The 45,666-nt window shown below is 46.8% G+C and carries 32 protein-coding genes, 1 tRNA gene and 1 pseudogene; 8 read left to right on the forward strand and 26 right to left on the reverse strand.

The window, feature by feature from the left end:
- The first annotated feature begins 80 nt into the window (after positions 1 to 80).
- Positions 81 to 1,511 carry an ATP-binding protein gene (locus NDI42_RS19910; RefSeq protein ID WP_242017805.1) on the forward strand — a complete coding sequence of 477 codons (1,431 nt, stop codon included), beginning with the start codon at positions 81 to 83 and terminating at the stop codon, positions 1,509 to 1,511.
- A gap of 258 nt (positions 1,512 to 1,769) precedes the next feature.
- Entirely contained in the window at positions 1,770 to 11,297 is a 9,528-nt protein-coding gene (locus NDI42_RS19915) for a CHAT domain-containing protein (RefSeq protein ID WP_190458827.1), read from the forward strand.
- Positions 11,298 to 11,502: 205 nt separating this feature from the next.
- Here NDI42_RS19915 and NDI42_RS19920 read toward each other — a convergent pair whose 3' ends face one another.
- From NDI42_RS19920 to purC, 8 genes are all read right to left on the reverse strand, one after another.
- Positions 11,503 to 13,932, reverse strand: coding sequence for a PAS domain S-box protein (locus tag NDI42_RS19920; RefSeq protein ID WP_190458829.1), 2,430 nt, complete (start codon positions 13,930 to 13,932; stop codon positions 11,503 to 11,505).
- Between the two features lie 262 nt (positions 13,933 to 14,194).
- On the reverse strand, positions 14,195 to 14,599 hold the full coding sequence (locus NDI42_RS19925) for a glycosyltransferase family protein (RefSeq protein WP_190458870.1): 405 nt from the start codon (positions 14,597 to 14,599) through the stop codon (positions 14,195 to 14,197).
- A 62-nt stretch (positions 14,600 to 14,661) separates the two neighbouring features.
- On the reverse strand, positions 14,662 to 15,813 hold the full coding sequence (gene lpxB, locus NDI42_RS19930; protein ID WP_190458831.1) for a lipid-A-disaccharide synthase: 1,152 nt from the start codon (positions 15,811 to 15,813) through the stop codon (positions 14,662 to 14,664).
- A gap of 64 nt (positions 15,814 to 15,877) precedes the next feature.
- Positions 15,878 to 16,672: an acyl-ACP--UDP-N-acetylglucosamine O-acyltransferase gene (gene lpxA / locus NDI42_RS19935; RefSeq protein WP_190421931.1), complete on the reverse strand. Its 795-nt coding sequence runs from the start codon at positions 16,670 to 16,672 to the stop codon at positions 15,878 to 15,880.
- A gap of 82 nt (positions 16,673 to 16,754) precedes the next feature.
- A complete protein-coding gene (gene fabZ / locus NDI42_RS19940; protein ID WP_190421929.1) occupies positions 16,755 to 17,297 on the reverse strand; it encodes a 3-hydroxyacyl-ACP dehydratase FabZ in 543 nt (180 codons plus the stop codon).
- A gap of 115 nt (positions 17,298 to 17,412) precedes the next feature.
- Positions 17,413 to 18,261 (reverse strand): UDP-3-O-acyl-N-acetylglucosamine deacetylase, encoded by an 849-nt coding sequence (lpxC, locus tag NDI42_RS19945; RefSeq protein ID WP_190458833.1) that lies wholly within the window; start codon positions 18,259 to 18,261, stop codon positions 17,413 to 17,415.
- A gap of 88 nt (positions 18,262 to 18,349) precedes the next feature.
- The gene (locus tag NDI42_RS19950; RefSeq protein ID WP_190458835.1) at positions 18,350 to 20,749 is read right to left on the reverse strand and encodes a BamA/TamA family outer membrane protein; all 2,400 of its coding nucleotides are present in this window, start codon (positions 20,747 to 20,749) and stop codon (positions 18,350 to 18,352) included.
- A gap of 74 nt (positions 20,750 to 20,823) precedes the next feature.
- Positions 20,824 to 21,558 (reverse strand): phosphoribosylaminoimidazolesuccinocarboxamide synthase, encoded by a 735-nt coding sequence (gene purC, locus NDI42_RS19955; protein ID WP_190458837.1) that lies wholly within the window; start codon positions 21,556 to 21,558, stop codon positions 20,824 to 20,826.
- 391 nt (positions 21,559 to 21,949) lie between these two features.
- On the opposite strand from purC, the gene NDI42_RS19960 reads away from it, so the two are divergent.
- Positions 21,950 to 22,216: a DUF7219 family protein gene (locus NDI42_RS19960; protein ID WP_190458839.1), complete on the forward strand. Its 267-nt coding sequence runs from the start codon at positions 21,950 to 21,952 to the stop codon at positions 22,214 to 22,216.
- Between the two features lie 49 nt (positions 22,217 to 22,265).
- On the opposite strand, the gene NDI42_RS19965 is transcribed toward NDI42_RS19960, so the two are convergent.
- The 4 genes from NDI42_RS19965 to NDI42_RS19980 all read right to left on the reverse strand — a co-directional run bounded on the left by NDI42_RS19965 (position 22,266) and on the right by NDI42_RS19980 (position 28,464).
- On the reverse strand, positions 22,266 to 24,923 hold the full coding sequence (locus tag NDI42_RS19965) for a GAF domain-containing protein (protein ID WP_190458841.1): 2,658 nt from the start codon (positions 24,921 to 24,923) through the stop codon (positions 22,266 to 22,268).
- Positions 24,924 to 25,242: 319 nt separating this feature from the next.
- Complete coding sequence (locus tag NDI42_RS19970; protein ID WP_190458842.1) at positions 25,243 to 26,358, reverse strand: glycosyltransferase; 1,116 nt, start codon at positions 26,356 to 26,358, stop codon at positions 25,243 to 25,245.
- A gap of 92 nt (positions 26,359 to 26,450) precedes the next feature.
- Complete coding sequence (locus NDI42_RS19975) at positions 26,451 to 27,602, reverse strand: UDP-sulfoquinovose synthase (RefSeq protein ID WP_190458844.1); 1,152 nt, start codon at positions 27,600 to 27,602, stop codon at positions 26,451 to 26,453.
- Between the two features lie 271 nt (positions 27,603 to 27,873).
- Complete coding sequence (locus tag NDI42_RS19980) at positions 27,874 to 28,464, reverse strand: chromophore lyase CpcT/CpeT (protein WP_190458847.1); 591 nt, start codon at positions 28,462 to 28,464, stop codon at positions 27,874 to 27,876.
- An 80-nt stretch (positions 28,465 to 28,544) separates the two neighbouring features.
- On the opposite strand from NDI42_RS19980, the gene NDI42_RS19985 reads away from it, so the two are divergent.
- Entirely contained in the window at positions 28,545 to 29,456 is a 912-nt protein-coding gene (locus NDI42_RS19985) for an ADP-ribosylglycohydrolase family protein (RefSeq protein ID WP_190458849.1), read from the forward strand.
- A gap of 29 nt (positions 29,457 to 29,485) precedes the next feature.
- Here NDI42_RS19985 and NDI42_RS19990 read toward each other — a convergent pair whose 3' ends face one another.
- Both NDI42_RS19990 and NDI42_RS19995 read right to left on the reverse strand, forming a co-directional pair.
- A complete protein-coding gene (locus tag NDI42_RS19990) occupies positions 29,486 to 29,923 on the reverse strand; it encodes a surface-adhesin E family protein (protein ID WP_190458851.1) in 438 nt (145 codons plus the stop codon).
- 138 nt (positions 29,924 to 30,061) lie between these two features.
- Positions 30,062 to 31,243, reverse strand: a complete 1,182-nt coding sequence (locus NDI42_RS19995; protein ID WP_190458852.1) for an esterase-like activity of phytase family protein — start codon at positions 31,241 to 31,243, stop codon at positions 30,062 to 30,064.
- A gap of 115 nt (positions 31,244 to 31,358) precedes the next feature.
- Here NDI42_RS19995 and NDI42_RS20000 point away from each other — a divergent pair, with 115 nt between their 5' ends.
- Positions 31,359 to 32,648: a tetratricopeptide repeat protein gene (locus NDI42_RS20000; RefSeq protein WP_190458855.1), complete on the forward strand. Its 1,290-nt coding sequence runs from the start codon at positions 31,359 to 31,361 to the stop codon at positions 32,646 to 32,648.
- Positions 32,649 to 32,689: 41 nt separating this feature from the next.
- Here the strand turns inward: NDI42_RS20000 and NDI42_RS20005 are convergent, their stop codons facing one another.
- From NDI42_RS20005 to NDI42_RS20015, 3 genes are all read right to left on the reverse strand, one after another.
- Positions 32,690 to 33,715 (reverse strand): ABC transporter permease, encoded by a 1,026-nt coding sequence (locus tag NDI42_RS20005; protein ID WP_190447929.1) that lies wholly within the window; start codon positions 33,713 to 33,715, stop codon positions 32,690 to 32,692.
- 43 nt (positions 33,716 to 33,758) lie between these two features.
- Positions 33,759 to 34,118 carry a four helix bundle protein gene (locus tag NDI42_RS20010; RefSeq protein ID WP_190458857.1) on the reverse strand — a complete coding sequence of 120 codons (360 nt, stop codon included), beginning with the start codon at positions 34,116 to 34,118 and terminating at the stop codon, positions 33,759 to 33,761.
- 170 nt (positions 34,119 to 34,288) lie between these two features.
- Positions 34,289 to 35,920, reverse strand: a complete 1,632-nt coding sequence (locus NDI42_RS20015; RefSeq protein WP_190458859.1) for an ABC transporter substrate-binding protein — start codon at positions 35,918 to 35,920, stop codon at positions 34,289 to 34,291.
- Between the two features lie 503 nt (positions 35,921 to 36,423).
- Here NDI42_RS20015 and NDI42_RS20020 point away from each other — a divergent pair.
- Positions 36,424 to 36,684, forward strand: a complete 261-nt coding sequence (locus tag NDI42_RS20020; RefSeq protein ID WP_313931461.1) for a XisI protein — start codon at positions 36,424 to 36,426, stop codon at positions 36,682 to 36,684.
- A gap of 221 nt (positions 36,685 to 36,905) precedes the next feature.
- On the opposite strand, the gene NDI42_RS20025 is transcribed toward NDI42_RS20020, so the two are convergent.
- On the reverse strand, positions 36,906 to 37,922 hold the full coding sequence (locus tag NDI42_RS20025) for a TOBE-like domain-containing protein (RefSeq protein WP_190458861.1): 1,017 nt from the start codon (positions 37,920 to 37,922) through the stop codon (positions 36,906 to 36,908).
- A 375-nt stretch (positions 37,923 to 38,297) separates the two neighbouring features.
- On the opposite strand from NDI42_RS20025, the gene chlP reads away from it, so the two are divergent.
- Positions 38,298 to 39,518 (forward strand): geranylgeranyl reductase, encoded by a 1,221-nt coding sequence (chlP, locus tag NDI42_RS20030; RefSeq protein WP_190439023.1) that lies wholly within the window; start codon positions 38,298 to 38,300, stop codon positions 39,516 to 39,518.
- Positions 39,519 to 39,622: 104 nt separating this feature from the next.
- Here the strand turns inward: chlP and NDI42_RS20035 are convergent, their stop codons facing one another.
- The 8 genes from NDI42_RS20035 to NDI42_RS20070 all read right to left on the reverse strand — a co-directional run bounded on the left by NDI42_RS20035 (position 39,623) and on the right by NDI42_RS20070 (position 45,392).
- Positions 39,623 to 40,351, reverse strand: a complete 729-nt coding sequence (locus tag NDI42_RS20035; RefSeq protein ID WP_190425424.1) for a response regulator transcription factor — start codon at positions 40,349 to 40,351, stop codon at positions 39,623 to 39,625.
- Between the two features lie 267 nt (positions 40,352 to 40,618).
- On the reverse strand, positions 40,619 to 41,905 hold the full coding sequence (locus NDI42_RS20040; protein ID WP_190458863.1) for a DUF389 domain-containing protein: 1,287 nt from the start codon (positions 41,903 to 41,905) through the stop codon (positions 40,619 to 40,621).
- Between the two features lie 76 nt (positions 41,906 to 41,981).
- Positions 41,982 to 43,184, reverse strand: coding sequence for an aminotransferase class V-fold PLP-dependent enzyme (locus tag NDI42_RS20045; RefSeq protein WP_190458864.1), 1,203 nt, complete (start codon positions 43,182 to 43,184; stop codon positions 41,982 to 41,984).
- A gap of 35 nt (positions 43,185 to 43,219) precedes the next feature.
- Positions 43,220 to 43,291 (reverse strand) — tRNA-Asn (locus NDI42_RS20050).
- A gap of 137 nt (positions 43,292 to 43,428) precedes the next feature.
- On the reverse strand, positions 43,429 to 43,977 hold the full coding sequence (locus NDI42_RS20055) for an NYN domain-containing protein (protein ID WP_190425414.1): 549 nt from the start codon (positions 43,975 to 43,977) through the stop codon (positions 43,429 to 43,431).
- Between the two features lie 155 nt (positions 43,978 to 44,132).
- Complete coding sequence (locus NDI42_RS20060; RefSeq protein WP_190458866.1) at positions 44,133 to 44,804, reverse strand: ABC transporter ATP-binding protein; 672 nt, start codon at positions 44,802 to 44,804, stop codon at positions 44,133 to 44,135.
- A 105-nt stretch (positions 44,805 to 44,909) separates the two neighbouring features.
- Positions 44,910 to 45,176, reverse strand: coding sequence for a UPF0367 protein family (locus NDI42_RS20065; RefSeq protein ID WP_190425408.1), 267 nt, complete (start codon positions 45,174 to 45,176; stop codon positions 44,910 to 44,912).
- Between the two features lie 15 nt (positions 45,177 to 45,191).
- Positions 45,192 to 45,392: a hypothetical protein gene (locus NDI42_RS20070; protein ID WP_190439036.1), complete on the reverse strand. Its 201-nt coding sequence runs from the start codon at positions 45,390 to 45,392 to the stop codon at positions 45,192 to 45,194.
- A gap of 155 nt (positions 45,393 to 45,547) precedes the next feature.
- On the opposite strand from NDI42_RS20070, the pseudogene NDI42_RS20075 reads away from it, so the two are divergent.
- A pseudogene (locus NDI42_RS20075) lies at positions 45,548 to 45,666 on the forward strand (photosystem II D2 protein (photosystem q(a) protein)); the annotation flags it as partial.

Below are 45,666 nucleotides of genomic sequence, written 5' to 3' on the forward strand. Positions count from 1 at the left end.
ACCGCGGGCACAAATCCTTTTGCCATGATCTCTGCTGGGGGCTAGGGGATAAGCTAGAGCATCTTCTAATTTAATCGTTCTTGTCACCCCTGCCACTCAAGGCGAATGTTCACTACCTCTTAACCCATTACTCAGCCAAACCGTCTGTATGTTTGGCTACGCTTTTAGATGCGCTTACCCTGCGTCTCGATGCAGAAGTGGAAAGCCAATTGATGCGGGCAGGTCGTCCGCGATCGCGCGATCGCTGGCAGTCTTATGAAGGCTTTCTCCCTAGTGCGTTTGGAACCAATACAGCGATCGCTATGTTGGTCATCGATGCAGATGGCAACGTCCTGTATCGCTCCGAGGAATGGGCTGCGGATCTAGATACCAAGAACCTTTGGACATCGCGCCCCCAACTACAGCCCTTTCCACCGCCTCATTCCGAGCGACAAACAGCCCCATTTTCAGAGCGATCGCAACCCCCGCGCGATCGACCACCGCCCCCGCCTCGATTTGTCACCCAGCGCACAGCAACGGGAACTTGGCGGGTTGGTGCAGTCACAACACCCTTTACTCAAGTTGCGATCGCAGTAAGTTTAAAAGCGATCGCACAAGAAATGGTCGTGATCCGCAACATCTTCCTAATTTCAATTCCAGGGGTGCTTCTGCTCGTAGCGGGTGGTGCATGGGGTATTGCTGGCAGCAGTTTGCATTCCATCCGACGGTTAACTAAAGTCATTGGCAATGTCACCGCTAGCGGTTTGGAACAACGAGTCCCCATAGGTGCGACAGATGTTGAATTTGTCGAATTAATTCAAGTGTTTAACCAGATGTTGTCACGTCTGGAACACAGTTTTAAGCAAGCCTCTCGCTTTAGCGCCGATGCTGCACACGAACTCAAGACTCCCCTAGCGATTTTGCAAGGAGAACTGGAACGCACCCTGCAACAAGCGGAACCAGGCTCAGAGGTGCAACAGGGTTTGAGCAATTTACTCGATGAAGTCCGCCGACTCACCGGGATTGTGCGTAAACTTCTGCTGCTTTCCCTAGCCGATGCCGGACAAATGGCTTTGTACCGAGTTGGGGTGGATTTGTCTGGCTTGTTAATTGAGATGTTGGAAGATATCGAACTGCTTGCACCCCATCTAGAGGTTAAAACAGAAATTGCCGATAGTTTGCGCGTACAAGGCGATCGCGATTTACTCGTTCAGGTCTTGCAAAACTTGATTAGCAACGCCATTAAATACAATTTGCCTGACGGCTGGATTCGGATTGATGCTCGTCGTCAGGGTGCAACTGTATTGATTACTATCAGTAATTGCTCGAAAGAGATTCCAACTGGCGATCGCGATCGCATTTTTGACCGCTTCCATCGCGGCGATCCAGCCCGGACGCGCAAAGTAGAAGGAATTGGATTAGGACTGAGCCTAGCGCGGGAAATCGCGCGATCGCACGCTGGCGACCTGACGCTTGACCCGACATTATCTGGACAGACTGCATTCACCCTAACCTTACCAGTTGGTTTATAAATAATTGATTATAAATACTAATTAATTTATTTTATAGCAATAAGACTTTTTTAAGAAAAAGCTTATATAAATCACCCGTTCGCTTTCGAGTTGTGAACTTTTTGTATAGAAATATTGCCATCTTTGTTAAGTCTTTAAACTACTTCAGACCTAATTGATGATTTCTTTATCTCAACTGTGATATTACGGAGTGGGTAAGAATTCTATTAAAGAATTAGACTAAGCACGTATTTTTCATCAGCCGTAAGGAAGAGATTGATGTCAGTATTTACCAGCAGAATCGGTGTCCTGTTAGCTTGGACGTTGCTTTGGGCGGTTGTAGGTGTACGCGCCAATGCCCAGACAATTATTGCGGCACCGAATGACACGAATACTGTAGTTAACCAGGATGGCAAACGAATTGACATCACTGGCGGCACCCTTTCAGGCGATCGCGCAAATCTCTTCCACAGCTTTACTAAGTTTGGTGTCAATTCTGGCGAAATAGCCAACTTTCTCTCCAACCCAGACATTCAGAACATCCTGGCGAGAGTACGTGGAGGCGATGCCTCGGTAATTAATGGTCTGATCCAGGTGACGGGCGGGAATTCCCACCTATTCTTAATGAATCCCGCAGGCATTGTTTTTGGCGCTAACGCTACGCTGAACGTGCCTGCCTCCTTCACCGCCACCACTGCTAATGGCATTGGCTTTGGTGACAATTGGTTTAACGCCACTGGTGCCAATGACTACGCTGCTTTAGTCGGTACGCCCAGCAGCTTTGCCTTCACAATGAGTCAGCCTGGGGCGATAATCAACGCCGGAGACCTTGCAGTAGGACAAGGGCAAAATCTTACCTTACTCGGTGGCACAGTTATCAGTACCGGGAAGTTGTCCGCACCAGGCGGTAATATCACTGTCGTAGCCGTACCTGGTGAGAAGGTGGTACGGATATCGGAAGCGGGAAAATTACTGAGTTTAGAAATTGCACTCCCTAGCGCAGGCGGGACACCTGCGAATTGGATGGGGCCAGTTGCAGATTTACCAACTCTGTTGACAGGCGCAAATGTAGGGAACGCCACAGCAGTCACAGTAAACAGTGAGGGAAAGGTAGTTATTAGCGGTTCTGGCATAGCAGCAGCACCGGGTACCGCCATTGTAGCTGGTGCTGTCGATGTATCGGGAACTGGCGGCACGGTACAAGTTTTGGGTGAAAAAGTTGGTTTAGTCGGTGCCAATATTAACGCATCAGGCAACCTCGGCGGCGGTACAGTGTTAATTGGCGGCGACTATCAGGGGAAAGGAAAAGTCCCGAATGCCAACCACACTTTTGTTGACAGCAAAACCACAATTAACGCAGATGCCGTAACTAATGGTAATGGCGGACGTGTAATTGTTTGGTCGGACGACACAACTGAGTTTCACGGCAATATTACGGCGCGTGGTGGCGTTAATTCTGGTAACGGCGGTTTTGTCGAAACATCGGGAAAGCTAAGTCTCAAATATGACGGTTTTGTGGATTTGCGGGCAAATAATGGATTAACTGGACAATTATTATTAGATCCGGACAATTGGGTTATTGCCAATAATGGCGGCGATATTACTCCTTTGACAGTAGTAACGGCACTCAACGCCGCTGATGTCATCTATTCCGGTACTAATTCCCTCACTGTTCAAGATACTATTGATTCCAGCGGCAACCCTAATGCTAACAAGCTGACTTTAGGCGCGCCTACCGTCAATTTGAATGCACCCATGAAGCTCAAGGGCGGTCTGACTATCAATAGTATAGAGCTGAATATTAGCTCTGGTGCTAATTTGGATCTGGGTGGTGCTTTTAGTCAAATTAGCGGCGGAGTTGTTAATACCGCAGGAAATATCATAACTGCTAACCAAAGTATTAGCTTCACAGGTGCAATTAACCTGAAAGGAAACGCGACGCTAAACGCTGGGAATGGTGGCATTACCTTTAACAGCACAATAAATGGCGATAAAAATCTAGAACTAACGGCAGGCACAGGTAGTATTAATTTTATTCAGGCGGTGGGTAATACTACGCCTTTGGGGAACATTACTATTAACAGCGCTAGCGACGTAAACACAAAAGCTATTTCTGCTGCCAGCATTACTCAAAAGGCAGGTACAGGAACTACTACTTTTGATGGGGGACTTAATATTGCCGGTAATATTGATTTAACAGGTCAAGGTTTTGACTTCAAAAACCAGATTATAACCACCAATAACGGAACTTTTACTATTGTCAATAGCGGCAGCTTCAGTATTGCTGCTGACATGAACTTGGAAGGGGAGTTTAATCAAAACGGTTCAGGTGCAGTTTCCCTTGGCGGCAACATTACCACCAGCGACAACAACATCAGCTTTAAGAGTGCAGTCACGATGCCTGGGGCTGGCGATGTGAAGATCAGGGCGGGAACTGGTAAGCTTAACTTTGGCTCTACCGTGGCGGTAGGTGACAGGAATCTTACTCTGAGAGCAGACGAGATTGATTTCACAGATACAGTATCTGGAAGCAAAAATCTTGTTCTTGAGAACGGCTCAAGAAACAAAGAGATCGCTATCGGTTCAGATAACAACAATACGAGTTCTTTGGATCTGACAGCAGCTGAATTAAATTTATTGCAAGATGGCTTTTCCTTGCTTACCATCGGACGAAATAATAGTAACGGAACGATTACCATCCCCAATAACATCGCATTCACCGATCCGGTGACAATTCTCTCTGGAGGCAACATCAATCTTAATGGTTTGGTTGCAGGCACAGACAATGCCTCGATTACTCTCAGGGGTGCAGCAATCAACCTGAACGCAGGTATTACCACAATAGATCGAGATATCAATATCACCGCTACTGGTAACGATGGGGTGAAACTGGGCAACAGCGTAACGCTTGACACGGGATTGACGGGCGGCGGCAATATTAGTATTGCGGGAAATATTAACAGCAATAACCTTGGCCTGCATAACCTGACTTTGAATGCAGGTAGCGGCGATATTACCATTAACAATGCAGTTGGCAACAGTACGTCACTGGGAAACTTGGTAGCTAACAGCACTGGGACGACTCAGTTTAACAGTACCGTCAAAGCAGCTAGTTTGTTGACCAATATCGGTGGCAGCACCAATCTCAAAGACAATGTAACCACAACGGGAGTGAATGGTCAAATTTATAATGATGCTGTCGATATCATCGGTTCTAATTTGGAGTTGGATACGGGAAATGGCGCGATCGCTTTCAATTCAACCTTGACAGCAAATAACACCAACCTAACCTTAACTTCAGATAGCAAAATTGATTTCACAGGTGCAGTATCCGGCACCAATGGCAGCAAACTTCAGCTTCAGACTAAAACACCAGATAAAGCGATCGATATTGCTTCTGCTGTCGCCACAGGTTCACAAGGTCTACATCTGGATACAGCAGACTTTGGCCAGATCAATGGTTTTGACTCTATCACTATTGGTAATGCTACCAGAGGCGACATTACGGTAAATGCGATCGCATTCGCCGATCCGGTGACAATTCTCTCTGGAGGCAACATTAATCTTAATGGTTTGGTTACAGGTACAGACAATGCCTCGATTACTCTCAACGGTGCAGCAATCAACACAGCAATCAACCTGAACGCAGGTATCACCACAACAGATCAAAATATTAATATCACTGCTACTGGTAACGATGGGGTGAAACTGGGCAACAGCTTAACGCTTAATACGGGATTGACGGGCGGCGGCAATATTAGTATTGAGGGAAATATTAATGGCACTACTGCTGACGTTCAAGGCTTAGTATTAACAGCAGGCAGCGGTGATATTACCATCAAAAATGCAGTTGGCAACAGTACGTCACTGGGAAACTTAGTAGCTAACAGCACCGGGACGACTGAGTTTAACAGTACCGTCAAAGCAGCTAGTTTGTTGACCGATATCGGTGGCAACACCAATGTAAAAGGCAATGTAACTACAACGCAAGTGAATGGTCAAATTTATAATGATGCTGTTAATACCATCGGTTCTAATGTAGAGTTGGATGCGGGAAATGGCGCGATCGCTTTCAATTCAACTTTGACGGCAAATGACAACAATCTAACCTTAACTTCAGATAGCAAAATTGATTTCACAGGTGCAGTATCTGGCACCAATGGTAGCAAACTTCAGCTTCAGACTAAAACACCAGATAAAGCGATCGATATTGCTTCTGCTGTCGCCACAGGTCTACAAGGTCTACATCTGGATACAGCGGACTTTGGCAAGATCAATGGTTTTGACTCTATTACCATTGGACGCGATAACGGCACTGGAAATATTACTATAGCCGATAACGTATCATTCAACGACTCTGCAATAATCCAACAAGCAACAGGCACAGGAACAATTGCTTTAAACGGGTTAATTACAGGGTTAGATAACGCCTCAATTACTATTAACGGCAATGTTACACTGGGGGGTATTGCACCAAGGTTAAAAATCGATACCAATACTAGCAACGGCAACATTATTATTAACGGCAAGATTGACGGTAATAAGCCTCTATCTCTACTATCGGGAAATGGTGATGTCACCGTCAGCGATATAATTGGTGGCACTACTGCTTTAGAAAGCTTAAACTTCAGCGGCAACAATATATCTGTTGGTAATATTGGCGGTACAGCAGCGGGTGTCAGCGGCGACACGATTCTGAATGCCAGCAATAACCTCACCTTCACTGGCACTACCTATAATGCCAATAAACAAACCTACACTGGAACAGCTTTTAATCTAAGCAGTGGCGCAGCAACCACCTTTACTTCTAGTAGCGATGCCATTAGCTTTGAATTAGGCACGATCCAACTTGCCAACGGCTCTGACTTAATTATTAACAGCGGCGGCGGCGCGATCGCTCTTACATCTGTGCGCGGTGACAGCGACGAAAATCTCACCTTGGATGCTGGTACGGGTAGCGTCAGTGTCGGTGCTATTGGCAATGGAAATGAAATTAAAAGTGTAAATATTAGTGGGAATGGCATTAATCTCAAAGGAGACATTACCACCTCGAATGCAACTGATAATAACGTCAATTTGAATGGCCCAACAACTCTAGAGACAGGCGTTACTATTACAACTAACAACGGTAATATAAACTTTAACGGCACTCTAGATGGTGCTTTTAATCTGAACTTGGCAGCAGGGAATGCAGATATTATCTTTGATGGAAAAGTAGGCAACACTCGCTTAGGTAAACTAACTGTTACCAGCGCCCGCAACGTCACTGCAAATGACTCTATAACCGCCGCCAGCATCAGGCAAAATGCAGGTACGGGTACTACTACCTTCAAGGGCGCACTCGATACAAATACGGCAGATGGCATCAGTCTAACCGGAAATATTTTTAATCTAAATACAATTAATACTACTGGAAACGGCGGTGTTGCTATTAATAACAGTGGACAATTAACCCTTGGGTCTGCCGCCGACTTTACCTTGGATGGAGCATTCAGTCAAACTGGTACAGGTGCCGTTTCTACTGCTGCTGACATTACCACAGCTAACGACAATATAAGCTTTAATAGTGGCGTTACTCTCACCGAAAATATTAAACTCGATACGGGTGCTGGTGCGGGAAATATCAGCTTTAATAGCAATCTCAATGGCGGAAAAAATTTAGAATTGGCAGCAGGCACGGGTAATATTAAGCTAGGCGGTGCGGCGCAAGTTGGAGAACTGACTTTTACAAGTGCTAATAATATAGAAACGCAAGCGATCGCATCCTCTAGCATCCGCCAAAATTCCGGCAGGGGGACTACTACTTTCAACGGCACTCTAAATACTAATACCGCAGATGGCATCAACCTGACTGGTAATAATTTCACCTTTCAAGGCGCTATCAACACCGCTGGCGATGGTGGATTTACTATCAAAAATAGGGGTCAGTTAACAATTAATTCTAATGCCGACATGAACCTGGCGGGAGCATTTTTACAAAAAGGTTCTGGCACAGCTATTACTGCGGCAGACATTGCTACCAACAACGCCAATATTACCTTTAAAGGGCCAGTGCAACAGACAGAAAATGTAGCACTTACGTCTGGAAGAGGTACGATTACTTTTAACTCTAGCTGGGCAGCAGATGGCAACGCGCTAACCTTAACAGGTGATGAAATTAACTTCAGAGGGGGAGATAATTCTGTTACGGGTAGCAATAGTATAAGGCTGCAACCTGCAACAAATGGGTTAGCGATCGCGATCGCTGGATCTGAAGGCACCCCGGCGCTAGATATCTCCCAAACAGATATTAATGCTATGAATGGGTTTAATCCCATTATCATCGGTTCAGATAATGGCAGTGGCAATGTCACTGTTAAAACTGCTAATTTCAACGAACCAGTAAAAATTCAATCTCCCAATGGCACTATTGATGTCAACGGAAAGATTACAGGACAAGGAAATGCTTCCATCACCCTTAACGCTGCTACAACGAATTTACGGGCAGATATTAGCACAGAGGGACAAGACATTATCCTCGGTCAATTGGGCAAAATTATCTGGCTTCATAACGATGTGGAACTGGCAAGCAATGGCGGTAATACTATCTTTGAATCGTCGGTCAGCGGCATTACTGCTGGTGAGCAATTATTGACGCTTACTCCTGGGGTAAATGGTCAAGCTATCTTTAAAGGTGATGTCGGTAAACCATATGCCTTGGAAGGTTTGACTATTAATTCTGATGTCTTAATTATTGGCGGTGATAATGCCACCCTTTCAGGCAAAGATACCGATGTTTTCCAAGCTGTAACTGTCAACGCTTTGCAAACCAAATTGTCAGGTACTGTTACCACCTTAAATGGCGATATCACGTTTAACGGGAATGTTACTCTGACTGACGATACTTTCCTCAACACGGGTGCTTTCGGTAAAGGTAATATCGCATTCAACGGCACCTTAGATAGCGAGACAGGCGAATATAACGACTTGCGGATGGTTGCCGGTACCGGGAACATTTTATTTGCTAACACTGTGGGTGCTGGAACGGGTAGAGAGTTGGGTGCAATATTAATTGAAAATGCCACAGATGTAACCGCTAATTCAACAATTGCTGCCGCCAGCTTCGCGCAACTAAGTGGTAGTGGCACTACTAATTTAGTGGGGGATATCGCAACTACCGCGCCTGCTGGTGTGAATATCGTTGCTAATAATATCCAGCTAGGCAATATCAGCACCAATGGCGGCAAAGTTAATTTAAACGGGGATATACAAGTCCGCACCAGTAATGTCACCTCAAAAGGTGGGGAAATCACCTTTAATAGCGACAGGGGGCCTATTAATACCGGATCTCTAGACTCATCTTCTGCTATTAAGGGTGGCGCGATCGCGCTTTCGAGCAACTCCGGAAGCGTACAAACTGGTAATATTACATCACGCTCTAAAACTGATGCTGGCCCAATTACGGTTATAGCGCGGGACAACATCGAGACTTTGGATCTAGACGCAGCTTCCAAAGGCACCGGTGGCGCAGTTTCTCTCACCAGCCAACAAGGATCTGTACAAAGCGGCAATATCACCTCGAAAGACGCAGAGATCACCCTTGCAGCACAAGACAACATCGCCACAGGAAACATAGACTCATCTGGTGGCACGATTTCGGCAAAAAGTCAAGATGGTGCCATTGCAACGGGAAATTTAACATCTTCTGGAAGAACCGGCGGCGGCGCAGTCACTGCAACCTCGTCGCGTAACCTCACCACTGGCAACATTGACTCGTCTTCCAAAAATGGCGCAGGCGGCGCAGTTACTCTGACAAGCCAACAGGGAACCATTACCAGCGCCAATGTAACATCAACATCCTCTGGGAAAGGCAGCGGTTCTGTCACCGCATCGGCTCCTAAGGGCATTGTAACTGCAAATATAGACACATCTTCTAGTGCTGGTACTGGGGGAGCGATCGCGCTAAACAGCGATATCGGCAACATACTTACCGGAGACTTAACATCAGCAGGAGCAGCAGGCGGCGCTGTGATTGAAGTTGATACACTGGGCGTTATAAATACTGGGATTATAGACTCTAGTTCTAGCTTGGGCAATGGCGGTAATGTCACCATATCTAATCCCCTCAAAAAACTTGACAGAACTCCGATAAATGACATTCAAGTTGTTTCCATTAACGCCCAAGGTGGAAGCGCCGGAGTAGGAGGAATTGTCACCATTACCACCGACCATTTCTTCCGCGCTACAGGCACTTTCACAGATGCTAGAAACCCATTTCCTACCAGCATTTCCACCGCCGGAGGAATTCTAGATGGTTCGATTAATATTTTCCACGGGGGCGGCACAGCTTACACTGCCTTTGTTGTAGGTGATGCTACAGAAAATGGTACTGCGGGTGCTATTAGCAGCGGCATTGGATTGATTAACACGATTTTGCCATCAAAAGAGTTTACCTCTGCTTACCGCCAAGGCAATATTCAAATTATTCCCCGCCGCCCCGGACAAAACCTACTACCTTTATCCGGAGTCGCTACAATTGGTACATCTACCAATAATGCTACTGTTGAAATTGATAAAAACGTTGGTGAAATTGAGAGAAGCCTCACGTCTGAATTTGACCAATATTTAGGTAAAACTGGTACCACTGCAATTAGAAGCCCAGGGGAAGATAGAGAAATTTTAGGCAGAATTGAAACTAAAATTGGTGTCAAATCAAGTTTCATCTATGCGACGTTTGTTCCGGCGCGGGTATCAGAAAGCTCTAACATTCAATCAGAGAAAGATAATGACCAATTAGAACTGGTAGTAGTTACCTCTAAGGGTTCCATTGTCAAGCGAATTCCCGAAGCAACGCGGGCTAAGGTACTCGCACAGGTTAAAAAATTACGCAACGAAGTAACTATCAGGGACAATGCCGAACGTAATAGTAAGAGTTATTTACCTTTTTCCCAAAAACTTCATCAGTGGTTGATTGCACCTATACAATCCGATTTAGAAAAGCAAAACATCCAGAATCTGGCATTTATCATGGATAATGGCTTGCGAAGTCTTCCCGTCGCCGCCCTCCACGATGGACAAAAGTTTCTCGTTGAAAAATACAGTGTCGGTTTGATGCCTAGTTTCAGCTTAACTGATACGGGTTATGTGGACATTCGCAACGCCAAAGTCTTAGCAATGGGAGCATCAAAATTCACCGACCAAGCTCCCTTACCTGCTGTACCCTTGGAGTTGGACATCATCACTAGGAAACTGTGGTCGGGTAAGTCTTTCCTCAACAAGGACTTCACCTTAGAGAATATCAAAGCACAGCGTCGCGAACAACAGTTCCAGATCGTCCACCTTGCTACTCATGGCGAATTTAAAGCAGGCGCACCAAGCAATTCCTACATTCAGCTGGGAAACAGCAAGCTGAGTTTGGATCAACTACCCAATTTAGACTGGAAAAAACCAGCGGTGGAATTGTTGGTTCTGAGTGCTTGTCGGATGGCGGTAGGAGATGAAGACAAGGCAGAGTTAGGATTTGCTGGGTTAGCGGTGCAAGCGGGAGTCAAGTCAGCGCTGGGTAGTCTGTGGTATGTGTCAGATGCGGGAACTTTGGGATTGATGACAGATTTCTATCAAGAGTTGAAAACAGCCCCAATTAAGGCGGAGGCGTTGCGGCGGGCGCAGGTAGCAATGCTGAAGGGAGAAGTGCGCTTGGAAGGGGGACATCTGCATACTGCTGCTGGTAAGATCCCTCTTGGTTCGGAATTAACAAAGCTGGAAGGTAAGCAGTTACAACATCCCTATTTCTGGTCTGCTTTTACGATGATTGGTAATCCTTGGTAGAAAAGGAAAATGGCTTTAAGGGTTAGTCGTAGGTTGGGTGCATCCCAGTTTTGCAAAAAAAAAATACCTGGCGATTGAAAATCGCGGCTACACAAACAAAGCCTGCCTCCGCAGGCTGAATTAAGTCCGCGCAGGCGGACGTGGTTTGTGTAGCCCCATTTCAGTCTGTGAGCGATTTGCTTTGCTTAAGAGCCTTTTGCTTTGTTTAAGACGCTACCCGCTGGGGTGTTGCTGATACGGATGTTAGGCAGCAGTATGCCCCTAGTACCGATTCCTGTTCAACTTTTTGTAGCGGAATTTCTACAATAAATTCTGTTCCTTTGCCGGGTGTTGATACACACTTTAGTTGTCCGCCGTGGCGTTCAACTACAACCTGATAGCTAATAGACAAGCCTAAACCGGTGCCTTGTCCTACGGGTTTAGTGGTAAAGAAGGGGTCAAAGATTCGTTGCTGAATTGCTTCTGGAATGCCGGGGCCATTGTCGGAAATCCGGATGATAACAGAGGAAGGAGCCAGATTTACAAGCGAAGGATTAATGAAATCAAAGTCATTTTTTATACTTCCTTGTTCATTCTTCAAGGATGTGCTGATGGTAATCTTGCTGCGATCGCGATTTATTTCTTCAGGCGATCGCTTAGAATTATATTCTTCCAGGGCATCAATCGCATTACTGATTAGATTCATAAATACCTGGTTGAGTTGCCCTGCGTAGCAATCCACCTCTGGCAAGTCGCCGTATTCTTTAATAATTTGAATGGGGGGACGGGAGCATTCTTCTTTTAAACGATGCTGCAAAATCAATATGGTATTGTCTATGCCTTCGTGAATATCAACTGGTTTTTTCTGGGCTTGATCGTGGCGGGAGAAGTTTCTTAAACTCAGTACCAAATCGCGGATGCGGTCTGCTCCCATTTTCATAGAAGCTAATAGTTTTGGTAAATCTTCAATTAGGAAGTCCAATTCAATAGCATCAGCTTCTTCTTGAATTTCTTCTGGTGGTTTTGGCAGGTATTTTTGATAGAGTTTCAATAGATTCAATAAATCTTTGGCGTATTGGCTGGCAGGTGCCAAATTTCCATAAATGAATGAAACTGGATTATTAATTTCATGGGCGACACCAGCGACTAATTGCCCTAAACTGGACATTTTTTCGCTCTGAATTAGTTGAGCTTGAGTTTGTTTCAGCTCATGCAAAGTTTGTTTTAGCTGGGTTGCTTGTTCTTTTAGCTGGGCTTCTGATTGGCGCAATGCAGCTTCAGCAGCTTTGCGTTCGACCAGTTCGGTTGACAACTGTTGAAATAGGGTTGATTGTCCAATAGCGATCGCTAGTTGCACGCTCAACTGTTTTAGCAACATCACTTCCGATTCTTGCCATTTCCGAGATTCGCTGCAATGATGAGCAATCAGCAATCCCCACAAGTGTTCCCCTTGCAAAATCGGAACCACCAAATTTGCTTTCACCTGAAACTTCGCCAGTAAATCAACGTGACATTGCTGAATACCAGCTGTGTAAATATCGTCAATTGCGCGAACTCGGCCTTGTTGGTATGGTGAAACGCAGTTTTTTGCAAAGCAGGGATCTTTGATGTTGGTTCCCAAAATTGGCATCCAATCCTCACCGACAGATTCCACCGCTACAACCCCGTCCCCATCAGGCTCCAGACGGTAAATTAGCACTCTGTCTGTCTCTAGCAAAGTTCGCACTTCCTCGACAGTAGTGTTGAGGACTTCTTCTAGATTCAGAGAAGCGCGGATGCGTTTAGCGATCGCTCCTACCAATCTTTCTCGCAAAAATTGCTGTCGCGACGCTTCCTCGGCAAGTTTGCGCTCGGTGATATCCATCACCGTTCCCATCAGTCGCACCCCCTCACCCCTCTCATCGCGCCACACGGAACCCATACTCACAACCCAGCGCACCGTGTTTTCAGGGGTGATGATGCGATATTCCGAATTTAAGTTTCCTCCCTCCTTGACGACGCGAGCCATTTCCAACGCTACGCGGTAGCAATCATCAGGATGAACGCACTTGAGATAATCCTCATAGGTTTTAGCACGGGAACCGGAAGCAATCCCAAAAAGAGATTCCACTTCTGGAGAGCCGCTTACCTCCTCAGTCCGCAGATCCCATTCCCAAACGCCCATTTTTGCCGCATTCAGAGTCAGTCGTAGTCTCGCCTCGTTTTCTCGCTCTCGCTCTTGAGCCTGCTTCCGCTCTGTAATATCCGTCTGAACCCCAATAAATTGAGTTATGCGCCCTTCATCGTCGCACACCGGAGAAATGGTCAGTTCATTCCAGAAAGGCGTTCCATCCTTCCGATAATTCTTCAGAACTACCACGCATCCTTCCCCTGTCCGCAAAGCTTGGCGAATTTGCTCAACAGCGGCTGGATCAGTATCTGGCCCTTGCAAAAATCGGCAGTTGCGTCCCAGCACTTCGGCGGCTGAATAGCCTGTTATTCGCTCAAAAGCAGGATTGCAATAGATTATCGGATTATGCGGTTGGATCGCATCGCTGATCGTAATCCCGCAACTGGTTGCTGCCATCGCTCGGTCATAAAGTCTCAGTGTCTCTTTGTCTCCTTGATGTCCTGTGAAGTCTTGAAACGCCCCAAACCTTGCTTGCTGGCTTGCCATCAGATTTTATAACCGAACGTTTACAGCATTTTTCCAAGATAAATCATAATTAAAAAAAAATTAAATATATCTATAGGTAGATCAACAAATCTCCTATCGTCGAGTTTATATTTTTGCTAATAAAAATTCCCTGATTCCTCAATCTATTGTAAACCAAATTTCAGGAATAGCCACCATTTGAGGCACTTTCTAAGAATCCGGAAATTTTTCAAAAAAAGTATAAATTTCCTTAAAAAATTATAATATATATATGAAGCTTTCATTAAGTTAAGAATGTTGCCAGCTGCAAAATGTATCCTTCCAGCTGGACAGCGCGGTGCGCGGCAGTATGTTGTGATAAAACACGGGTACGAGCGCGATCGCCTATAGCAATTCTTTCATTTTCCGGTATTTCTTGGAGATATCGCAAAATATCATCACTTCGATCTGCAATCAGAATTTCTGTGCCAAAGTCAAAGATTGTGTCGAGTCCGAAGAAGCGATCGCTAATAATCGGAGTTCCACACGCCGCCGCCTCAAATAGCCGCACACTGGGAGAATAACCAGCCCGAATCATATCAGCTCTAGTAACATTCAGCGTGAACCGCTGCGAATTATAAAACCAAAGGTGTTGAGCATGCGGCTGATGGTCGATGCGCTCAATATTATAAGTATATCTAGTTTGAATAGGCCAAGGTCAGAGATTGTGCCTCCAGAACTTGTTCCGAGTTTTTCACTCAAAAAGAGAAATTAAAGTAACTGGAGAATTTCTTTAGCGGCGCGATCGCATACTCCAACTTCCCCTAAAGAAAGACGCATCTCTTGATAGTCTGCCAAAATTTGCTCTCGGCGTTCGGAATTGAAAAGTATTTCTAAAGCAACATCCACAATATTTTCTGACGTAGCTTGTTCTTGCAGTAACTCCGGTACAATTGACCGCATCAGCACCAAATTGGGCGGCGACATAAAGGGAATAGAAAATTTAAACAGGCGGGCAATCAAGTAAGTTAATGCGCTGAGGCGATAAATAACTACCTGCGGAACATTTAATAGCGCAAGTTCTAAATTTACAGTCCCAGATTTAGTAATTGCCAAGTCAGCAGCAGCCAGCACTTGCTGCGTCTTTTCTGATACTAGAGTGGCGTTTAAATCATATTTCTGAATCGCCGCTTCTATTTTTTGCCGATAAGCTTCCAGCGACAAAGGAATCCAGAAATGAACTTGCGGTAACTTGTCCTGAATAGCTTTAGCAGCCTCAAAAATTACTGGCATCAAGTATTTTAATTCTTGAGGACGCGAGGCAGGAATTAACGCGATCGCTGTCTGTTCTGACCCAATTCCCAAAGCTTGTCGCGCCTCTTCTCTACTAGGTGCGGTAGCCATTCTATCTACCAGAGGATGCCCTACTAAAGCTACAGATGCACCTCTTTTTTGGAAATAAGTAGCTTCCCCCGGAAAAATTGCCAGTAAGCGATCGCTTATTTCGATAATTCGCTTCGTATCCTGGGGAAAAGGCGACCAAACCCAGACCTGCGGCGAAATATAATACACCACTGGCACCGATGGCAACCGACGTTTGATATAGCTACCAAAGCTCAAATTTGACCCCATGTAGTCAATTAACACTACCAAATCCGGCGGACTAGCTTGCAGATATTGTTTCGCGCGACGCTGGACTTGTAAAGTAGGCAAGACAAAAGGCAGAGATTCCAAAAGCCCCATTGAACCAATGCCGCTGGTATTTGCCAGCATGGTGGCACCAGTAGCCGCCATGCGATCGCCTCCCAAGGCAACAATGTCTAACTTTATACCAGCAGCAGCAGCTTGCCGATAAAGTCCTTCAATCAGCAGCGCCCCCTGCAAATCCCCAGAAACTTCGCCAGTGCTAATAAATATACGCATTAATTTAGTAATTGCTAATTGAATGATTGCTAATTTATTACCATTAGCTATTAGCCATTAGCCATTAACCTTTTCCAGGAATTGGCCCTCGCCGTCCTTCAGATTGAGAAAGTTGCAAAAAGCTACGCAGGTGCTGTAAATGTTCGTTATCTGGGAGTAAATCCAGCTGTTCTAAAGCTTCAGTTAGGGGTAATCCTGAACGGTAGAGAATCCGGAAAGCTTTCTTTAAGTATCCCAACTCAGTCATGCTTAAACCTGCGCGTTTAATGCCAACCAAATTGAGACTTCGCACTCGTGACGGGCTTCCTTCTACCAACATATAAGGTGGTACATCCCGGTCAATGCGACTCATCCCACCAAGCATTGCCATTCGTCCGACGCGAACAAATTGATGAATACCTACAGCACCACCAATCACCGCCCGCGACTCAATATGGACGTGTCCAGCCATTGCTAAAGCATTGGAAATTATGACGCTATCTTCAATTACGCAATTATGAGCCACGTGGACATAAGCCATTAACAAATTGCCATTGCCAATTACTGTGGCTTCACCTGCGCCAGTTGCCCGATTAATTGTGACATACTCCCGAATAGTGTTTCTGTCGCCAATTTTTACCCAACTGGCTGCACCTTGATACTTGAGGTCTTGGGGTTCTAAGCCAATTGCCGCCCCAGGAAAAATTTTATTTTGGGAGCCAATTTCTGTTAGCCCATCTAACACCACATGAGCGCCAATTACGGTGTCAGAGCCTACCTTTACTTGCTCCCCAATTACCGCATAAGCACCAACTTGGACACTAGGGTGTAGTTGGGCATCAGGGTGAATTACAGCAGTGGGATGAATTAGTGTTTTCATAAAAAGTAAAAAGAAAAAAGTAAAAAGAAAAAAGGAAAAGGTTCTTTCTTTTGCCTTTTACCTTTTTACTTTTGCTTTTGTTTTAGTCCACAAGGGAAAACATTAGCTCGCCTTCGGTAACTAATTGACCGTTAACTTCGGCACGAGCTTGCATCTTTCCAAAACGACGACGCTTGACACACAGCAGTTCCGCTGTCATCACTAGCTGGTCGCCCGGTACTACAGGACGACGGAAGCGGACTTTATCAATTCCTGCGAACATAAATAAGCCGCTTTCAATATCTGGTAGTTGGGTTAATACTATACCGCCTACTTGCGCCATTGCTTCCACAATTAGCACTCCCGGCATAATAGGGCGGCCTGGAAAATGTCCTTGAAAATGGGGTTCGTTGAAGCTGACGTTTTTTATGCCTACAGCCTTTTTTCCAGGTACGTAGTCGATAATCCGATCCACTAAGGCAAAGGGATACCGATGAGGCAGCAGTTTGTGAATTTCTTCGAGTGTGAAGACGGTTTGATGAGCCGAGACGCGATCGCTATTTTCTACTTTCTCAGCATCTTCTTTATTCTCGGTCGCCGCCGTAGCAGATGTATCAGCGGTATTGGCATCAATCAGTGTGGACATGAGCAAATTTTTAATCGGGGCTAAGGGCAGTAGAGGAGTGAGTGTAAGCGCAATTACCTATCATCCCATAGGTATGTTTCACCAACCCAGCTGCGTTGTGAGTTAAATTGCATCTTCAGCCCTTAACATTCATTTTTTGGGCTAGCTGCTGGGCGAGTTGGATGTGTAGGTTATGGCTAGCTTTGTAAGCCAGGATATGCGCTACAGGAAAATCTCCCAGTAAACTTAAATCCCCTACTAAGTCTAAAAGTTTATGACGTGCTGGCTCATTTGAAAATCTCAAAGGAGGATTAATCCAACCTTGAGAACCGCAAACCAGCGCATTGTCTAGACTTCCGCCTTTTATTAAACCTGCGGTTTGCAGTTGCTCAATTTGGTGAGCGAGTCCAAAAGTGCGGGCGGGCGCGATCGCTTGAGCAAAACTTTCCTGCGCTGGACACCAGCTGTGCCACTGATTACCAATCGCTGCTAAATCAAAATCAATCCCGTAGGAAAATCGGGTCAAGGGTGCTGGCAGTGCCGCAACAAAGGCATCGCCATCATACACCCAAACAGGTTCTTGAAGGATAAAGGAGGAATCTGGACTTGATCCAAATGGAACAACTCCCACTTGGCTAATCGCTTTCACCCACTCCAGCGCCGATCCATCCAACAGCGGTACTTCCGGGCCATCAATCTCAATTCGAGCATTATCAACACCGCTACCCGCTAAAGCACACAGCAGGTGTTCCACTGTCCGGACACGGGCTGAACCCTCACCCAGTTCTGTTGACAGAGTGGTAGAGACTACCGCCTTCACCCGTGCGGGAATTTGCGGGGAATCTGGGAGATCCACCCGTACAAAGTAGCGCCCCTCTCCCGCCTCTGCTGGTAGCACCCGGACATGAGTCACGACACCGCTGTGTAGACCGATACCAGACAGTTCAAAAGATGCCCCTAGAGTTTGTTGCTTGTCCGTTGTCATTTCTCGATTGTCCGTTGTTAATTGAAGGATGACTAATGGCTAATTGTTTAAGAGCCATTAGCCATTAGCCATTAGCCATTAGCCAACATTAAAATCTCTCCCCAATCCCAAAGTGGAGACGACTGCCACCTTCATTATTAAAACCGTAGTCGATTCTAATCGGCCCGAGGGGAGATTGCACCCGGACACCAAGACCGGCACCAATACCGCTTCCCGGCTTATCCCGCACTCCAGCGGGGTCTCCAGGGACGCTACCACCCGTACCCAAGTCAGTACCTATATCGACAAACAGAGCGCCGCCGACAATCGAGAAAATGGGGAATCGATATTCTGCCGTTGCTTGGATAAAACTGCGACCGCTGCCAACATCCCCTTCTTCAAAACCCCGCACAGAGTTACTACCGCCGAGGGAAAAAGCTTCATAGGGAGGTAAATCGCCGATTGCTGTCCCCGCTTGAACGTTAAAAGCGAGAGCTTGTGCGCCTTGGGCAAAGTTAGTGTATTTAACTGGAATGTAGTAGCTGTAGCTACCCCGCAGACGATTTAGGAAGATGTTGCCGAGTCCTACAGGGATAGTCTGCTCAACGCCTAACCGCAGCAGCGACCCAGCGGTGGGTTGCAGAGGGTTATTGCGGCGATCGCGTATTAATCCCAGCTGAACGCTAAATATGTCGTCTTTGCCTTCTCCACTAAAGCTCAGGTCGTTGCCTAGTTCATCCTCTGGGCTAAGGTCGCCATCGGAATCGCGGACCGAAACCCGTTGATACTGCAAGCCCAAACTGCCTACCCATTCAGAAGTGGCAAGAGGATTTCTGTTTAGAGGACGAGTAAAGGTGACACCGCCGCCGAGTCTTAGAATGCGCGGGCGATCGCCATTTGGCAATTCAATATCGTTTTCACCGCCATCAAAAATCAGCGAAATCGACCGCCGTCTGAACCCATTAACAGTGTAGGAAGTGCGGTAGGGATCGCCAGCAATCCAAGGATCTGTGAAGTTGACATCAAACAACACCTCCCGTTGACCTACCTGCAACTCTGCCCCCAGTTTCTGGTTATTGCCGCCCAGATTTTGTTCTTGATAGCTGATCGTGCCAAATAACCCGCTAGCGGAACTAATACCTGCACCTGCTGCGATAGATCCGGTATTCTTTTCAATTACGTCCACATTGACAACGACTCGGCGCGGATCTTTACCGGGAGCAAACGAAAGCCGCACATCTTCAAAGATGCCTAAGCGAAAGACTCGTCGCAGATCCTGTTCCGCAGTCCTCCGGTTAAAAACCTCCCCAGCTTCTAACTCCAGCTCTCGCGTAATAATAAATTCGCGGGTACGACCCCGGATAGGGCCCCCTTCCTCGTTAGTTGTCTCACCTTCCTTGTTGATATAGCGGACTTGTATATCTTCAATTAGCCCTTCTGCTACATCTAGACGTACCGTGCCATCTTCGCCAATCTGGGGTGCGGCAACCACCTGTGCTAGGTCATAGCCGTTTTCTTTGTACCACTGGTTTAATCTCTTAACAGCTTCTTGAAAGCGGCGGAGGTTAAGGGTGGTGCCATACTGAGGCCCAAAGATGTCATCTATAACTTTTTGGGGTACGGCACGACTGGGTTGTTCGGCAGGCACAGGAGTAACTACCACGCTTCGCAGCACCGGGTTAGGCTCCACCAAAAAGGTGACGCGCACGCCCAAAGGTGTATCCTCTGGCTCTACTGTGACGTTCCTGAAAAAGCCTGTGGCGTAGATGGCATTCACATCTTCCTGTAACTGGCTGCGGCTGGCAGTCCGTCCAGGGCGGGTGCTAATTGCCTCATAGACTTCGTTTTCCAGTTCTCCTTCAACGCCGCTAACTACGACTTCGCCAACCAGCACTCGCGCTTCTGGCACATCAGGGTCGGGGGCTGGCGCTGGCGCAGGAGAAGGTTGAATATTTTCAGGGGTGGGAGCAGGTTCCACAGTTGGTGGGGGCGTAGGCACATCAATACTTGGCTGTGAGGGCGCTCCTGGGGTGAGATCGAATTCAATTCGATTCGGTGTCTCTTGTTGTGGTAACGATTCGGTGCCTCGTTCTGGAGTCACTGGCTCTGTTGCAGGCGTGGGGGCTGGGTTTGGGGTTATAGGAGTTTGGCTGAGTACGGGCAATTTCTGGGGCGACTCAACAGCTCCCATCGTCTCTGGGGGGCTTACGGGGACTATTACATTGCCAACAGGTTGAGAAACAGCAGCATCACTATTAACTGCTGTCTGATCTGGAGGGCTTACGGTCGCTATGACATTGCCAACAGGTTGAGAAACAGCGCCAAGTGTTGTGGTGCCAACAGCAGCATCACTATTAACTGCTGTCTGAGTTTTGACATAATCAGCCCACAAAGCAGCTGCTTCGGGAGCTTCCGCCGTAGAGTTTACAGTTTCTGCCCTAGCAGGGAATGATAAACCAAAGGCAGATGAGGCAGAAAAAACCGCCAATAAGAAAGGAGATAAGCGCATTTGATTACCTTTTTTTGACACTTCCACACACCATGTAAACAATTTGTCTTTAGTCCTTCGTCACTAGCTAATCGCTATTTTCTACTTGTCTCTTGAACTCTCTTGAGAACTTGCTGGTAGGCATCTTCCACCTGCCCTAAGTCGCGGCGGAACCGATCTTTATCCAGCACCCGCCGATCAGGATCTTCTTCAGACTCGTCCCAAAGACGGCAGGTGTCGGGGCTGATTTCATCTCCCAGTCGCAGCTGCTGCTGTTGGTCAATGCCAAACTCTAGTTTGAAGTCCACTAGGGTAATCCGAGACTTGTGGAAAAAGTCTGTGAGGATTTCGTTGATTCGCAAGGCAGTGGACTGTAATTGGTCGAGCTGTTCTGGTGTTGCTAAAGACAATAATAAGAGGCGATCGCGTGTCAACAAAGGATCTCCCAAATCGTCATTTTTAAAATAAAATTCCACCAGCGGATAAGGTAAAACTTTACCTACTGGTAATCCTGTCTGTTGACATAGACTTCCCGCAGCAATGTTCCTGACTACGACTTCTAACGGCACAATTTTCAGCGCCTGAACGCGCATTTGGTTGGGTGCCGGAGTATCAATGTAGTGGGTGGGTATGCCTGATGCTTCCAAAAGCTGGAACAAATGACTAGAGATAGTACAGTTAATCTCTCCTTTGCCAACGATCTGACCCCGCTTTTTGGCATTAAAGGCAGTAGCATCGTCTTTGAAGTGAGCTAGCAGAATATTCGGATCGTCTGTGGCATAGAGAATTTTGGCTTTGCCTTCGTAGAGGCTTATGTGTTGGGCAGACATGGAGAGTAGTTGTTTGTGTTGATGGATCGCCTTGGCAGCACACAAGATTTTAATCCCTTAGGAGCCGCATAGTGTAAACAGATGGGCAGATGGGATTAACTGGCACGTTTTAGATTAACTCTTGGTTAAATTTGGGTTAAAATTTTATTAAGTCGATGATACTGTTTTATCTAAAGATCGCCTATAAAAGCTAGGCGGGGCGGCAAAACTTGAACCCAAAGTAACCAAAATCAACCGTGTATCCGAGTAGGGGGGAGCGATCGCTGGTCAAGGTGATGGGGGGAATGTCTGCCTGATCTAAACTTGCTTTTTAAGTCGTGGCGAAGAAAAAGTGAACCGTAGGTTAGTTTGTGAGGTAGAAAGTTAGATAGTTTATGCTTAGGAGTTAGCTATGGCAGACCGCTCTGATTTTTTGTATCCAAGAAGTCGTTACTACGGTCAGGTGAAGCCGGAGAATTTGGTTTTCAACGCTAACCTACAAGAATTTTCTCAAAAGGTGAACTACATCTGCAACTTAGAAACTTCGGGCAAAATCTCACCTACAGATGCCTACGAACAGATTAAGAATCTCTGGAAACAGTTGAAACAAACAAAAAAGCAACTGGGAATTGGTGAAGACCCCTTCCAGAACAGCGACGAAAACCCAGCGGATTCTTAGGTTTTTATCAGCGGTCAGTAGTCAGCAGGTAATAACTAATGAATAATTACTACTTACTTGCCATTGTGTGGACTCCATCCCAAGCATCTGAAGGTGGGTTGTCAAGGTAGTTTCTACACCGTTCCAGGTGAACTTTGACTGCCTGATCGTTAGGGTTTAGGCGGTAGGCATCATCAAAGAGGTTAATTGCTTTTTGGAAGTGCCTATTGATATAGGCTTGACGCCCATACTCGTAGAGATCCAAAAACTTTTTCGTAGAGTCGTTGAGAGGTTCTCGATAGTCACCTATCAATTCGTAGATACTGACGGCGGTATTTTTCCCTTTGACGCGGATTTTGTCTAGTTCTCGGACTAAGATGCGATCGCGACACAAGTTGTAGGTAAACTCGCTCAAGATAATATCGCAGCCATACTCCTTAGTAACGCTTTCCAGGCGAGAACTTAGGTTAACTCCATCCCCAATCACTGTATAGTCCATTCGTTTGTGAGAACCGATGTTGCCAGAAACAACCTCACCCGAACTAATTCCAATCCCTATGTGAATCTGTGGCTGGTTGTCAAAAAAGCGACGCCTATTAAATTCGGATAGACGGCGACGCATATCCAATGCTGATTGGATAGCCATCCAAGCATGATTTTCCGCTAGTGGCAGAGGTGCGCCAAACACCGCCATCAAAGCATCGCCGATAAACTTATCTAAGGTGCCTTCGTGGTTAAAGACTGCCTCAACCATTGTTTCAAAATACTGATTTAGCAGCGAAACCACTTCCGACGCACCCAAATTTTCCGTTAGGGTGGTGTAGCCGCGAATATCGGAAAATAAAATTGTTACATCTTTACGTTCGCTCAACATCAGGGCATTGTCGCCCAGTGCCATAACTTGTTCTGCCACCCTTGGGGTCATATAGCGGTACAGAGTGTTCTTCATCCGCTTTTCGTGGCTAATATCTTCCAACACCACCAAACCGCCTCTTACGCCTCCTTCGGGGTTGGTAAGAGGATTAACAGTAAGATTGGTACTGCGTTCAATTTCTTGAACTTGATCGACACTGAGAACCCAGTCGGCAGGAATCAGTGGATCATTCCAGGGAATATATAATTTTGGATTGATGCGATCGCGTAGCGCCAAAATATAAGCCTCAGTTTGTCCTCCCTCAGCATTACAGCCTACTTCTGAATTCAAAGTTTCTCCTGCTGAAAGCTGACACTTGGCGCATTTCGCCTGTGCAGGCACTTCATTAGCTGACTGTTGACTCTTTGGTAAATACAAGCCAATTGTCAGGCTTTGTTCTGGCACATAATGCTTAGCGCCAGTTTTCAGACTATCCTGAAGCCGGAACTTGAGATTTTCAATCGGCACCACATCCCAGACGTAGCGCCCCACCAGTTTCTGTTCCCACAAATTTTTGTTGCATTTCCCCACAGCTTCCTTAATAGGGCAACCCAACAACTCCAGCGCCGCTTCATTAATCATCACAATTTGCCCCTGCATATCTGTGGATATCACAGCATCCGAGAGACTTTGCAGGATGTCTTTCTGATACTGCTTTTCCACCAAGACATTCTCGAAGAGTTTGGCGTTTTCCAAGGCAATTCCCGCCTGGATGTTAAACGCCTGCATAAACTCTTCGTCGGAACTAGTAAAACTGCCAGGGTGCTTATTAATCAGCTGCGTCACGCCAATTAATTCATTAGCTGAATTAAACACTGGCATACAGAGAATATTGCGCGTTAAATAACCCGTCCGCTTGTCGGCGCTGGGGTCAAAACGCGGATCTTTGTAAGCATCAGCGATATTCAGCGCCTGACGAGTAGAGGCAACGTATCCGGCAATCCCTTTATTGGAAGGAATCCGTATCGGTATGATCTCTGTGCCATCCTTGTTGGGGACTTTCGTCCAGAGTTCTCCTGTTTCTTTGCTCAGCATAAACAGGGTACTGCGGTCTGCCTTCATCAGATCCCGCGCTTGCTCCATCACATAGCGCAGTGTGGCTTCTAAGTCAAGACTCTGACCCAGATATGTTGTTGCCCGTAACAGTGCAGCTGCTCCCCGTTGCTTACGAGCCGCCACATAAAAAGATTGGCAGCTTTCCAAGATAATCCCGATGGAGGCGGCAAAGTCACGGAATCCTTGCTCATCCTCGGTTGTAAATGGGGAATCTCCAGCTTTATTCAACAGCTGAACTACAGCTACAATCTGGTTTTTGCTGCTATAAATCGGCATACATAGCAGATTGTGGGTGCGGTAGCCGGGTCGTTCGTCAACTTCTTTGTTAAATAGCGGGTGGCTATAAGCGTCGGTGATGTTGAGAGTTTCACCCGTGGTAGCTACCTGACCGGCAATACCGACATTAATGGGAATGCGAATTTCTTTAGTGGCTCTCCCGTTGTCGGTTTCGGGAATTTTCGACCAAAGTTGGTTTTTTTCTTCGTCAACTAAAAATATTGTAGTTCTGTCTGCTTGCAGAATTTGACCCATTTTTAGGGTGAAAGCGTCCATGACCTGCTCTAGCATGGATTCCAGAGCTTCGTTGTTGATCATGTCGATCGCCCGCAGAAACTGCTGAAATTCAGCGGTAATAAAGTCAAGCAAGCAGATAAACTCACCAAACGATAGCTCCTTGACACGCGATGTCAAGACGCTAGTACGATTAAGGGTGAGCTGAGAGAGAGTCGCCAGAACGCTGCCAGTATTGGAGAGTGTCATGGGGAGGAGCAAGTGCCAGCTATGGTGTTAGCTATAAGGTGGTAGGACTGAGCCATTAGCTGTTTTTAGTAAGTAGCTGGTAAAAATCAACGTCAAATGAACATTAAGCGATAAAAATCTTGTATGGAGTCTATGTAGCCTCTATACGGGGAAAAAGGGTTTTTGGATCTCAGATGGTTTTTGCCCACTTACTTACTTATGTAGTCGCTATTGGCTAAATTCTTTTTTTCGCACCTATTAACCTAATTTAACCTCGGTTACGATAAATGCTCATCAGTAGTTCTTAGTATTTAGCCATTAGTCTGTAGCCAGTTGTCAGTTATCCATGACTAATGACTGCTTTGTAGTAATTTTGTAGCTGACGGGTGGCAGCTGCCCAGCCCCAGCGTTCAGCTTCTTTCCGGGCATTTTGCCGGAGGGTTTCTCGTTCTTGTTGATGAGCCAGCAGGCGTATGGTAGCTGCGATCGCGCCTTCTTCATCAGCTGGGTCAAATAAATATCCGTTGACTCCATCTGTCACGATGTCGGGAATCCCCCCAGAACGTGCGGCGACGACGGGACACCCAGCTGCCATTGCCTCCAGAAGCACTAATCCCAACGTTTCTGTGCGTGAGGGGAATATAAAGGCATCAGCTGAGGCAAAGGCACTGGCGAGGTCTACGCCTGTGAGATAGCCAACAAAATTGGTGGGTGTACCAGCGAAGTATTTTTCTAAGGCTTGCCGATGGGGCCCATCCCCAACTAAGGCGAGGCGGGCGTTGGGAATTGCTTCTAAAACTGGTTTAATGCGGTCAATTTCTTTTTCTGCACCAAGACGACCTACGTAAAGCAGCAAGGGGCTGTCTGGATGACCTTGGGTTAAACGCCTACGCATTTCCTGGCTTGCTAGATGCGGTTGAAACAGCTCTGTATCCACTCCCCGTTGCCACAAATCCACCCGCTCGATGCCGTGACTTGTAAGTTCCTGCATCATCGCTGTGGAGGTGCAGAGATTTAATCGGGCTTGGTTGTGAGCTGATTTCAGAAATTCCCACAATAAGCCTTCTAGGATTCCCCAGCCGTAGTGGTGGAGGTATTGGGGCAGATGAGTATGGTAAGACGCTACCAAGGGTACTCGCATCGTCTTGGCGTAATATATCCCCGCTAACCCCAAAATTGCGGGGTTGACGACATGAATTGTATCTGGCTGAAACTTTTCTAGCTCATACCCTATTGCTGGGCGTGGCAAAGCCATTTTCAACTCTGGATACCAAGGCAAGGGGAAGCCAGAGACTCCGTAGATTCTGGCTCCCTTGTATTCTGTCAACCCCCCATCTGGGGAAAATATCAATACTTGGTCGCCGTTGCGCTGTAAGTGTTCAACGGTGTGGCGCAGGCGCGTCACTATGCCGTCAACCTTGGGCAAAAAGGTTTCGGTGAAAAGAGCGATTCGCATAATTTGCTAATGGCTAATGGCTAATGGCTAACGGCTAATGGCTAAGGGAACAATTAGCTATTAGCTATTAGCTATTAGCTATTAGCAACTGACTATCTGTGCCAAGAAACTTTGGGCAGAATTTGGTTTTTATCGACGCGGTTCTGGTATTTGACAGCAAAGTTGAGCAGTGAGTCCAGCAGTGCTTCGGAGAGAAAATGGGGTTGTAAGCCTAGATCGAGTAGGTTGGTGTTTATGGCGTTGAAGTAGTGTTCTTCCTTCTCAACTCTGGGGTTGTCGAGGTTATTAATTTCGACATTGAGTCCCAAGCTATTGCCAGCTTTTTTCACCATTCCGGCTAAGTCGGCGATGCTGAATAGTTCGGTGAACTGGTTGAAAACGCGAAACTCGCCTGGTTGGGCAGGATTTGCGATCGCTATTTCAATACATCGCACTGTATCCCGAATATCCAAAAAGCCTCTCGTCTGTCCGCCCTTACCATACACCGTCAGCGGATGACCAATTGCCGCCTGAATACAGAAGCGGTTCAGCGCCGTGCCAAACACACCGTCGTAATCCAAACGGTTAATCAACAACTCATCCATGCCAGTTTCTTCCGTCAAAACGCCGTAAACAACGCCTTGATTCAAGTCTGTAGCGCGTAGCCCCCAAATCCGGCAAGCAAAGTGGATATTATGGCTGTCGTGGACTTTGCTGAGGTGATACATTGATCCGGGCTGCTTTGGATACGGCAAAGTATCTTTGCGCCCGTTATGCTCAATGGTGATATAACCTTCTTCGATATCAATGTTAGGAGTACCGTACTCGCCCATTGTCCCCAGCTTCACTAAGTGGCAGTCGGGGAAATCTTCCTTGATCGCGTACAGGATATTCAGCGTCCCGACCACATTGTTAACCTGGGTCATTACGGCGTGTTCCCGGTCAATCATCGAGAAAGGTGCCGAACGCTGTTCGCCAAAATGCACGATTGCCTCTGGTTCAAACTGGTGCAGCGCTTTCGAGAGGAAATCGTAGTTGGTGATATCGCCAATAAACAAGTCAATGGATTTGCCAGTGAGGTCGCGCCAGCGCTGAATACGTTGCTGTATCGGTGCAATTGGGGTCAGGGTATCTGCGCCCAGTTGTGCATCCCAATGCCGCCGCACTAGGCTATCCAGAATCCCGACTTCGTAACCACGATTGGAAAGATAGAGTGCGGTTCCCCAACCGCAATAGCCGTCACCGCCAATAACCAAGACTTTCATACTGGTTCATTAAATCTCGCTTGCCAATACTCGGTAAATTTACCAGGTTTGGGGCCACTCTAGACCATCGAAGTGAATTACTTTCGAGCGATCGCGTAGTACACCATACCTAAGTTTGTAGTAGCTGGATTCTTTCTCCTCTATCCTTCTGCCTTCGTCATCATTCTTTGGGCAGAAAGGTTAGTCCCTGTAATGGCGACAATGGGATTTAGTTGGAGTATTTCCACTTGCTGCATGGATTGAAGGTTGGAATCTCCAACTTTGTAACCCTTCAAACCTTGACTTCATCGGCGAAACTTGCCCAACGGACGAAGTGAAACGGGCCTGCGACTGAACCCCAAATATGCTCATCGGTTTGGGGGTCGCGTCCCCGGTCAAGGCTGATAAATTTGGTGTCGTCAATCTCGAAGGTGCTGTCAAGATAGGTGTTTTGACCTTTGCGAACCACGATGCAAGCTTTACCGGGTTCGACGTGACCTTTGAAGCTGCTGCCCGTCCACTCAACTATCATGTTGCAACCGGGTAATTTCTCCAGATTTTCTGCTTTCAGGGTTTGCAGGCGGTTTAAATCGCGGGAAGCACCGTAGAACTGTTCTTCTGGCTTAACGGTGTAGTTTTCGATTTCGATGCGATCGCCTACTGCAATCAACTTTAAAACCCGCAGCCGATACGGGTCATTAATCATATAGTCATAAGCTTGTTCGACAATTAAACTCACGCCTGAGAGCAGTTCTAGAGGCAAAGGGCGCATACAGACGCGAATATGGGCAAAAAAGGGCGGATTCTCAAAAGCTTGTGCTTGATTGCTGAAGTCGGCTGCCATCAAGCGAGCTAAGGTGGCAATATCAGTAGAATGGGTCATTGTTTATAAAAAGGCAGATATTTAGTAGCGATCCCCTTATTTTAAAACGAGCGATCACCTCTATTGAAGGTTTGCGAACTATGAATTCTCTAGAACGAATGCAGTTGTCTTTGAGTGGGCTTTCAGTCGGAGACGCACTTGGGCAAAGGTTTTTTGGGGTTGGAGAACAGCTGAACGAGCGAATACAACAGCGTCAGGTTCCCCCTAGGCTCTGGCGCTACACTGACGATACCGAGATGGCACTCTCTATTGTTGAGACGTTGTGGCGTTACGGGCGGATCGATCCCGATGTCCTAGCCCAATCGTTTGCCGAACGGTACAACCCTTCGCGTGGCTACGGTGCTGGGGCGCAGCAGCTGTTAACCAGGCTTCAATGGGGAGCAGACTGGCGAGTTGAGGCTTTACAGATGTTCGGGGGAAGCGGTTCGTATGGCAATGGTGCGGCGATGAGAGTAGCACCTTTGGGCGCTTACTTTGCTGACGATTTAGCCGCGGTGCGCGAAAATGCGATGCTCTCGGCGCAACCAACGCACGCTCATCCAGAGGGCATTGCTGGGGCTGTTGCTGTCGCTGTTGCGGCTGCACTTGCCTTTCAGGTGAGTGCAGGTGAGTCTATGCAGCCTGTACAATTTCTAGGACTTGTTGCCGAAAACGTTCCTGAAAGCGAAACTCGTAGCGGCATTAAGCAAGCAGCAGCGATTTACACCACATCTCCATCGGTGGTAGCACAACAACTGGGTTCGGGATACAAAATTTCCGCTCAAGATACAATACCTTTTGCCCTCTGGTGTGCTGCCCATCATCTGGAAGATTACCAGGAAGCTTTCTGGGCGACCCTGAGCGGTTTAGGAGATATGGATACAAATTGCGCCATTGTGGGCGGTATCGTCGCCCTCTCCGCACGCCAACGAGGAATACCCGCCGACTGGATTGAGTCGCGGGAGCCTTTTCCTGATGATTTTTTAAGGGTTTTGGCAGACGAAAGTCATTAAAAGTGCAAAATTAAAAAGAATCTGTCTTTTTAATTTTTTACTTGTTCTTGTAGTGGTGGACATACAGATTTATAGAAGTCCTCCATGATACTTCCGGGTTGAATTTGCATTTCTAGCAATTTGTCTTCTTTGCCTATATCGTTTTCAGAAACGATGCGACCATTTGGATCGAAACGAATCGACCGCCGCCAGCGGAATAAGCCTTTTTTACAGTTTATAGAATGATAATTATCTACTCCAAAAGCGCCGTCAGGTTGAGGATTTGTAAAGAGGTTACGCCGCCAGAATTCTACAATATCCCCCTTCCTAACTATGCGCTCCGGGTCGATATATATGGGGGCGTTGTCGGGTGCTTTGCTGACTTCCATCCAAGATGCGATCGCGCTCAAACTACCATTGATGGCGATGAAGCTTATCCCGGATACTAGAGCTATGCGCGACAGTTGAAGTTTTAGCAGCTTATTCATTGGCTTACAAAAATTATTCCTAATCTATCGGAAATGCTTGATTTGGTTGAAAAGGAAAAAGAAACGAATTAATAATTATTTCTTTTTCCTTTAACTGACCCCTTTTTCAGGTGAGTTGGGGGAAGCACCTTTTATTTTTCAACGCCCATTTTTAAGACGAAACAAAAAAAACTTAGTTACTTGCTCAGGTTGGAAATTATCATCGCTAACCAGAAGTAAACTTTGGCTGCCATCAGGTAAACGAGGGCCAAAAGTCATCCCTTCAAAGTTTGCTAAAGCAACACCCAATTCATCCAAGTTCAACAGTAACTTTTTCTTGACTGGGTTAATTCCACTAACCTCACCCTTGAGGCTGGGAACACGAGAAATATCAGTAGCTCCGCCAGTTGCTGCTTGATAAATCCGCACGCTGAAACCTAATAAACTCAAAGAACGTTCTAAACTGAGAAAATGCCCACCCGTATCCACAGCTAATAACTCCGCCAAGCCATCTTTTAATGCCGCACTGGGAGGAGGTTCCATTTGATATAAATGTTCGGCAATTACCAGCGGAGGCCCATCGGTGATTAAATAGTGCAGTAAACGACATTTGGCTCCCTGGTTAGAATTAGCTGGTTCTTTATCCTGCATCAAAGATGACTCTGTAGCTGTAAATAAGCGAATTGCTTCTCCTTTAGCGGGAATAGTACCGAAGGGACTAAGGGTGAGTGATTCAAATCCTAAGTTATTTTGAGTGCCAGTTGTTGCGTCTTTATTTGATTTTGTAGCATCAACAAGATAACGCTCTGGGATAGGCAAAGTTTGCCGTAGCCGTCCGGTTTCTAAGTCAAATTCGCCTACAACGGGGGAAACGCCATTAGGGGGAATGCCTTCGCTAGCGATAAATACGGATTTTTGGGGAGTAATGGCAATTCCTTCAGTATCCAGGGTGCCTTTAGGATAAGTTTTTCCTTGCTCGTCGGTAAGAAAGGTAACGTCTTCAACTTCTACTTTCTGAAGGCTGATCTGGCGATCGCTATCATCATTTAAAATTAGCTTCAGCGTGTAGAATCGGGCGGGAGCAAACGTGCCGCGGTCATCGGAAATGGCATAGAAACGGTTTTGCTGTCGGTCGTAGGTCAGCCCTGATAAGCCCCCAACGGGTGTATCCTTAAATTTCATCTTGGGCAGCTGGTACTCTCCCAAAAAATCTAGGGATAGATCGAGAAACACCCGATCTCGTGCCACCCCTGGCTGGATGCCACAGGAAGTGAGAAAAATTAAGAATGCGATCGCTATGCCCAAAAGCCTTGGTAGCAACCTAAATTTGCTCCGGTTCACCGACTCCCTCCTAAACTTGACTGTTCATCTGGAAACTCTGGTTTTACTGTAACAGTCGAAAAACTATGAAGTATAAAGTATCAAATATTATCTTGTATCTAATATGCAGAAGTTGATGGCTCAGGTGTGGTATAAGCAGCGTCCCTCAAAAGCACTCTTTTTAGGAATTACCGCTTTGTTCCTGCTGTGTTCGGGTTCTGTCGGTTGGGCAGCTGATGATGATAAACCCAAAATCAACCCCCTGGAAATAACGACACCCGATCCCCTGTTGCCTTCTCCACCAGTAGAGCGTCCCGCCACCCCCCAAGAAATCCGCCTATTGAGAGAGGCTTTGGATGATTTAAACACCCAGGCAACTGAACAGCTAAAAGCAGGCAATGCACCAGCAGCTTTTGAAATTTGGTATCGGGAACTGCGCTTGCGGCGATCGCTTGGTACCGTCGAAGAGGTGCAAGCATTGGGACGGATTGGCGATATTGCCTGGACGAATAATCAAAAAGCTGATTTGCAAATCATCACCCAGCGTCTGCAAACGATTCGGGCTGAGGCGTTAGGAAAGCCGATCCGTAAAAACGAGAAGCGTCCTTTGGGAACAGCAGATGTTCCTGCTACCGTAACTGATGTCACACCAGAAAATGCGGAGCTTTTGCAAGCTTTGGGTCAAGCTTACCAGCAAATTCGCTTACCTGGGGAAGCTGTGGAGATTTATCAACTAATTTTAGCTGATGCTCGTCAGCGCCAAGATATTGCGACAGAAGAAGCAACGCTGAAGACAATTGCCCAAGGGCACATGAGTTGGTTTGATTATCCCAAAGCGGCGGCAGCTTATGAGGAGTTGCTGGTTTTGGCGAGTCAAAAAGGCGATCGCGTTAGCGAAGTCGTTTATCTACAACAACTGGCGTATATTTACGATAAGGTAAAGCAACCGGAAAATTCTCTCAAGTTTAAGCAACAGCTTTTGCAAAACTACCTCAGCGATCCGCAAGCTGCAAATCAAATACCAGCGATTAAGATAGCGATCGCCGACGACTATCAAGCCCTCAACCCACCAAACCCAGACGCGGCAAGCCAAAACTATCAGGAAGCCTATAATCTAGCATGGACTTTGCAACAGTTTGCCTCTGCCAGCGAAGCCTTGAAAAAACTAGGCGATCTCTACCGAAATTATAAAAAGCCGGAATTTGCTTTGCAGGTTTATCAAGTTTTATTGAAAGTAGATCAGCAGTCGTACAATTACTACAACTTGATGAATACCTACGACCAAATGGGACAAATTTATTTGGAACGTGGGGACATGGAGCAAGCCAAGACAGCATTTCAACAGGGGCTGGAATTAGCCAAGTCTTTGAAATATCAAGAAAATTATTTTGTTACTCAGATTGAACGAGTGACTAAGCAAGATTAGCAGAATAGCGCCTGCCCAGACGTAAGAGAAAGCGCGATCGCTTAATAACGAATCCGAGGATCGATATAGGCATTAATGATGTCAATCAAAATGCTGGCAAATACCACAATTGAGGCAAAAAATATCATGATGCCTTGAACTGTGGGGTAATCTCGTAAAGAAATTGCCTCATACAAACGATTACCTAATCCGGGCCAAGAGAAGGTAACTTCTGTTAAAACGGCACCGCCTAGCAAAGCAGCAAGAGTTAACCCCAGGACGGTAATCACGGGAATCATGGCATTTTTCAAGGCGTGGGCAAAGAGAATCCGCCTTTCGGGAATGCCTCTGGCTCTTGCGGCTTCTACGTAATCTGCTTTCAAAGTTTGCTTCAAATTTACTCGCACAATCCGCTCAAAAATCCCGCTGAGGAGGATTCCTAGTGTCAGGCTAGGGAGGGCAAGATGATGTAAAGCGATGAAAAATTGGCTGAAGTTACCGCTTAAGAGGCTGTCAATGGTGTAAAGACCTGTGATGCTGGGAGGAGCCTGTAATGTTAGGGGAAAGCGCGATCCGAGGGGAAACCAACCCAACTGTACTGAGAAAATCAGCTGTAGGATCATCCCCACCCAAAATAAAGGCAGCGAGTAGCTGATGATGCCAAATAAACGCCCACCAGCGTCTAAAGCGGTTCCGGGACGGGAGGCGGAAAGGATACCAACACCAACGCCAACAATAAATGCGATCGCCATACTAAACACCGCTAATTCCACCGTCGCCGGGAAGTATTGCCCAATTACGTCCCACACCTCTAGTCCGCGACTGGTGATAGATTTACCCAAATCTAGATGCAGTAAATCTCCTAAATAGCGAATGTATTGCACCCACAGCGGGTCAGATAGCCCCAACTCTTGACGATACCTTACCTTGACATCTTCTGGGGCGCGACCGCCTAAAACCGCATCGACTGGATCTCCTGGTGTCGCCCGGAGGAGCAAAAATACGATGGTGACAATTGTCCACAGCATTAAAGGTGCTAGAAGGACACGGGCGAAAATGTAATATTGTAGGGCTTTAGAACGTGACATTTGAAATGGGGAATGGGGAATGGGGAATGGGGAATGGGGATTACTAATTGCCACGAGATTTTAAGTAGGCATTTAGCTTGGGTGGCAGTTCATCAATGATTGGTTTGAGTTTGGTTACTTGTTCATGTGTCAAGAGCTGTCGAGCGTATGCTAATCTCAACAAACTTATTGTTTCGTATAAAGATCCTCTAGCAATCTTTATAAAACGCCGATTGTCTTGGAAATTGTACCGACCTCTTCCTTCAGAAATATTGGCACAGACGCTATCTGCGGCACGAACAATTTGTTTACCAAGTGTCTGTTTAGCAAAATCGTCCCATTGCTTAACAATATGCCAAATTTGATTTGCTAAACTCTCAGCTAACTTGTAAACATCCAAATCCTCAAAATCTGGTCTTCCCATGCTTACCCCATTAACTACTAAGCTGATAGGCGTAATTAGACATTACTCCTGAAAGTCTGGAATTGGGAATAGATAATTGGATAATTGGGGAAAAGAAAGACTAACAAAAGAATCTTCCAATTCCCCATTCCCCATTCCCCATTCCCCATTCCCCATTCCCCATTCCCTATTTACTTTTTGATCGTCCAAAAAGCAAAATCTTGAGTCGGGTTGATGCGAAGACCGTTGACACCTTTTTGGGCAAAGGCGTAATCTTTACTTTGCCACAAGGGGACGTAGGGAACATCTTTGGCGAGTAAGTCTTGAATTTCTGCGAAGACTTTCTTTCTGGCTTCGGGATTTTGTTCTTTTCGCTGCTGTGCAATTAGCTGGTTCATGCGATCGCTATAGTAAAAAGACCCCTGAGTTTGGCTGGCTCCTTCTTCACACCCGGTTGCAGCTGAACCTTTGGTACAATCCAAAAACGGCTGCACGTAGTTGTCAGGATCGAGAAAGTCCGGATACCAGTCCAGTAAGACTGTCTGATAAATTCCCTGCGACACGTTCTTAAAAAAGCTGGCAGAATCCTCAGTTTTCACTTCAAATTGCAGCGTCCCACCGAACTGTTGAGTCGCTAATGCTTGGAGTGTACCCGCCGCGAGTCGGCGAGTGGGTGAAGTAGATGGATACCAAACCTCTAACTTTAGGGGATTGGTGGGAGAGTATCCGGCTTCCTGCAACAGTTGTTTTGCTTTTTCGGTGTTGCCATCGCCATACTGATCTTTGAATACTGGCTTGTAGACATCAAAGGTTGTCGGCACCATACTATAAAGTGGTTCGGCTTGATTTTTCAGCGATCGCTCATTTACCAGGGGTCGATTTACCATCGATGCGATCGCTTGCCGTACTATTGGGTTATCCAGGGGCTTAGCTTTCGTATTCAGCACCATGTAACTAGCCGCACTTCCCTGAGACTCGTTAACCTGCCAACTACCTTTTGTCCCGCCATCTTTCAAGCTGGCAATCTGATCTGGATCGAGAGATAGGTAAGCAACATCAACGCCGCCAGTACGAAATGTGTTATACAAGTTAGCTGAATTGGTCAGCACCTGTACATCAATTCCCTTATTTACAGGTTTTTCTCCCCAGTATTTATCAAATACATCCAACCGTTGCGACTCGCTGCTAAACTGCACCAATTTGTAAGGGCCAGTGCCTACAAATTCGTTTGGTTTGAATTTTCCTGCGCCAATTTCATAGACTTTCGGGGAAACGGCACTAGCACCGTTAAAGGCAAGCAGGGAGGGAAAGGCTGCAAAAGGCTTTTTCAATTTGATGCTTAATTCATACTCGCCGCTTGCCTGCACCGAGTCCACAATATCGCCTAATAGGAATGACGGTTTACCTTTGTTTTCGATGAAGCGTCGCAGAGAAAATGCCATTGCTTCGGCGTTGAAGGGGGTGCCATCGTGAAATACAACACCTTGACGCACGGGGATGGTATAAGTTAACCCATCTGGACTGACTTTAGGTAATGCTGTCGCTAACTGGGGTTTGAGGTTGGCGGTTCCCGGTTCGTAGGTATACAAGCGATCGCCCAAATTATAGTGCAAGTAGCTTGCTGCCAGCTCGTAGTTATCCGCTGGGTCCATCGTCCGTGGCTTCTGGGTGGTGCCAATGGTAATACGACCTCCACCAGCAACAGGAGAAGGAGACACAGCAGTATCAGCACTCGGTCTTCTACCGCAGCTGACTGCTAGAAATAAACAAAGGGAGAACAAACAAAAAAATTGTCCTGCGCGTCGCCACTGTCTGATGAACATCTATGTCTTAGTTAAGGATTAACTCGCGAGTCGTTATCAACTTTCCGTGCATTGAATTATAAATCCGTCCAACGCCGATTTTTCTAATTGGGATACTGCGATCGCACTTAACGTACTTTTTCGCCTCCCAGTTGCCGACTCTAGTCTCGAAATACTCCTGAAACAGCAGCTATAATAGCCGTCTGGTGTTTGGCAAGTAAAGCGCCACCTCTCTGCTAGCTCCAACATTTTGCTAATCTAGCCGAGAGTTAAAGCAATTTTCGAGGATTGTCTATGGACGACACATTTATGACTATCCCCAGCAACTGGCAGGACTGGCTAACTGTATTCGGCTATATAGTCTTTACTAGCTTCATCATCTGGCGCGTGTTTACAACAAAACCGAAGTAAAGAGCGATCGCATATGTCAAGTTTATAAGCGATTTTATTATGGTTGCAGATATTGAAAAGGAGATAATTGTTCGATGGACAAACTAAAGCATTATCGCAATTAAATTCAAAAAATATTAACCCAATACTATGAGTGGGGATCTAACACTCCTCAAGATGGGATAGAAGAATGCTTGGCATTTGATAAGATTCGAGACCACTATTTTTGGTTCCACCTTGGCTGGGATGGCAAACATAGGGTTCAATCGGTAATGGTTTACCTGCGAATTCGAGATGGAAAGATTTGGGTTGAGGAGGACTGGACGAAGCAGGGAATTCTCAACGAACTGTTAGAAGCTGAGGTACCCCATGAGGATATCGTTTTGGGATTTTAGCATCCCAGTAAGCGACCGTTGACAGAATTTGCAAGTGCTTAGTTTGGATTTTTGGTCTGATTGCGATCGCATAAAGTTTTCGCAATTATTAGCTTCGTCAGGTAAGGTAGGCAATGCCCACCCTACCTTTTAGCTGATAGGGTGATTTTAAGCAACGCATGGAAAGTTAACAATGCCCTAGCGATCGCGCCTACGCCTTAAACTTCTCAATAATCAGCAAATCAAATCGAATAGTACAGCGGGAAAGATTTTGCGTCTTTTGGCTTGACAAATACTTGTTGTTGTGTATTAAGTTTCAATTGGTCAAACTTTTCGCGGGAAATGTTCGCTGTCACTACCTGACCATCATCTAAGATTAATTCTGCCTGAATTTCCCAACCTAGATGAATCAGACGATTGACTCTGGCAGATACAGTAGTTCCGTTTGGCTCAGTTTGAATTACCACATCATGGGGACGCAAAAATATCTCCGGTTGGCTGGAATCAAACCCGTTACCCTGGAAAATGTGTGAACTACTGGGTAAGACGTTTACCGGGCCAATAAAGCTCATCACAAAAGGCGTGGCTGGGTGGTCGTAAATTTCGGCTGGCGTTCCCACCTGCTCAATTTTGCCTTTGTTCGTCACCACGATTTCATCAGCAACTTCCATCGCTTCTTCCTGGTCGTGGGTAACGAAAACCGTTGTAACGTGTACTTCGTCGTGCAGCCGCCGCAACCAAGCTCGTAGGTCTTTGCGAACTTTAGCATCTAATGCCCCAAAGGGTTCATCCAGCAGCAATACTTTCGGTTGAACTGCTAGACTTCGCGCTAGGGCAACTCTTTGCCGCTGACCTCCGGAGAGTTGGGAAGGATAGCGATCGCCTAGTCCTTTCAATTGAATTAACTCTAGCAATTCTTCCACCCGCGCCTTGATTTTTGCCTTGGGAACTTTTTGAATTTCCATGCCAAAGGCGATATTGTTGCGGACACTCAGGTGCTTAAACAGGGCATAGTGCTGAAACACAAACCCAATATTTCTATCTTGGACGCTCTGATTTGTGGCATCTTTGCCAGTGATCCAGATTTTGCCACTGTCTGGTGTCTCTAGACCAGCTATTAGCCTCAGTAGCGTGGATTTTCCCGAACCCGAAGGCCCCAATAGCGCCACCAGAGAGCCAGTTTTAATTTCTAAGCTTACCTGGTCAACAGCTTTGAAACTGCCAAACTGTTTAGATACGTTTTCAACAACTATGCCCACTGCTTTCAACCCCTAGACAAGAACTTTCCTGAATTTATCCTGGGTGGTAATCAACCCGCAAAACATCAGAATTAAATAATCTCCGGTTTCCCGATGATCTTACCGTATTTTGTTATATCACACATAGAGAGGATTGGGAATTGGGGACTAGGGACTTTGGGCTAGAGGCTGGGTAAGATTCTTCCCAATCTCCAATTCCCAATTCCCAATCCCCAATTCCCAATCCCCAATTCCCAATCCCCAATCCCCAGTCCCATTTGTAGATGTGTTAAGCTCTGTTGCAATTCAGTAAGATCCAGAGGGCTAGGCTTCAGCTAAATAGAAAGTCCGTGATAACATCTCACCTTGTAGCCGTAAGAAATTGGGAGAAGACCTTTGACACTACGGGTTGCTGTTGTAGGATCGGGACCTGCGGGTTCATCTGCTGCCGAAACCTTGGCAAAAGCCGGAATCGAGACTTACTTGTTTGAGCGCAAGCTAGACAACGCCAAGCCTTGTGGCGGGGCAATTCCGCTGTGCATGGTGAGTGAGTTTGATCTGCCGCCAGAGATTATCGATCGGCGGGTGAGAAAAATGAAGATGATCTCACCTTCCAATGTTGAAGTTGATATCAATATCCAAAAAGAAGATGAATATATCGGTATGTGCCGTCGCGAGGTGCTGGATGGCTTCTTGCGCGATCGCGCTGCCAAGTTGGGTGCTAATTTAATCAACGGCACCGTTTATAAACTGGATATACCCACAAACAATACTGATCCTTACACCTTGCACTACGCCGATCATTCGGATGGTAGCGCTGAAGGAGTAATGAAGACCCTAAAAGTCGATTTGGTAATTGGGGCAGATGGTGCAAATTCCCGCGTTGCTAAGGCAATTGATGCCGGGGATTACAATTATGCGATCGCTTTCCAAGAGCGAATTCGCCTGCCAGATGACAAAATGGCTTACTACAACGACCTGGCAGAAATGTATGTCGGTAACGATGTCTCTACTGACTTCTACGCCTGGGTATTCCCCAAATACGACCACGTAGCTGTCGGTACTGGCACCATGAAGGTGAACAAAGCCGACATCAAAAATCTGCAAGCAGGCATCCGCGCCCGTGCTGCCCGTAAGCTTGCAGGCGGTGAGATTATTAAAGTAGAAGCTCACCCGATTCCAGAGCATCCCAGACCCCGCCGCGTCGTCGGTAGAGTCGCCCTAGTAGGAGATGCTGCCGGAACTGTCACCAAGTCTTCTGGTGAAGGTATTTACTTTGCCGCTAAGTCGGCGCGGATGTGTGCTGAAACCATTGTGGAATTTTCCAACGGTGGTCAGCGCATTCCTACTGAAGCCGACCTCAAGGTGTACCTGAAGCGTTGGGATAAGAAGTACGGACTCACCTACAAGGTGCTGGATATCCTGCAAACCGTCTTCTATCGTTCCGATGCTACCCGTGAAGCCTTTGTAGAGATGTGCGCTGACAAAGACGTGCAGAAGCTGACATTTGACAGCTATCTCTACAAAACGGTTGTCCCAGCAAATCCCTTGATTCAAATGAAGATTACGGCCAAAACCATTGGTAGTTTGCTTCGGGGTAGTGCTTTAGCTCCTTAAAAAAAGCAAAAAGCGCCTCCAAGAAACGGCATAGATTCGCTTCCTCAAATTTTGGGGTAAGACAGCAAAAGGGCAAAAGAATCTTTCTTTTGCCCTTTTGCCTTTTAAACCGCGTCTGCGGTCATTTGTTCAGCGTTTGGCAACTCCAGGCAATAGCCTGCACCGTACACAGTTTTGATATAACGTGGGTGACGCGGATCTGGCTCTAGCTTCGTTCTCAAGTGCCGGATATGCACCCGAATGGTTTCTATGTCATCATCCGGGTCATAGCCCCAGACTTCCCGCAGAATTTCACTGGGAGAGACAGTTTGACCGTGCCTTTGGAGTAAGCAATGCAGTAGTTCAAACTCCAGATGAGTTAGCTTAACCGTTCCGCTGAACCAGATAGCCTCAAATCTTTCTGGTACTAACGTTATCGGCCCATAGCTGAGGATTTCCGAGTGTTTGGCTGCTTGAGGGATGCGGTCTGTACGTCGCAACAACGCCCGCACTCGTGCCAGCATTTCTTCCACTTCAAACGGCTTGGTCAGGTAATCATCGGCACCAGCATTAAAGCCTTCTACTTTATTTTGAGTCTGACCCAGTGCTGTCAACATTAGCACCGGAATATCGGCAGTACGCTCATCCCGCCGCAAGCGCTGGCAGACGGTAAAGCCGTCTACCTTGGGCAGCATCAAGTCGAGCATGATCAGGTCTGGTTGCAGTTGCATAGCCAAAGCCTGACCTTTTATGCCGTCTGGTGCTTGGCTGACATCGTATCCAGCCATTTCCAGATTGATTGAGACTAATTCTGCGATCGCAGCGTCGTCGTCGATGACGAGTATCCGGGGCATCACTAGAAATTTATAGCTACAGTTTTTTTTAACTTTCAATAAGAACCTTCATAGAAATACAAAGATTCCTGTACAGATTATACGCAAGATTATAAATTCTTCCTAAAGATAGTCTTGTATTATTCAAAAAATCGCTATACAGGTTAAGTAATAACCGTTCTCTGACGGTAATACAACTTAATATTTTCCCCACACCATCGAAAAGACTGGTTGAGGAAAAAATATATTGGGCAACAGCAGGGGCATTCTGCTGATATTGACAAGATTTTATAAATTACTGGTTGGCGCTTCCAGAACGCTGACATCAATCAACGGCGTAGCATTGAACCCTTGTTCGAGTAAGTGGCTTTGGATCTTGCGTTCGATCTGGGTGCGAATCTCTTCGGTAGGCACCGTAATGCCTTCGCGACGTTGAACGTAGATGGTGCCGAGCATAGTGTTTTGACCTTTAATATCGGCACGGGTGAAACGGACATTCGCCTCCACCAGGTCGGCTAAATCACTTCCATTCAGCACCTTCTGAATCTCGCCAACAGCACGTTGGGCGCGGCTGGAACGCTGCAATTGCGGGGGATTCGAGAACTGCCAAGTCAGCAAACCCGCTAAAGCCAAAATTGTAGCTGTAAGACCAGAGGGAAAAACCCAATTTTTACCTCGGTCGTAACGAGCGCCGCGAGGGGAGAGTCCGTAGAGGCGGAAGACGATCGCTCCTGAAAAGTTAATCCCCACCAATTGCAGCAACAACACAAAGAAGCCGTTAAGCGCCAGATCCCATTGACCAATGGCGATCGCCATCCCAATTAATCCCGCAGGTGGTGCCAGTGAAGCCGCCACCAGGGTTCCCACCGCTGCCCCCGATACCAAACTACTCCGCTCAGATTGCACCAGGTTCAAGGCTCCAGCCGCACCTGCAACTAGGGGCAGCATCACTGCAACTGTGGAAAGATTACTGGTGCTAATCATTTGTTCTGTGGCGGCTTCCTGCCTTAGTAGCAGGCTAAGCACGCCAGTTACGGTGATTGTTACCGCCAGCGCTGCAACATATCTTAAGAGGCTACGTTTGAGCAATGTTCTATCACCGCGTGCTGTAGCGATCGCTACGTTCATTGCTGGCCCCGCAAACGGCGCAATTAACATGGCAGCAACTAGCAAATAGGTCGTATTGGTAAATAAGCCAATCCAGACGACAAAGCCTGCTGCTGCTGCATACCCCAAAAATCCTCGCCAGGAACCGACGCTTTGCAAACCTCCGAGAAACACTTCTACGGGAGCGCGATTGCCGACATCTTTAACCTGCTGTGGTGCCTCAGAAGGCGGTGGCTGTAAGGTAATGACCCCACGGGGAATTAGCGTGATGTGGGCATTTGGCAGCTTTTCCAGTTTTGACAACAGCTGCTCAACTTTCCCATTAGGAACATTAACGATCGCTAGATCTAACAGCCCTTCACTCCCAGTGGCTTCTAGGAGGGCAAGGTTTGCTCCATCACAACTCTTAGCGATGTCGATAACTTCTTGCCCGCTTCCGCGCGACACCTGCACCAGTAATTGCCGCATATCTCCCTGCCTAAACTGCGATCGCTATCAGGGTATATCAATGGAGTTAGAGCCTGCATCACAGTTTAGGTAGATTTCACTGTTTGAGTAAGGATGCGATCGCATTCGCTAAATATTCATACTGTGCTGGCGTGTTGTAAATTTGAGCGGAGATGCGAACTAGCTGCTTGGGGCGTGCGGGAAAAAATATTATTGGCACCTCAATCCCAAAAAGCTCCCACAAGGCATCTTGTAGCGGCGGGAGCAATCTTGTTTCTTCTCCAACGTCATCCGCATCATCCGGCAAAGGGACAACCGCCAGGGAGCCGATCATCTCATCGGGGCAGGGCGGCGATACTAAAAGCCTCTCACAAAGCATCTGCCTTGCTGCCAAAACCATTGTGCGGTTGCGCTGCATCAACTCCTGCCATCCGCCCGGTAGTAGCGATCGCATAAACTGAATTGCTTCTGGTACACACAGGTAAGCTGTAGGATCGTGGCTGCCTGTCCAGTCGAATTCTAGATGAAAGCGCGATCGCTCTTGACGGGGAGAGTTAGCACCGTGGCTAATTGTTAACGGACGAATTTCCGCCTGCTTCTCGCGTCGCACGTACAGGAATGCTGCACCTTTTGGCGCACACAGCCATTTATGACAGTTGCCCGTGTAATAAGTCGCCCCAATTTCTTCCAGGTTCAGAGGCACCATCCCCGGTGCATGAGCGCCGTCTATTAGTGTATCAACTCCGCAAACTGCAAGCTGGCGCACTAGCTGCTGGATGGGAAAAATTAGCCCGGTTTGGCTGGTTATATGATCTAAGAGTGCTAGCTTGGTTTGCGGTCGAACTTTGTCCATCACCGCTTGGATTACTTGTTCTGGCGATGTGATCGGGAAAGGTACTGTCGCGACTACGACTCGCGCCCCAGTACGACTAGCAATAAAATTGAGGGCGTTGCGGCAGGCGTTGTATTCTTGGTCTGTCGTCAGTAATTCGTCGTCTGGGGATAACCGGAGCGATCGCAATACTGAATTCACCCCTGTGGTGGCATTTGGTACAAACGCTAACTCCCCAGGAGCGGCACCCACAAACGCTGCAAGTTCTTTCCTTGCTGCGTCTAGCAGTTCCTCATACTCTCGGACAAAAAATCTTACTGGTTCTCGTTCTAGTTGCGATCGCAGGCTTTGCTGTTTTTCCAACACTGGTACAGGAGTGGCACCAAACGATCCGTGATTCAGGAACGTTACTGCCTCGTCGAGCAACCATAATTCCTGAAACTCTGAAGGATGAAGTCTAACTGACATTCCTTACTTCATCCTTCATCCTTAAATTAATCAAACTCCCCAGGCAAGATTCGAACTTGCGACCAATCGATTAACAGTCGATCGCTCTACCACTGAGCTACTGAGGAACGTTAGCTTTTTCTTTTCAACAGTTACTTATCTTATCTACAACTCGTAGTATTTGGCAAGCCCTTTAGCAAAAATTTTATATTTCCTTAATATTTCCGAGTCTATAAATCAATTTTTACACTTGCTGGGCGCTATACTATTTTTGACCCAAACGCCACTCAGCCAGACGCTGGCGGGCTTTCGCATCAATAGAATCAGCTAAAAACCGACCTGATGATTTTTTCTTAGGTTTATTTCTCCGCCGCAGGCAATTAGCTGTAGATTCCACGTCGTAGCTTAGCTGTAGGGCTGACATACATTCTGCCCCATACCCGACTACTGTTAGTTGCTGCGCCCTGTCGGATGTGGCAACAATCAATCGCGGCGAGTTTCTGGAGAAGTTGCGACTATAGGAAGCACAGGCTTTTTCTATGTATGTGTCTGCTGTCTGCCCAAAATCGGTGTAATAAACAGATAAAACGTTCGTGACAGGTTCGCAATAGCCCCGCGTATCTTGGTACTGGGCATCAAAGACAACCTGAGTATCAAAGCCTTTGTAAGCACTATAGTTAACCAATGCCTCGACTAGGGCTTTACGAGCGTATTCCAGCCCGTCGCGATCGCGGGTCTCTTGTAGGTAAGACCATAATCCGATCACGTTGTATCCGTCAACGAGCAAAACAGCTTGCGGTGAAGGGCGTGGCATTTTTCCAAGGTAAGTAAGTTTTAGGTAAAAATAACTATTTCATTACCTTAACATTAATTACGAGTATTTACTTTTTTAATGATAATTCTATAAAATGCCTGCTACCCATTTTAAGTAATGGGAGCAAAGAATCTCAAGAATTATTAACTTAAAACTCATAACTCCTGAGTTTGCAGGAGGCGAGCTTTCAAGCGTTTTGGCTCCCCTCGATCCACAACTAAGCCCTGCTCTAGTAAGAATGCGCCGTCAGCATAATTTAACTCGTCTAACCGATGCGTAACCCACAGCGCAGTTAGTCCCCTACTTTTAACCAAGCGTTGCACTTGTCCCACCAGATCCATCTGAGAATCTGGATCGAGCAGAGCGCTAGGTTCATCCAATAGTAAGACTTCTGAGCGGCGGGCGATCGCACCGGCGATCGCTATTCGCTGCTTTTGACCGCCGCTGAGAGCGTAGATGGGTCGTCGGGAGAGCGACACTAAATTTACTGCCGCCAGTGCCTGTTCTACCCGTCCGCTTACCTCCGCAGGCGAAAGATTTTCCTCCACCAGCCCAAAGGCAACATCTGCGCCCACAGTTGGCATCACCAGCTGATGATCGGGATTCTGAAAGACAAAGCCAACAGGTTGCAGAATCTGAATTTTACCGGATTGGGGAGCCAAAAGCCCAGCTAGCAACCTCAACAAAGTGGATTTGCCGCTACCGTTGGTTCCCAATAGCATCCAAAATTCACCTTTAGGCACTTCCAGAGAGCAGGACTGTAAAACTTTCGCCCCAGAAGGCCAGCTGAAGCAGAGGTCTTGCACTCGAATGGCAGGATCGGTCATGAGCAAGGGGAGATGGGGAGAGGGGAAAAGGGGAAGCGGGGGAGACAAGGGATGAGATTGGGAGAATTATTCATCCTTTATCTCTCATCCTTTGTCCTTCTTGTCTCATCCGTCAGCGAGGGCGTAAAAGCCTGGGGGTCTTCCAGTTGCTGCTGTACTGGATTTCTGAGAGATTTGCACGGCAACGATCTCACTGCTAAGTAGAGCGACTTTTTTCTCCGTTTGGCGATCGCAAGTTAGTTCTAACACAGTGGCGTTGCCACGCATCGCTGTCATAATTTCCTGATAAAGAGCTTGGGCATCTTCATCTGACTTCCGTTGCACCGACAACGGCATGGGGGTATTTTTCAGAATTAAGTCGATGGTGAACATGAGAGGTAATGCAGTCTAAATATAGGCTCCTAGTCCTAGTATCTCAGACGCGAAGGGTGTTGATGCCTGTCGGGGGGAAGGGAGTAACTTAATATGAGCGACTTGTACTTCTTGAGACGAAGGCAGCCTTGTCACCCTACAACTGCCTGGTAGAGGTGCAATCGGCGCGATCGCTCTCCGGACAAATATTAAATTCAGTAAAACAAATTGCGCCAAAACTGTGCAATTTGTACATAATAAGATTAAACTCAGTAAAGAATCGTAAACTGAGTTGACATCAAACTTTGTTTTCTGCCTACCCTATCTGATTAACAGAGAAACCAGGCAAAAAAGACGATTGCTGTACTTATAACATTTGGAGATTTGCTGTCATGACTATTGCAGTCGGACGCGCTACTAACGAACGGGGTTGGTTTGACTCCGTAGACGACTGGCTAAAGCGCGATCGCTTCGTCTTCGTCGGCTGGTCAGGTTTGCTACTGTTTCCCTG

It is taken from the genome of Funiculus sociatus GB2-C1 (assembly GCF_039962115.1).
Taxonomy (GTDB): Bacteria; Cyanobacteriota; Cyanobacteriia; order Cyanobacteriales; family FACHB-T130; genus Funiculus; species Funiculus sociatus.

Coding starts and splice junctions, on each gene's coding strand:
- purC (WP_190458837.1), bottom strand. CDS start 21,558: ATGTCTGCCCAACACATAAGCCTCTACGAAGGCAAAGCCAAAATTCTC.
- NDI42_RS19965 (WP_190458841.1), bottom strand. CDS start 24,923: ATGACACTCTCCAATACTGGCAGCGTTCTGGCGACTCTCTCTCAGCTC.
- lpxC (WP_190458833.1), bottom strand. CDS start 18,261: ATGACAACGGACAAGCAACAAACTCTAGGGGCATCTTTTGAACTGTCT.
- NDI42_RS20040 (WP_190458863.1), bottom strand. CDS start 41,905: ATGCGGCAATTACTGGTGCAGGTGTCGCGCGGAAGCGGGCAAGAAGTT.
- NDI42_RS19915 (WP_190458827.1), top strand. CDS start 1,770: ATGTCAGTATTTACCAGCAGAATCGGTGTCCTGTTAGCTTGGACGTTG.
- NDI42_RS20065 (WP_190425408.1), bottom strand. CDS start 45,176: ATGTTCACCATCGACTTAATTCTGAAAAATACCCCCATGCCGTTGTCG.
- NDI42_RS19920 (WP_190458829.1), bottom strand. CDS start 13,932: ATGGCAAGCCAGCAAGCAAGGTTTGGGGCGTTTCAAGACTTCACAGGA.
- NDI42_RS19990 (WP_190458851.1), bottom strand. CDS start 29,923: ATGAATAAGCTGCTAAAACTTCAACTGTCGCGCATAGCTCTAGTATCC.
- NDI42_RS19950 (WP_190458835.1), bottom strand. CDS start 20,749: ATGCGCTTATCTCCTTTCTTATTGGCGGTTTTTTCTGCCTCATCTGCC.
- NDI42_RS19985 (WP_190458849.1), top strand. CDS start 28,545: ATGAATTCTCTAGAACGAATGCAGTTGTCTTTGAGTGGGCTTTCAGTC.
- NDI42_RS20005 (WP_190447929.1), bottom strand. CDS start 33,715: ATGTCACGTTCTAAAGCCCTACAATATTACATTTTCGCCCGTGTCCTT.
- NDI42_RS20035 (WP_190425424.1), bottom strand. CDS start 40,351: ATGCCCCGGATACTCGTCATCGACGACGACGCTGCGATCGCAGAATTA.
- NDI42_RS20015 (WP_190458859.1), bottom strand. CDS start 35,920: ATGTTCATCAGACAGTGGCGACGCGCAGGACAATTTTTTTGTTTGTTC.
- NDI42_RS20045 (WP_190458864.1), bottom strand. CDS start 43,184: ATGTCAGTTAGACTTCATCCTTCAGAGTTTCAGGAATTATGGTTGCTC.
- NDI42_RS19975 (WP_190458844.1), bottom strand. CDS start 27,602: ATGAAAGTCTTGGTTATTGGCGGTGACGGCTATTGCGGTTGGGGAACC.
- NDI42_RS19960 (WP_190458839.1), top strand. CDS start 21,950: ATGGCAGACCGCTCTGATTTTTTGTATCCAAGAAGTCGTTACTACGGT.
- NDI42_RS20060 (WP_190458866.1), bottom strand. CDS start 44,804: ATGACCGATCCTGCCATTCGAGTGCAAGACCTCTGCTTCAGCTGGCCT.
- NDI42_RS20055 (WP_190425414.1), bottom strand. CDS start 43,977: ATGCCACGCCCTTCACCGCAAGCTGTTTTGCTCGTTGACGGATACAAC.
- NDI42_RS19980 (WP_190458847.1), bottom strand. CDS start 28,464: ATGACCCATTCTACTGATATTGCCACCTTAGCTCGCTTGATGGCAGCC.
- lpxA (WP_190421931.1), bottom strand. CDS start 16,672: ATGAAAACACTAATTCATCCCACTGCTGTAATTCACCCTGATGCCCAA.
- fabZ (WP_190421929.1), bottom strand. CDS start 17,297: ATGTCCACACTGATTGATGCCAATACCGCTGATACATCTGCTACGGCG.
- NDI42_RS20000 (WP_190458855.1), top strand. CDS start 31,359: ATGGCTCAGGTGTGGTATAAGCAGCGTCCCTCAAAAGCACTCTTTTTA.
- NDI42_RS19970 (WP_190458842.1), bottom strand. CDS start 26,358: ATGCGAATCGCTCTTTTCACCGAAACCTTTTTGCCCAAGGTTGACGGC.
- lpxB (WP_190458831.1), bottom strand. CDS start 15,813: ATGCGTATATTTATTAGCACTGGCGAAGTTTCTGGGGATTTGCAGGGG.
- NDI42_RS20010 (WP_190458857.1), bottom strand. CDS start 34,118: ATGGGAAGACCAGATTTTGAGGATTTGGATGTTTACAAGTTAGCTGAG.